This is a genomic window from Eisenbergiella sp. OF01-20 (genome assembly GCF_003478085.1).
GTDB lineage: Bacteria > Bacillota > Clostridia > Lachnospirales > Lachnospiraceae > Eisenbergiella.
The window spans coordinates 1-56,541 of record NZ_QUES01000035.1 but is presented as its reverse complement, the minus strand read 5'-3'; the positions used below and the strand labels follow the sequence as shown (position 1 = coordinate 56,541).

The 56,541-nt window shown below is 49.5% G+C and carries 63 protein-coding genes, 1 tRNA gene and 2 pseudogenes (1 of these 66 only partly in view); 4 read left to right on the top strand and 62 right to left on the bottom strand.

What is annotated here, in order from left to right; all coding sequences use genetic code 11:
• Positions 1-98, top strand: the final stretch of a protein-coding gene (locus DXA36_RS26600) for an FMN-binding protein (RefSeq protein WP_118682296.1). It extends 583 nt beyond the left edge of the window; only the last 98 of its 681 coding nucleotides appear in the window; its start codon lies beyond the left edge, outside the window; it ends in the stop codon at positions 96-98.
• On the top strand, positions 91-645 hold the full coding sequence (locus DXA36_RS26595) for a hypothetical protein (RefSeq protein WP_118682295.1): 555 nt from the start codon (positions 91-93) through the stop codon (positions 643-645). The genes DXA36_RS26600 and DXA36_RS26595 overlap by 8 nt, the downstream gene beginning before the upstream one ends.
• Before the next feature lie 202 nt (positions 646-847).
• On the opposite strand, the gene DXA36_RS26590 is transcribed toward DXA36_RS26595, so the two are convergent.
• The 25 genes from DXA36_RS26590 to DXA36_RS26470 all read right to left on the bottom strand — a co-directional run bounded on the left by DXA36_RS26590 (position 848) and on the right by DXA36_RS26470 (position 18,721).
• Complete coding sequence (locus DXA36_RS26590) at positions 848-1,396, bottom strand: SGNH/GDSL hydrolase family protein (RefSeq protein ID WP_147366653.1); 549 nt, start codon at positions 1,394-1,396, stop codon at positions 848-850.
• Positions 1,397-1,515: 119 nt separating this feature from the next.
• Positions 1,516-1,588, bottom strand: a tRNA-Pro gene (locus tag DXA36_RS26585).
• 13 nt (positions 1,589-1,601) lie between these two features.
• Positions 1,602-1,919, bottom strand: coding sequence for a hypothetical protein (locus DXA36_RS26580; RefSeq protein WP_118682293.1), 318 nt, complete (start codon positions 1,917-1,919; stop codon positions 1,602-1,604).
• Positions 1,920-1,924: 5 nt separating this feature from the next.
• Complete coding sequence (locus DXA36_RS26575; RefSeq protein WP_118682292.1) at positions 1,925-2,833, bottom strand: cell division protein FtsX; 909 nt, start codon at positions 2,831-2,833, stop codon at positions 1,925-1,927.
• On the bottom strand, positions 2,823-3,509 hold the full coding sequence (gene ftsE, locus DXA36_RS26570) for a cell division ATP-binding protein FtsE (RefSeq protein WP_118682312.1): 687 nt from the start codon (positions 3,507-3,509) through the stop codon (positions 2,823-2,825). Before ftsE ends, DXA36_RS26575 begins: the two co-directional genes overlap by 11 nt.
• Before the next feature lie 15 nt (positions 3,510-3,524).
• Positions 3,525-4,583 carry a flagellar biosynthesis protein FlhB gene (gene flhB / locus DXA36_RS26565; RefSeq protein WP_118682291.1) on the bottom strand — a complete coding sequence of 353 codons (1,059 nt, stop codon included), beginning with the start codon at positions 4,581-4,583 and terminating at the stop codon, positions 3,525-3,527.
• 45 nt (positions 4,584-4,628) lie between these two features.
• Complete coding sequence (locus tag DXA36_RS26560; protein ID WP_118682290.1) at positions 4,629-5,399, bottom strand: flagellar biosynthetic protein FliR; 771 nt, start codon at positions 5,397-5,399, stop codon at positions 4,629-4,631.
• An 11-nt stretch (positions 5,400-5,410) separates the two neighbouring features.
• A complete protein-coding gene (gene fliQ / locus DXA36_RS26555) occupies positions 5,411-5,674 on the bottom strand; it encodes a flagellar biosynthesis protein FliQ (protein ID WP_118682289.1) in 264 nt (87 codons plus the stop codon).
• 11 nt (positions 5,675-5,685) lie between these two features.
• The gene (fliP, locus tag DXA36_RS26550; RefSeq protein WP_330425105.1) at positions 5,686-6,486 is read right to left on the bottom strand and encodes a flagellar type III secretion system pore protein FliP; all 801 of its coding nucleotides are present in this window, start codon (positions 6,484-6,486) and stop codon (positions 5,686-5,688) included.
• A 4-nt stretch (positions 6,487-6,490) separates the two neighbouring features.
• Positions 6,491-6,850, bottom strand: coding sequence for a flagellar biosynthetic protein FliO (locus tag DXA36_RS26545; RefSeq protein ID WP_118682288.1), 360 nt, complete (start codon positions 6,848-6,850; stop codon positions 6,491-6,493).
• A gap of 20 nt (positions 6,851-6,870) precedes the next feature.
• The gene (locus tag DXA36_RS26540; protein WP_118682287.1) at positions 6,871-7,788 is read right to left on the bottom strand and encodes a FliM/FliN family flagellar motor switch protein; all 918 of its coding nucleotides are present in this window, start codon (positions 7,786-7,788) and stop codon (positions 6,871-6,873) included.
• Between the two features lie 29 nt (positions 7,789-7,817).
• A complete protein-coding gene (locus DXA36_RS26535; protein ID WP_118682286.1) occupies positions 7,818-8,708 on the bottom strand; it encodes a flagellar motor switch protein FliM in 891 nt (296 codons plus the stop codon).
• Entirely contained in the window at positions 8,705-9,505 is an 801-nt protein-coding gene (locus DXA36_RS26530; protein ID WP_118682285.1) for an OmpA/MotB family protein, read from the bottom strand. The genes DXA36_RS26535 and DXA36_RS26530 overlap by 4 nt, the downstream gene beginning before the upstream one ends.
• Positions 9,506-9,545: 40 nt before the next feature.
• On the bottom strand, positions 9,546-9,980 hold the full coding sequence (gene flgC, locus DXA36_RS26525; RefSeq protein WP_118682284.1) for a flagellar basal body rod protein FlgC: 435 nt from the start codon (positions 9,978-9,980) through the stop codon (positions 9,546-9,548).
• Positions 9,981-9,998: 18 nt separating this feature from the next.
• A complete protein-coding gene (locus tag DXA36_RS26520) occupies positions 9,999-10,364 on the bottom strand; it encodes a flagellar basal body rod protein FlgB (RefSeq protein WP_118682283.1) in 366 nt (121 codons plus the stop codon).
• Between the two features lie 25 nt (positions 10,365-10,389).
• A complete protein-coding gene (gene fliS, locus DXA36_RS26515; RefSeq protein ID WP_118682282.1) occupies positions 10,390-10,773 on the bottom strand; it encodes a flagellar export chaperone FliS in 384 nt (127 codons plus the stop codon).
• Positions 10,774-10,802: 29 nt separating this feature from the next.
• On the bottom strand, positions 10,803-13,460 hold the full coding sequence (gene fliD / locus DXA36_RS26510) for a flagellar filament capping protein FliD (RefSeq protein ID WP_243114750.1): 2,658 nt from the start codon (positions 13,458-13,460) through the stop codon (positions 10,803-10,805).
• A 9-nt stretch (positions 13,461-13,469) separates the two neighbouring features.
• Positions 13,470-13,970, bottom strand: coding sequence for a hypothetical protein (locus tag DXA36_RS26505; protein WP_118682281.1), 501 nt, complete (start codon positions 13,968-13,970; stop codon positions 13,470-13,472).
• Positions 13,948-14,235 carry a carbon storage regulator CsrA gene (csrA, locus tag DXA36_RS26500; RefSeq protein ID WP_118682280.1) on the bottom strand — a complete coding sequence of 96 codons (288 nt, stop codon included), beginning with the start codon at positions 14,233-14,235 and terminating at the stop codon, positions 13,948-13,950. The genes DXA36_RS26505 and csrA overlap by 23 nt, the downstream gene beginning before the upstream one ends.
• A complete protein-coding gene (gene fliW / locus DXA36_RS26495; protein ID WP_118682279.1) occupies positions 14,229-14,675 on the bottom strand; it encodes a flagellar assembly protein FliW in 447 nt (148 codons plus the stop codon). Before fliW ends, csrA begins: the two co-directional genes overlap by 7 nt.
• Before the next feature lie 41 nt (positions 14,676-14,716).
• The gene (locus DXA36_RS26490; RefSeq protein WP_118682278.1) at positions 14,717-15,322 is read right to left on the bottom strand and encodes a DUF6470 family protein; all 606 of its coding nucleotides are present in this window, start codon (positions 15,320-15,322) and stop codon (positions 14,717-14,719) included.
• 26 nt (positions 15,323-15,348) lie between these two features.
• A complete protein-coding gene (locus tag DXA36_RS26485) occupies positions 15,349-16,326 on the bottom strand; it encodes a flagellin N-terminal helical domain-containing protein (protein WP_118682277.1) in 978 nt (325 codons plus the stop codon).
• A gap of 40 nt (positions 16,327-16,366) precedes the next feature.
• Positions 16,367-17,839, bottom strand: coding sequence for a flagellar hook-associated protein FlgK (flgK, locus tag DXA36_RS26480; RefSeq protein WP_118682309.1), 1,473 nt, complete (start codon positions 17,837-17,839; stop codon positions 16,367-16,369).
• Positions 17,840-17,887: 48 nt separating this feature from the next.
• Positions 17,888-18,358, bottom strand: coding sequence for a flagellar protein FlgN (locus DXA36_RS26475; RefSeq protein ID WP_118682276.1), 471 nt, complete (start codon positions 18,356-18,358; stop codon positions 17,888-17,890).
• A 15-nt stretch (positions 18,359-18,373) separates the two neighbouring features.
• Positions 18,374-18,721, bottom strand: a complete 348-nt coding sequence (locus DXA36_RS26470) for a flagellar biosynthesis anti-sigma factor FlgM (RefSeq protein ID WP_243114749.1) — start codon at positions 18,719-18,721, stop codon at positions 18,374-18,376.
• Between the two features lie 278 nt (positions 18,722-18,999).
• Between DXA36_RS26470 and DXA36_RS26465 the strand changes: the two genes are divergently transcribed.
• Both DXA36_RS26465 and DXA36_RS26460 read left to right on the top strand, forming a co-directional pair.
• The gene (locus DXA36_RS26465; RefSeq protein ID WP_118682275.1) at positions 19,000-19,761 is read left to right on the top strand and encodes a ParA family protein; all 762 of its coding nucleotides are present in this window, start codon (positions 19,000-19,002) and stop codon (positions 19,759-19,761) included.
• Between the two features lie 2 nt (positions 19,762-19,763).
• On the top strand, positions 19,764-20,225 hold the full coding sequence (locus tag DXA36_RS26460; RefSeq protein ID WP_118682274.1) for a late competence development ComFB family protein: 462 nt from the start codon (positions 19,764-19,766) through the stop codon (positions 20,223-20,225).
• 16 nt (positions 20,226-20,241) lie between these two features.
• Here the strand turns inward: DXA36_RS26460 and DXA36_RS26455 are convergent, their stop codons facing one another.
• The 37 genes and pseudogenes from DXA36_RS26455 to DXA36_RS26265 all read right to left on the bottom strand — a co-directional run bounded on the left by DXA36_RS26455 (position 20,242) and on the right by DXA36_RS26265 (position 55,916).
• Positions 20,242-21,312, bottom strand: coding sequence for an Rpn family recombination-promoting nuclease/putative transposase (locus tag DXA36_RS26455; RefSeq protein ID WP_118682273.1), 1,071 nt, complete (start codon positions 21,310-21,312; stop codon positions 20,242-20,244).
• A 328-nt stretch (positions 21,313-21,640) separates the two neighbouring features.
• A complete protein-coding gene (locus tag DXA36_RS26450; protein WP_118682307.1) occupies positions 21,641-23,134 on the bottom strand; it encodes a flagellin N-terminal helical domain-containing protein in 1,494 nt (497 codons plus the stop codon).
• Between the two features lie 212 nt (positions 23,135-23,346).
• A complete protein-coding gene (locus DXA36_RS26445) occupies positions 23,347-24,168 on the bottom strand; it encodes a M15 family metallopeptidase (RefSeq protein ID WP_118682272.1) in 822 nt (273 codons plus the stop codon).
• A gap of 18 nt (positions 24,169-24,186) precedes the next feature.
• Positions 24,187-24,825 (bottom strand): PilZ domain-containing protein, encoded by a 639-nt coding sequence (locus DXA36_RS26440; protein ID WP_118682306.1) that lies wholly within the window; start codon positions 24,823-24,825, stop codon positions 24,187-24,189.
• Positions 24,826-24,839: 14 nt separating this feature from the next.
• Positions 24,840-25,232, bottom strand: a complete 393-nt coding sequence (locus tag DXA36_RS26435) for an EscU/YscU/HrcU family type III secretion system export apparatus switch protein (protein ID WP_118682271.1) — start codon at positions 25,230-25,232, stop codon at positions 24,840-24,842.
• Positions 25,219-26,613: an antitoxin gene (locus DXA36_RS26430; RefSeq protein ID WP_118682270.1), complete on the bottom strand. Its 1,395-nt coding sequence runs from the start codon at positions 26,611-26,613 to the stop codon at positions 25,219-25,221. The genes DXA36_RS26435 and DXA36_RS26430 overlap by 14 nt, the downstream gene beginning before the upstream one ends.
• Before the next feature lie 29 nt (positions 26,614-26,642).
• Positions 26,643-28,355 carry a DUF342 domain-containing protein gene (locus DXA36_RS26425; protein WP_118682269.1) on the bottom strand — a complete coding sequence of 571 codons (1,713 nt, stop codon included), beginning with the start codon at positions 28,353-28,355 and terminating at the stop codon, positions 26,643-26,645.
• A gap of 54 nt (positions 28,356-28,409) precedes the next feature.
• The gene (locus DXA36_RS26420; RefSeq protein WP_118682268.1) at positions 28,410-29,177 is read right to left on the bottom strand and encodes a flagellar hook-basal body protein; all 768 of its coding nucleotides are present in this window, start codon (positions 29,175-29,177) and stop codon (positions 28,410-28,412) included.
• A gap of 32 nt (positions 29,178-29,209) precedes the next feature.
• Positions 29,210-29,944: a flagellar hook-basal body protein gene (locus DXA36_RS26415; RefSeq protein WP_118682267.1), complete on the bottom strand. Its 735-nt coding sequence runs from the start codon at positions 29,942-29,944 to the stop codon at positions 29,210-29,212.
• 10 nt (positions 29,945-29,954) lie between these two features.
• Entirely contained in the window at positions 29,955-30,692 is a 738-nt protein-coding gene (locus tag DXA36_RS26410) for a FliA/WhiG family RNA polymerase sigma factor (protein ID WP_330425104.1), read from the bottom strand.
• Between the two features lie 47 nt (positions 30,693-30,739).
• Entirely contained in the window at positions 30,740-32,788 is a 2,049-nt protein-coding gene (gene flhA, locus DXA36_RS26405) for a flagellar biosynthesis protein FlhA (RefSeq protein WP_118682265.1), read from the bottom strand.
• A complete protein-coding gene (gene fliN / locus DXA36_RS26400; protein ID WP_118682264.1) occupies positions 32,789-33,820 on the bottom strand; it encodes a flagellar motor switch protein FliN in 1,032 nt (343 codons plus the stop codon). It lies immediately after the preceding gene.
• Between the two features lie 5 nt (positions 33,821-33,825).
• A complete protein-coding gene (locus DXA36_RS26395) occupies positions 33,826-34,692 on the bottom strand; it encodes a motility protein A (protein WP_118682263.1) in 867 nt (288 codons plus the stop codon).
• 77 nt (positions 34,693-34,769) lie between these two features.
• Positions 34,770-34,979, bottom strand: coding sequence for a flagellar FlbD family protein (locus DXA36_RS26390; protein WP_118682262.1), 210 nt, complete (start codon positions 34,977-34,979; stop codon positions 34,770-34,772).
• Between the two features lie 32 nt (positions 34,980-35,011).
• On the bottom strand, positions 35,012-36,721 hold the full coding sequence (locus tag DXA36_RS26385) for a flagellar hook protein FlgE (protein ID WP_118682261.1): 1,710 nt from the start codon (positions 36,719-36,721) through the stop codon (positions 35,012-35,014).
• A gap of 71 nt (positions 36,722-36,792) precedes the next feature.
• Positions 36,793-37,197 (bottom strand): TIGR02530 family flagellar biosynthesis protein, encoded by a 405-nt coding sequence (locus DXA36_RS26380; RefSeq protein ID WP_118682260.1) that lies wholly within the window; start codon positions 37,195-37,197, stop codon positions 36,793-36,795.
• 21 nt (positions 37,198-37,218) lie between these two features.
• On the bottom strand, positions 37,219-37,977 hold the full coding sequence (locus tag DXA36_RS34110; protein WP_118682259.1) for a flagellar hook capping FlgD N-terminal domain-containing protein: 759 nt from the start codon (positions 37,975-37,977) through the stop codon (positions 37,219-37,221).
• A gap of 63 nt (positions 37,978-38,040) precedes the next feature.
• The gene (locus DXA36_RS26370) at positions 38,041-39,396 is read right to left on the bottom strand and encodes a flagellar hook-length control protein FliK (RefSeq protein WP_118682258.1); all 1,356 of its coding nucleotides are present in this window, start codon (positions 39,394-39,396) and stop codon (positions 38,041-38,043) included.
• Positions 39,397-39,449: 53 nt separating this feature from the next.
• Complete coding sequence (locus DXA36_RS26365; protein WP_118682257.1) at positions 39,450-39,905, bottom strand: flagellar FliJ family protein; 456 nt, start codon at positions 39,903-39,905, stop codon at positions 39,450-39,452.
• Between the two features lie 10 nt (positions 39,906-39,915).
• A complete protein-coding gene (locus DXA36_RS26360) occupies positions 39,916-41,226 on the bottom strand; it encodes a FliI/YscN family ATPase (protein WP_118682256.1) in 1,311 nt (436 codons plus the stop codon).
• Complete coding sequence (locus DXA36_RS26355; RefSeq protein ID WP_279221566.1) at positions 41,223-41,642, bottom strand: FliH/SctL family protein; 420 nt, start codon at positions 41,640-41,642, stop codon at positions 41,223-41,225. Before DXA36_RS26355 ends, DXA36_RS26360 begins: the two co-directional genes overlap by 4 nt.
• Positions 41,643-41,694: 52 nt before the next feature.
• Positions 41,695-43,551 (bottom strand): recombinase family protein, encoded by a 1,857-nt coding sequence (locus DXA36_RS26350; protein ID WP_001820670.1) that lies wholly within the window; start codon positions 43,549-43,551, stop codon positions 41,695-41,697.
• Positions 43,552-43,605: 54 nt separating this feature from the next.
• A complete protein-coding gene (locus tag DXA36_RS26345; RefSeq protein ID WP_001820669.1) occupies positions 43,606-43,797 on the bottom strand; it encodes a hypothetical protein in 192 nt (63 codons plus the stop codon).
• Positions 43,798-43,868: 71 nt separating this feature from the next.
• A complete protein-coding gene (locus tag DXA36_RS26340; protein ID WP_001206986.1) occupies positions 43,869-44,099 on the bottom strand; it encodes a YdbC family protein in 231 nt (76 codons plus the stop codon).
• 45 nt (positions 44,100-44,144) lie between these two features.
• Entirely contained in the window at positions 44,145-44,999 is an 855-nt protein-coding gene (locus DXA36_RS26335) for a ParB/RepB/Spo0J family partition protein (RefSeq protein ID WP_000743700.1), read from the bottom strand.
• Between the two features lie 8 nt (positions 45,000-45,007).
• Positions 45,008-45,973: a MobV family relaxase gene (gene mobV, locus DXA36_RS26330; protein WP_001820668.1), complete on the bottom strand. Its 966-nt coding sequence runs from the start codon at positions 45,971-45,973 to the stop codon at positions 45,008-45,010.
• A gap of 517 nt (positions 45,974-46,490) precedes the next feature.
• A pseudogene (locus DXA36_RS26325) lies at positions 46,491-47,523 on the bottom strand (AAA family ATPase).
• A 154-nt stretch (positions 47,524-47,677) separates the two neighbouring features.
• Positions 47,678-48,152: pseudogene (locus DXA36_RS26320) on the bottom strand (RNA polymerase sigma factor).
• An 83-nt stretch (positions 48,153-48,235) separates the two neighbouring features.
• Positions 48,236-48,661, bottom strand: a complete 426-nt coding sequence (locus DXA36_RS26315) for a sigma-70 family RNA polymerase sigma factor (protein ID WP_000323895.1) — start codon at positions 48,659-48,661, stop codon at positions 48,236-48,238.
• A 94-nt stretch (positions 48,662-48,755) separates the two neighbouring features.
• Positions 48,756-49,265 (bottom strand): sigma-70 family RNA polymerase sigma factor, encoded by a 510-nt coding sequence (locus DXA36_RS26310; protein WP_105116765.1) that lies wholly within the window; start codon positions 49,263-49,265, stop codon positions 48,756-48,758.
• A 490-nt stretch (positions 49,266-49,755) separates the two neighbouring features.
• Positions 49,756-49,926: a cysteine-rich KTR domain-containing protein gene (locus DXA36_RS26295; protein WP_004614788.1), complete on the bottom strand. Its 171-nt coding sequence runs from the start codon at positions 49,924-49,926 to the stop codon at positions 49,756-49,758.
• 54 nt (positions 49,927-49,980) lie between these two features.
• Positions 49,981-51,900, bottom strand: coding sequence for a tetracycline resistance ribosomal protection protein Tet(O) (tet(O), locus tag DXA36_RS26290; RefSeq protein WP_000691758.1), 1,920 nt, complete (start codon positions 51,898-51,900; stop codon positions 49,981-49,983).
• Between the two features lie 366 nt (positions 51,901-52,266).
• Positions 52,267-52,641, bottom strand: a complete 375-nt coding sequence (locus tag DXA36_RS26285) for a TnpV protein (protein WP_001129922.1) — start codon at positions 52,639-52,641, stop codon at positions 52,267-52,269.
• Entirely contained in the window at positions 52,622-52,975 is a 354-nt protein-coding gene (locus DXA36_RS33165) for a hypothetical protein (protein WP_182479268.1), read from the bottom strand. Before DXA36_RS33165 ends, DXA36_RS26285 begins: the two co-directional genes overlap by 20 nt.
• The gene (gene fliG / locus DXA36_RS26275; protein WP_118682305.1) at positions 52,968-53,975 is read right to left on the bottom strand and encodes a flagellar motor switch protein FliG; all 1,008 of its coding nucleotides are present in this window, start codon (positions 53,973-53,975) and stop codon (positions 52,968-52,970) included. Before fliG ends, DXA36_RS33165 begins: the two co-directional genes overlap by 8 nt.
• A 1-nt stretch (position 53,976) precedes the next feature.
• Positions 53,977-55,587, bottom strand: coding sequence for a flagellar basal-body MS-ring/collar protein FliF (gene fliF / locus DXA36_RS26270; protein WP_118682254.1), 1,611 nt, complete (start codon positions 55,585-55,587; stop codon positions 53,977-53,979).
• Between the two features lie 20 nt (positions 55,588-55,607).
• Positions 55,608-55,916: a flagellar hook-basal body complex protein FliE gene (locus tag DXA36_RS26265; RefSeq protein ID WP_118682253.1), complete on the bottom strand. Its 309-nt coding sequence runs from the start codon at positions 55,914-55,916 to the stop codon at positions 55,608-55,610.
• Positions 55,917-56,541 lie beyond the last annotated feature (625 nt).

Sequence of the window (56,541 nt, the reverse complement as noted above, 5' to 3'; positions counted from 1 at the left end):
ACCTGCCGGTGGATGCCGTCACCGGTGCAACCTGCTCCAGCCTGGTACTCCAGAAGGCTGTCGAAAACGCATTGACAGGAGGAATATCCCATGAATAAATGTATGATTTTCTACGTATCCCAGCACCATCACAATACGGAAAGGCTGCTGAAGCAGGCCATAGACAAAGAATCCGGGGTGGAACTGGTTCCCCTTTCCCATGCCGCCTGCCCCGCCCCGGATCTTTCAGACACCGCCTGTTCTTCTCTTTCTCGTTCGGCTGCCTTTCCAACGGCTCCTCTCCTGCCTTCTCCGGCCTCTTGTCCGCTCATCGGCCTTGCCTCAGGCATTTATATGGGGAAACCGCATACCGCCCTGCTTTCCTTTCTGGAGCAGCACCGGAAGGAGCTGGCCGGACGAAAGGTTTTCCTCCTTCTTACCAGCGGATCCGGAATGAAAAAATACGCCGCAGACTTTTCTTCTCTTACAGAAAGTTATGGCTGCCGCGTACAGGGCTGCTTTCAGTGCAAAGGCTACGATACCTATGGTCCATGGAAGCTTATCGGCGGAATTGCCAAAGGCCGCCCCGACGCATCCGATATTTCCCGGGCCCGCGCCTTTATCCAGGAACAGCTCCGCGGCCTGCCCTCCGAAGGATCCCAATAACGCAATAACGGACGATGGCAAAGCATGGATCAAAACAAGCCTTTCGGGCAGCGGCTTTTGTCCGAAAGGCTTATCTGTATGCTTTTTTACAAGTCTCCACAAAAAAGGCCGCCGGATACCGAACGCCTTTGCCGCCTGCAGCGAAAGGCAATTTCCTAAAAAACAAGAACTATCCGGCCCCGCATTCCCTTTAGCAGGGCCGTCATGGCCGGGCTTGCCGTTCCTTTGTAAGAATGGCTTCCAGCAGGATTTCCGCCGCCAGCGCGGAGCCTTCCGGAGAAGCATGCTGTCCGTCCGAAGCATACATTTGCACGTCCGGATGAGCATGGATGTACTTCCACCATTCTTCCCCTACCGGCGCCAGAACAGCACCTGTCTCCTCCGCCATTCTCCGATAGGCGTCCGTCATCTGCTGCTGTCCGGCTTCGTTTTCTTTTTCCGCCCATGTCATATAGGCCACAGGCGTACTCCCTGCCTCCCGGATCCATTTGCAGATTTCCTTTGCCGCTTCCGTCATCACCTCTTCCGGCCCGAAGGGATGGGCATGCTCCTGAAGAACCACATAATCATAATTGCCGTAAAGTATGTTAAACCGCACCTCCGGTTCCTTCTGATGCTGGTGAAGGAACCAGCCGCCGTGGGCGATCATCGTAACCTCACAGGGGATTCCCTTATCTTTTGCCATGCCTGCAAAAAGTTCCGGCATATCATTAAAATATGTATGGCTGTTTCCAATAAATAATACCTTCATTTCTCCTGTCCTTTCCTTATCGTGGATTTTCATTCCAAAAGACACCGTCCCCGCTTACGGCGTATTTTCACCCGTTTCCGGATAACAAAAAGACCTGCATTTTCATGCAGATCCTTGCGTCGGAGTGACAAGACTTGAACTTGCGGCCTCTACTTCCCTAAAGTAGCGCTCTACCACCTGAGCCACACCCCGATATTATGCCAAATCAACCATATAACCGATTATCCGGCTTCTCAAAACTCTTCTGATAACCGTTAAAAACCATTATCAAATTACAGTTATCATCATTTGAACCCACCGGAAATTCATGGCGGACATCCAACCGACGAATGTTAGTATACAAAATAATACCAGATCTGTCAATATGTTTTTTCATATTTTGCAAAAATTTTTGTTCTTCTGGTAACAGTTCAGACGACCCTTTGTGCCCTGCGGCATCCCCTCCTTCCCCCGCATTTACCGGTGTACGCGCCGGATTCAATATCCGGCACGCATCACCACCCGTCTGGAAAAATGACGGCAAATCCCTTATTTCTTCTTTAATTTCCCCATAACAGCGATGCTTCCGATCGCACCTGTCAGCACACCAAGCCCTATGGATGCCCGTACCAGGCTGGGCAGCACCTGTCCGGCAGGGAGAAGCTGCACAGGGGCACCGAACAGTCCGAAATGAACCGCCGCAAACTGAATGCCATATACATAGGTGGCATAGAGAAGCGCGATAGGGATGCACATTCCTGCGATTCCCAATACCAGCCCTTCCACTATAAAGGGGAGCCGGATAAAATCCTCTCTGGCGCCAATCAGCCGCATTACCCGTACCTTTTCCTTTTGGGACGCCACCGTTACCAGCAGCGTACTGCGTATCAGCAGCACCGAAAGCAGAAGCAGGACAGACAGGCATCCAATGCCGATTCCCGTGATCCGCTCCTTCAGCCGTATCAGTGCGTTCACCGCCTCGGAGGAATGGGATACGGTCCCCACTCCTTCCAGCCCCTTTACATAGGCCACGAATTCCTCCTGCCGGCTTATGTCATTGATATACACCTCGTAGCTGTCACAACCGGCCAGGGGATTATCCCCTTCAAAAATCCCCTCCAGCAGTTCTTCATCGGACAGAAAATCCGTCCGGAAGCTGTCCCATGCCTCATCCTCCGAAATATAGATGGTATTGGTAACCTCCTCCCGCCCCCGGATAAGGGCCCCAAGCTCTTCCACTCTTTCTTCCGTAACCCCCTCCTGAAAAAAGACGGAAACCGCCACATCCCTTTCCACATTCCGTACGGCGCTGTTTATGTTCACCATGGCAATGTAAAATATTCCGAACAAAAAAATGGAGGAGGACATAGCCATTACAGCCGCCGCTGCATAGACCTTATTGTTCCATATGTTTTTAAATCCCAGACGGATCAGATAAATGAAATTCCTAAAGCTCATACAGAAATCCCCCTCTGTCACTGTCCTTGATGATTTTTCCGTTTTTCAGTGTGACTTCCCTTTTTTTCATGGAACGCACCAAATCCCGGTTATGGGATACCACCAGCACCGTAGTCCCGGTTTCGTTGATTGTTTTCAGAAGCCGCATGATATCCTCCCCGTTTTCCTGATCCAGATTTCCCGTAGGTTCATCCGCCAGCAGAAGGACCGGTTTATTCACAATAGCCCGGGCCAGCGCGGCCCGCTGCTTTTCTCCGCCGGACAGTTGTTTCGGGTAATACCGTTCCTTACTTTCCAGCCCTACCTGGGAAAGCACGTTCCGTACACGGCTCCGAATCGTATCCGGGCGGATTTCCAGCACTCTTTGTGCAAAAGCCACATTCTCATATACCGTAAAATCGGGGAAAAGGCGGAAGTCCTGGAATACCATCCCAATCATCCGGCGGTAACGGTATACCTGGCGTTCCTTCAGCTGTCCCAAATCAATCCCGTTTACCCGCACCGTGCCCCGGGTAGGTTCCTCTTCCTTCAGCAAAAGCTCCAGCAGGCTGGTTTTTCCCGCACCGCTGCTCCCGGAGAGAAATAAGAATTCCCCTTTCCGGATATCCAGATTTATATTATCAAGAGCCTTCTGCCCGTTGGGATAAACCTTGCTTACCCCGCTCAATACCACCATACTGCTGTCCACCGGTTATTTCTCCTTTTTCAGCTTGTAAACAAACGCCAGTACACCCGCCACCGCCTGGTAAAATTCACTCGGAATCTCCATATCAATTTCCGCCGCATCATACAGCCCTCGTGCCAGAGGCCGGTTTTCCATAATATAGACGTCATTGGCTTCCCCAATTTCCACGATTTTCAAAGCCACCCGGTCCGCCCCCTTGGCAAGCACCACCGGCGCCTTATTACGTTGGGGATCGTAGCCCAGGGCCACGGCAAAATGGGTGGGATTCCGGATGATCACATCGGCCTTCGGCACATTCTGCATCATGCGTCTGGAAGACATCTGCCTCTGTTTCTCCCGGATTTTCCCTTTGATCTGGGGATCCCCCTCCGTCTGCTTGTATTCTTCTTTGATCTCCTGCTTGCTCATGCGCAGATTCTTCTCGTATTCCCACCACTGGTACAAATAATCAAATGCCGCCAGGAACAGAAATGCGATACCCACCGTATTCACCAGGGATAGCACCGTATCTCCCGCAAAAGCGATCGCGTCCATCACCGTACCGTCCATCAGCCGGACAAATTCATGCATCCGGCTGCTTAAAAAGGAATATATCATCCAGCCAAGTACAGTAATTTTTATCAGCGCTTTCAGCAGCTCCACAAGGGAACGCACGCTGAACAGACGCTTAAAGCCCTGAAGAGGGCTGATCCGGTTTGCTTTGAATTTAATGGTTTCCATGGAAAAGGCCATTCTGGTCTGCAGAGCCGCCACCGCCACTGCCGTCACACAGGCCACAAGCAGAAGCGGCAGAGCGGCCTGCGCAAACAGAAGCATTGCCTGCAGCAGCTTTTCCTGCAGGTTATCCCCATTAACCGGATATTCGCTCTGTGCATAGCCGAAAAAAAGAAGCACACCCTGATGCATGCATTCATACATAAAGGAAGCAAATAGTTTTAACCCGTTGAAAACAGCCAGCAGGGTTGCCACAGCCGCCACATCACTGCTCTGGAATACATTTCCCTTCTTCCGTTCCTCCTGCTTTCGTTTCGGTGTGGCTTTTTCGGTCTTTTCATCCGCTGCCACCGCTCACCACCTGCCTTTCCCGTTACGCCCTGCGCGGACTCTGTGTCACAATTGCAGAAGCAGCTTCTGCACATCCTCAAACAACGTCCCTATGTACCGGTCGATAAACTGTCCCATCGGTACCGCAAACAGCATCATAAGTATGATTCCCGCAATGATTTTCACCTGCAGGTTAATAACAAAAATATGAATCTGGGGTATCAGCTTCATAAGCACCCCCATAGCCGCCTCCAGAACGAATTCTGCTGCCGCAAAGGGAAGCGTAAGCCGGATGGCGAGCACAAATACCGAATGAAAGAGCGCCAATACAAAAGGACCTGTTTTCCCCATAGACAAAGAGGCGGCCCCCGCAGGAACAAGCTCGAAGGAATAAGCAAACAGCTTAATCATCAGGCGGTGGCTTCCCGTAGCCAGAAAATACAGGAAGAAAAACACGTTCAGAAACTGTCCCAGCACCGATACCTGTACCCCTCCGCCGGGATCCATCACCTTTCCCATTGCAAGGCCGAATACCGTATCCAGCATATCCCCTGCTGCAAAAATCATGAAAAAGAAAATCTGGAATACAAATCCTATCACCAGTCCCAGCAGGATTTCGCGCACCAGCCCCTCCGCCATATCGAAGCCGGAGTAGGAGGAAACCGCGCCTGCATCCAATACAGGAACAAGCAAAAGAGTCAGCGCCAGCACAAGGCCGGCCCTGATACGCACAGGAACATTCTTCCTTCCGAATACCGGGCTGGGAAAAATCATTGCTCCGAGCCTGGCAAACACCAGAAGGAATAAATTAAGAGAAGTCACAATCTCCGTCAGCATAGAGAAACCACCTAAAGGGAAGCCATTATTCCAAAAAGCTTCTGCACGAACCCGTCAAATAGATTGAGCATCCAGGAACCCGTCGCCAGCAGCACCACAGCAATGACAATGAGCTTTGGCACAAAGGTCAGCGTCTGTTCATGTATCTGCGTGGCTGCCTGGAATACCGCTACAATCAGCCCTACGATAATACTCAGGATCAGAAGAGGCCCGGCCATCTCAAATGCCACAAGCATAGCCTCCTTCATCACTTCCATAACCTGTTCTGTCGTCATTTGACGCCTCCTTAACGAAATCCCTGAACCAACGTTTTAATTACCAGATCCCAGCCGTCCACCAACACAAAAAGCATAATTTTGAAAGGCAGCGCTATCATGGTAGGGGGAAGCATAACCATTCCCATGGACATCAGTGTGCTGGACACCACCAAATCCACAATAAGAAAAGGAATAAATAGCAGAAAGCCCATAGTAAAGGCTTTGTTAAGCTCGCTTAAAATAAAAGAGGGTACAATGACCGTCAGCCCCAGTTCCTTATAGCGTTCCGGCCCTTCCCCGGCCGCCCCCTCCGGCAGGGTTGTTTTGGATATATCCAGAAACAGTTCCAGGCTTTTCTTTTCCGTCTGCCTGAGCATGAACTCCTTCATGGGATCCTGTGCCAGTTCCAGCGCTTCTTCCCTGGTGATCCGTCCATCTTTATAAGGCTGGTAAGCCTGTGTATTCACCTGGGAAAAAACCGGCTGCATGATAAACAGGGTAAGGAACAGAGCCAGCCCAACCAGTATCTGATTTGGCGGCGACTGCTGGGTTCCCAGCGCACTGCGCAGAAAAGACAGGACGATGATAATCCTTGTAAAACTGGTCATCATTACCAGCAAAGATGGTACAACAGCAAGAAGCAGGAAAAGAATCAGGATATCCATCGTATCGAAGGCCCTGGTATTTCCCTGCGTATCGGATAAGGTCATGGACACCTCCGCCGCATGAACCTTTCCCCTATATAAAAATGCGGCCAGCGCCGACAGCATCCATCTTGTCCCCGCAGCCTTCCATCCGGCCCTGCGGCGCGGATGCTCCTTCTTATCCATCTGTCTATTTCCCCCGGTCATTCTTTTGTCTGTGAAAAACTCCCTGCCTATCTTCCATCTGCTTTGTCAGCATATCCAGGAAGCTTTTATCCCCTTCCCCGCCCTCTTCAGGCCGTACATAATCCTCCAGCTCGGTAATCTGCTGGATGCCGGCGGGGGAAAGTCCCAGGAGCAGCACCTTCCCCTGTACCTCCACGATCATAAGCCAGCTGTCCCTGCCTACCCCGGTCCGTTCCAGGACACGGATGCTTCTGCCAAGCTGTTTTCCTCCTGCGCTTCTGCCCACCAGCTTCGTGGTATAATAGGCCAGAAACAGCACCAGCACCAGGACGAACAGATACAGCAGCAATTTTAAAACCACCATAAATATACCCTCATCCCATCCTATTCCGATTTATTTACGATCTCGGTTATCCGTACCGCAAAATTGTCACTGCTTACCAGAACGTCACCTTTTCCTATCAGACGCTCCTTTACCACCACATCTGCCGGAGAACCTGCCTGTTTGTCCAGGATAATCAGCTGTCCCGGCTTCAGCGACAGGATATCACGCACCTTACAGATCGTTTCCCCAATCCGTACCGATACGTCAAGGCTCATCTCCCTGATACGCCCCCGCTCTTCCCCAATTGTCTCCGCCGTATCCTCAAGACTCATATAGCGGAATTCCGGGAAACTGACGCTGCGCACCGGTATGGCGGACCTGCGGCCTCCGCCTGCCGCTTTTCCGGCCTTATATTCCATGCCGAATACATTAAACAACAACATGGATGCCGCACAGTAAAGGGTGTATTCTCCCTCCCCCTCCAAGGCAATCCGATATTCCAGCATCAGAATGCTGCCTTCCTCCCACAGCCCAGGCGCTTTAACCGTACTGCCGGCGGAATCGGAAAGATAAGCCCTGCCCAGCTCCTGCCGCATATCCCTTGCCAGAAATCCTCTCAGCTCCGTTACGGAGGCCTCCAGGCACTGGGAAAGCACTTCACGGAAAGCGCTGACCGCGATCTCATCCATTGCGCCAAAAGCCGCACCGGGCAGCCCGCAGATGACGCTGATCAGACGCTGTGCCTGATCCCTGTCCATAAAATACAGCATACGCACCTCTTCTTTTTCAGAAAAAGCGCATCCTTCCACAACCATGGAAAAATGAGGAAGCCTTTCCGTCAAAGCTTCCAAAGAGACTTCCTTTATTTCCTTTAATATAACGGACGCCCCGCCCATCAACGTATTCAACGTATTCTGGGCAGGAACAGCTGCCAGCTCCAGCAGCTCCCGCATCGCATCCCTATCCGCACTAATCATCGTTCTCTCCCTGTTTTCCGGTGCGAGTCCTACAGCACCTTGCTGATACGCACCGCCTTATGCATACTGGTATGCCCCGGCTTTGCTTCAAAGCAGGGCATATCCTCCACGTAAACCCGGATGTCGCTGGCCATATTCTTGCCTATGGGGACCACATCCCCCGGCTGAAGCTGGAGGATATCCTGGGCATCCAGATAGAATTCATGAAGGATGGCCTTCATTTCCACCTCTGCATCCAGAAGATTTTTCTCAATATATTTCTGACGTTCCGCCGCTTTTGCCTCGTCCTTATTCTTCCGGTTCATGGCAAACTTGTAACCGAAGCGGGAGGTCAGCTCCTCCACATTGGGAGCCGGCATGACGATATGAAGCTTTGCCTTCAGTTCATTCACCACGATCCCTAATTCCACCAAAATAACCACATCCTCCGCCGCCCCCAGCTGGAGAAGATGGGGATTGGTCTGAAGGCCCGTAAGCGATGCCTCCACATCCATGTAGCCGCCCCAGGCATCCCCGATAAACCCGGTGATTTTTTCCAGAAGATAGTGAAGCATAGCCTTTTCGATATCCGTAAAATCCCGGTGCAGCTCATATTCCGTTCCGGCTCCCCCAAGCAGCCTCTCTATCATGAAAAAGCCCAGAGAGGTGTCCAGCTCAAAAATCATGGGGGCTTCACTGTAATCCTTATTGTCCGGCACCAGGGTAATCAGGCCGAACAGCGAACGGTCGTCCAGCTCCCCGCTGTATTCCTGGAAACGCATCTCCTGGATCCCCTGGATGGATATTTCACAGTAGGATTGGAGCAGTCCGGTCAGGTATGGTGCAAGAGACCGTGAAAAACTGTCGTACAGGTTTTCCACGGTGCTCATTCTTTCTTTGGTAAACTTTTTGGGAGATTTAAAGTCGTATGCCTTTATCATTTGACCTGCCCTTTCTCTACTTCCGGCAGTGTTACAGGCGCCAGGGGATCGATTACCTCCTGCTGCCTTTCATCCACATCGGACATCTTAAAATCATTTCCAAGGATAATGATATCCACACGGCGGTTCATTTCCCGCCCTTCCTTCGTACTGTTGTCCGCGATTGGGTAATATTTTCCATAGCCCCTGCATATCAGCTTTTTCGGATCGAATCCGACGGCATCCTCCAGATAGATAGCCACGTTATCCGCCCGCATGGATGACAGCACCCTGTCATTGACCGGAGAACCGGCCGCCTGGGCCGTATGGCCGTTGATATAAACCGCCAGGATCTCATCCTCTTTATCCATCAGCATTTTTCCCAGGGAATCCAGCATGGAAATGCTGTCCTCCCGCAGCTGGGCGCTGTCCGGCCCGAACAGGAGATCGTTTTTAAAACGTATGTAGATTACATTGTCACTGCTGCTGGTCTGGGCGTCTATATTGGAGTTGGCAAAATATTCCTTCAGTTCCTCCGCCATCCTCTGCATGCTCTCCGCGGATGGGCTATCCGGCACGCCGCCGGTTTCCTCCCCTATCGTAGGATACTTTACATCCTCCGGGACCTCCTCCAGGCTCACGGCCTGCTCCATGCCCAGTTTTTTCTGCATGGCAGCCGCAATCTGTTCCAGCTTGGTAATATTCACATTGGAAATACTATACAATAAAACGAAGAAGGTCAGCACCAGAGTGATCATATCCGCATAGGTATTCAGCCACTCCTGGCCGCCGCCCTCCTCTTCTTTTCTTCTCTTCATATTCTTCTTATCCTTACGGAATCTGTCTGTACATAACCGGTTATTTCCCGATTTCCAGTGCCTTCATCGCCATGCTTTTGGCAATATTCAATGCAGTAAGATTAGCTTCATAGGCTCTTGAGGCCGCCATCAAATCCACCATTTCCTCCGCGCTGTTCACATTGGGCATCATCACATAGCCGTCCGCATCCGCATCCGGGTGCTCCGGATCATAGACCGGTACAAACGGGTTCCCGCTTTCTACCACCTGTTCGGCATAAACCCCGCCCCCATCTGTCTTATTCACCGCTTTATCCAATTGTGCTTCAAAGCTCATGGTATTTTCCCGAAGCACCACCTGCCTCCTGCGGTAAGGGCCGCCGTCCTCGGTTCTGGTGGTGTTCTGGTTAGCTATATTCTGTAATATTATATCCGTACGGAACCGTTCCGCCGTCAATGCGGAACCGGTTATATTCAATGAATCCAAATATCCCATTAATATCCCCTTCGCTTTCTACTGCTTTCCGGCATTATTGATCACATACCGCAGCGTGGAAAATTTCTTTGCCATACGGCTGGTGAGTGTGGAGTATTCCACATACGTTTTCCAAAGGGATAACTCCTCAGCCTCCACCTGGACATTGTTCCCGTCCGCCCTGGCCTGCGCGGCCCCGTCCTCGGTCACCACGGTTTCATACGTCCGGACCGGTTTTCCCCCATCCTCCGCTTTTTTCAGCACTTCTTTAAATTCCACCTGTTTTGCCTTATAGCCCGGTGTCTCCACGTTGGCAATATTATGGCTGATAACCTGCTGCTTCTGCCAAAGCGCATCCATTCCGCTGCTTAATGCTTTTACTGACGGGTCTTCCCAAAAGGCCATACCCTGTTCCCCCTCCGCGCGTCACTCAGCTGACGCTGTTTTCTATCCGAACCTGCTTATCCGCCTGCACAAATACTTCCTGAAGTTCCTTTATCATAGGCAGGATTTCCTTTACCGGCCCTGCATCCTTGCGGATGTTTGTCTGTATGATCTGATAATGGAAGAACTCATACAGAGAGGCCAGCTTGTCCGCCACCTCATACCGGTGATCCAATGTCACTGTCAGGTGGGTGAGAATTTCCTGCGCTTTCTTAAACGCTGTATTACAGCCTTCATAATCCTTATTTTCCAGACAAACCAGCCCTTTCCCGAGACGGTTTTCAAGCTCCGAATACAAGAGGGAAACCATATCTCCCTGGGTCATGGTCATAACTGACTGCTGTTTGTATTTTTCATATGGGTTCTGCATTTTGCCGCTCCTTTTTCTTACCGGTTCCGTCAGCCGCCTGACGAAAACTGCTGCGTCAGCCAGGAACTCTGGTTGTTCAGATTGGAGATCGCCTGTTCCATGGCGGTAAACTGATTCCAGTAACGCGTCCGCTCCGCCTCATACCTGATGTTCAGATTGGAAAGCGTATTGCTCACATTCTTAAGCTGCTGATAAAGGCTGTTGTCCGTCGTAAGGACCGCTTTCGTCCCTGCATAGGAAACAAGGCTTCCCGGACTTCCTGTGCTCACATTGGCAGCCGCCTTCACCGCCGTGTCCAGCAAAACGCCGATCCCTTTTTCCTTATCCGTCATCAGCTTCTGCACCCCTTCCAGATTGGTGCTTACCGCTGCCTTCAGCTTACTTTCATCCAATATCAGTTTTCCGTTGTCCCGCCAGCTGTCCGAGGTTTCAATTCCCATATCATACAGAGCCAGGCCCGCACCATCCACAGACTGGTAAAGCGCAGTCCTCATATCACTTAAAAAGGAGCTGATATTGGAATCGTTCCTGAGAAGTCCTTCTTTGGCCTTTTCCTCCCAAAGCTCCACTTCCCTGTCACTCATGGCTTTTCTCTGCTCTTCCGTCAAAGGGGCGTATTTCTTATATGTGGCACTCTCACTGATACGGTCATTGAGCTGCTCAATCAGCTTATTATAATCCTCGACAAAGCTTTTAAACCCTTCTACTATTTTATCAGTATCCTTATTGGTAGTCAAGGTAATTGGGCCGCTGGAAGTATCTGTAAGTTCCAGGGTAATCCCCTCTATTTCAAAGCTGTTTGTGTTTCTCTCCACTGTTTTTCCATTAACTGACAGCTTCGCATTTTTCCCTTCCGTTATGTCGGCGGCAGCCCCGGCAGTTCCGAAAGTAAGAGTGTCTGTGCCGAAAAGAGTTTCAAGCAGTTTTTTACCGTCCCCCTCCCCTGTCACACTGCCGGCAGAACCAATTTTGACGGATCCGTTTTCAAAGGAAATATCCACCCCGGCGGCTGACTGCACCTGATTGACCAGCCATTCCACTGTCTGTCCTTGTGCCGCAGGATCATCAAAATCAATGGTTACCGACTTCATGACGGAAGAACCCGGTGTTTCCGGCTGGGTGCCGGTGAAGGTTATTTTGCCTGAGAATCCCAGTTCTCCCAGGGTAGACTGCATATCGGGCTTCTGTGTGTTCGCTTCCGTAAAGCCCAGCATGGAGGTAATATCCCTGTTGCAGTTCTCTTCATTGAAGCTCACCAGATGGTCTGCGGAAGAAAGCACCGCCCTTGTCGGGGAATCCTGGCTGTCAAGTGACAGAACGATTTTGCCGGCGCCGAATTCTTCTTCCAGCTGCCGGTTGATCTCCTCCACCAGATCATTCATGGTCCAGTCCGTACTGTCCGCAGTTACTTCTCTCTTTACGATGATATCCACATCTTTTCCGTCCACATTCAAAGAAAAGATATGGGGGGTTCCGCCGTTTATCCCACCCAGAACGGCATCCCTGAGATCGGCATTGATTTCTTCCGCGGACACCAGATTCCCGCTGCTTTTTACCCCGTCCAGGCTTCCTGTCACCGAATCCCCGCTTTTTACGCCGAACATTGCCGTCAGCAGGTTCCCTGCGGTCTGTTCCAGGCTGATATTGGAAATATCACCGGTTGTCTTAGATTCCATAATAAACTTATCTTCTATGGAAGAATAAGAAACCCTGACACCGGCTTGGGAGGTATTGATTTTACTGATCACATCACCCAGGGTGCTGGAGGATGTAATCCCGTTTATTTCCACACCGTTAATAGAAAATACGAACTCTTTTCCCTGAAGGGCTGTTGCTAACGGAAGGGAATCCAGGCTGGTATTATAATCCAGCTTATTGGATGCTTCATTCCGGAATCCGAGAAGAGAAAGAACTTTCGTGCTTCCCTCCGCATCCTCCATGTACAGCTTTCTGGAAATATCCACAGGAACATAGCCGCCCGCTCCGTCCTCCTTCGGCACTGCACCGCCTTTCCCTCCGTTCAGGGTTTCCTCCCATTTCAGCTGGGTCAGGTTCAGGCTGGGTGTTCCGGGATGTGCCGGGTCCTTATCCAGCTGAAAACCTGCGGCCGTACCGAAAGCCCGGTACATGCTGTCGTTCAGGTTATTTATGGTTTCCTCCAGATCCTGTCCGGCATCCCCGGTATTGCCTTTTTGAAAGGTTATTGTCCGGCGTACCCCGTCCAGTGTCATTTCAAAGGAATAAGAGTCCTCCGTAAACAGGCCGGGATCTATGGTAGTGCCTTTCAGTTCACCGCTCACCCTGCCGCCTGATGTTACCGTACAGGCACTTGCCAGCTGGCTGATGCTGTCAATATTCACCTTTCCTGCCGCATTGGAGGCGGCAGATATCACCTTAATGGCGCTGGTACTGCTGGAAGCACTCATCGTGTTATAAAAAGCATTGCTTAACAGGTTGGTATTGGCGCTGCTGTAAAAAGAAAAATATTTGTCATGGAAGGTATTGATATCCGTAATAATTCCCCGGACCATCTCCTGCTTCCATTCCAGCTGCTGTTTCAGTCCTGTCTGTTTGTCTATCTTAGACTGGGTGCCGGAAAGCATTTTTTCCACAATGCTTTCGGTATCCATTCCGGATGCAAGCCCGGCAACCCGGTTCCCGCTCACTGTATTGATTGAAGATGCCATACCGCCCTCCTATTTCCTGCTGTCATACAGGACACCCTTGGATGCCCCGTAATTCATCTGGTTCAGGTACCCCGCAAATTTGGAGTCCGTGTTGTTTCTTCGAATGGATTCCTGGAGCCTTTTCCGGATATCCTGAAAATTCCTGTGCAGAAGCCCGTTCAAATCCTGGATTTCCGCAAGGAGCCGGTTCACGGACTGGCACAAGAGAAACAGCTCTTTTTCTTCCTCCCTGAGCAGGGAAAAATCGGCTCCGCACTGAAGGATAGCCTGCAGCTTCCCTTCCTGCTGCCCCACTTCTTCACCATACGTGCTGCAGACAGCCCTGCATTCTTCCGTCATCACATCGATCCGGGCCGCCAATGCTTCCCTCTGCCCAATCCCTGCTGTTATCCGTTCCACATCCTCTTCCCTCAGTCCCGTAAGCTCCCGTGTGATCTGCAGATATTCTTCGAAAAGCTGTTTTCTCTCCTCTGTCAGCTCCTTCAGCTTATGTATTGTCTGATTCTCCATCCGGCCCGTCCTTTCCCTGTGCTCTATCCGTTTCCTGACGGGCATATAAGCTGCGGGATAACTGGAATACCTTCAGCAGATCCACCTTATCCGACGCTTCCTTATTATTTTCCACCGTCAGATACAGCTCTTTCCTGGATATCTTCATATCCTCCGGTGCGGAAATCCCCAGCCGGACCTTATCCCCTTTCACATCCGCTACAAAAATCTCGATGTCCTCTCCGATTTTAATGGATTCCCCTTTTTTGCGGGACAGGATCAGCATGATTCCCCACCACCTTTCGACGCGAAGATCGGCCGGCGGATCGGATAATCCTGATCCAGGATTACCTGCATGCCCAGATTGGTTTTATGGTTGATGATTACCGGACTTTTCAGGTTAACAGTGGATTCACGGAAGGTATCACCAATTACAGCGATCACCCAGCAGTCCAACTCATCCTTCGGTACAGCCTGCAGGGTAAACAGGACATCCTGCATGACCATCGGTGCATAATCCGGACAAACCTCCAGAGGGTTAAGCAGGATAAAACAGATGCTCTTTAGTTCAATGGACTGCAGCCAGCATATCCCGTTTCCCATATTGGAATCCGTCACAAGGACATACTGGGTATAATCCTCAAAGCCGAACACAGGCTGTTTAAAGGTTATAATATTCTGTTCTTCCACATCAATGATGCCAAAATCCCTTGTCTCTATTTTCAACTGCCCATTCCTCCTGTAGCCTTCTGCACCCCCGCGTCTTTTCAGGACAATCCGTCCCCTTCCTCAAAATCAGGGGCGGCACTGGGCGGCACATACATAGGATCCCCCATGTATTCAATCTCCACTCTGGGATACTGTTCCACACTGATGCGCAGCTCCCCGGGTACATAAACGGCTTCCTGCCTGTCCGTCTGCGGATCAAATTCGATTTGGGAAGGGGTATAATCTATGGAAAGACTTCCCGGATCCCAGCTGATTTCCGGCCCCGCTGCCGGAAGAAATTCAAAACCCGTGGTAACCTTTGTCTGTGCCATCATCTGGTTCTGTACGATTCCGGGGATTGTCACCCCCTTCTGAATCTGCATCATCTGGTTTCCCATCTGTGCATAACGTCCGGCGGCATCCGCTGCCGCCTGCTTCCCGAACACCGCCGCATCCCGGTTCAGCGAACGGGCTGTCTTAAAACCCAGGCTGTCCCTGGCGGCCGATGTATCCATATTTACCTTTATCGTTTCCGACTTCATATCCAGACGGGACGGCGTCCGTATGATCCCCACCTCCGGCTCCGGAAGATGGCTTTCCAGACGCGCCTTCTGGGAAGACATGGAAAGCTTGATAGGTGTTGTGGTAATCTTAAGCACATTCATCCGAATGACCTCCTGTTTTCCACTTACTACTTCATAAAATCAAAAATAGAGGGAGGAATCAGGCTGCTCCCCAGCTGAAGCGTAACCATCCAGGCCGCTTCATAAGCCTTATTGTTAATGGATTCCCCCGCCAGATCCACCGCTTCCAGATCCTTCTGCCTCTCTTTCAGGTTAACCAGACCGCTTTCCAGCCGGTCCTGGGCCCGTTCCAGAAGTGTTTCCCTCGTACCGATTTCTGCAGTGGCAATGGAAATGTTATTCTGCTTTTCCTTTAAATACTCCAGCGTATCCATAGCATCCTGCGTGTTTCCGCCGCGCAGCTGCCCTTCCAGTTTGGACAGAAGGCTGTATATATTATTGGGCTGGCCGTCCTTCATGCCATAGCCGAGGACATCCACACCCGAGGTGGAAATCTTCACTCCGGTTTTTGCATTCACCACACCCGAACCGTAAGCACCGAAGCCCACATCCAGATAGACCTCTTTGTTATTGTCAAAATAGGTATCGGGATCGTTTTTGTCGTAATCATCCACGGCTTTTCCGTTAAAAAGGAGCTTTCCTTCTTCCACCGTAAAAGGCGCCTGCGCATTGCCGGATCCGGAAAACAGAAATTTATCTCCGTATCTGGCATTCATGGTCTGGAGGATTTCCTCATTCAGGCCATGCAGTTCCTCCGCAATGGCATTCAGGTTCTCCTGATTGGTCACGCCGCCTGCTTTCGTTGCCTTTTCAAAAACAGTCTGCAGAATGGAATTGATGGACTGGATATTTTTATCCGCCGTATCCAGTTCCCCCAGCGCGCTTTTTACCGTTCTTACATGCTCTTCGCTCATGGCAATCTGATCCCGTACGGCAAAAGCTTTTGCCGCCCTCGCCGGATCCTCCGATACATGGTTATATTCCCTTTCGGAGGCAAGCTTCAGGTTGGACTGTGCCAGATTGCTGATATTGCGCTGAAGGTTCCTGGTATAGGATCCTGTCAGCATACTTTCCGTAATTCTCATTCCGCCCTTCCTCCTGCGCCCAATGCGCGTCCTGCCCTCATCAGCGTCCTACCAGGCCCATCTGATTGATTATCATATCCAGCTGCTCATCCATGGTGGTCATCAGCCGTCCCAATGCCTGGTAAGCCTTATTATAGGTCATCAGGTTAATTCCTTCTTCATTCATAGATACCCCCGATACCCCCTGCCTCTCCTTTTCCACGCTTTCCGCAATAGCAAGCGAGGCATTCATTCTTGCTTTGGTCGTCTTGATATCACTGCCCAGGGTATCTGTGTAATTCGTGATAAACTCACTGAAATTCCCGGTAAACTGATACTGTTTCCCAAAAGTCCTCTCCCCTGTCAATCCGGTTTTCAGATTCATGATATCGGTATTGTCCAGCGTTCCGTCCGGATTCTGTTCCCGGATAATATAGGAAGGGTCCTCCGCCCACGCCGTGCTTACGGATATATTTCCCGCCCTCAGCGGCCCTCCGCCCTCCGCTTCGATCAGGGTCTTGAAAACCGCCGTGCCGTCGTCCTCGTGGATCGTACCATTCATCAGTTCACCAAACGCCGCCGCGAAATCATCCAGCTTCTGCTGGTAGTAGGGAATACCGGCATTTCCGGGTGTATTTCCTGTAATCACGTCTGTAAAGGCCTTCAGCGCGCCTGTTTCCATATGCATACCGGAATCATCGCTGTTCCAGGTAAGGGTTACCCCATCCTGTCCGATGCGGATTGCATCGTTGGTAAACTGGTTACCGCTGGAATCCACCACTGTTTTGCCGTTAAATTTTACCTGGATCCGTCCGTCACCGCCTTCTGTCACCGAAACCTCCCCATAGCGGGCCAAATCATCCAGAATGACATTCCTCTGATCCAGCAGATCATTGGGTCCATAATTCACTCCATCCAGATCGTCATTCACAAACACCTCATGGACAATGGATTTATTCAGCTCTGCCAGCTGTTCCAGCTTATTATTGATATCTTTTACCGCAGCTGCCAAATCGTTCTTCTGCTCCTGCATGGCATTCTTTAGTTTACCGTCGTATTCATTCAATATATGAGTGATGCTTTTCACTGCATTGAGGGTAATATTGGCATTGGTTTCCTGGTATGGCTGCGCACCAAAATCCGCCAGAGCCTGGGAAAGAGTGGTGAGGGCATCCTTCATCCCGGTTCCTTCTGTTTCCGGATCGCTGATAATTCCCTCCAGTTCCTGCAGAATAGCGGTCCTCTGGTCATAATAGCCCACATCGCCGTACTGTTCCCGGAATTTGCTGTCCAGATATGGATTCCTTATCTGGGCCACTCCCAGCATGTCGACCCCCTGCCCTGCCAGCGGTATGGAGCTTGTCTGAAAACCTCCCGTGCCGCCGTATACCTGTACGCTCACCGTATCCAGCCGCTGCCTGGTATAGCCCTTGGTCTGCATATTCGTGATATTGTTACCCACGATATCCATAGCCTTCTGGTTTACCATCAGGCCCCTTTTGGCTGTTTCCAGCCCCATAAATGTCGGTCTCATTTCCTGTGCCCTGCTTTCTGTGTGTGCCGCTGCCATCCATAAGGGCAGCTATATTTTCCTGACAAACCTGTTCTGCCTTCCGCCGTAATCCGGATGATACACGCCGCTGGAAGGATCCACAGCCCCCATATCGGCCCCTGTTTTAATCAGTTCGGAACGGGCGATTTCCTGTGATTTCTTATTATAATACCGGATGTTGTCAATCGCCTTCTTCAGCCTGTCGTAAAGCTGCATCCATTCCTGCCTGCACCGGGGCGTTTCCGGCCCTTTCCCGCTTTCCGGCTGGAGAAGCAGGATATCGCGGAACGTTTTCCCTTCCAGGCCATGATCCTGAAACAGCGTTAATCTCGCCTTTTCCTTATTTTCCAGCTGCTTGTCCATCGCCTGCTGCACCATAATGCTCTGTTCGATTTTTTTCAGATCACCGGAGAGGAGCAGCTCCAGCTTTTCCTGCTGGGTATCTTCCATTTTCTCAAAAAATTCCGTATATTCTGTTAAAAACGTAAATAACTCTTCCATGTCTGCCGCCTTCTCTTATAAGCCTGCCATCAGCTTTTTCGCCACCAGTTCGGCAGAAACGTGATAAGTGCCGTCCCCAATCTGCTGCTTAAGCTGCGCGATGCGTTCCTCTGAAGCCGCCTCCGCAAGTCCGTCACATACAGCGGAAGAATATACCGACGCTTCCTGCTTCTTCACCGCATCACTGCTGATGCAGATCTCATCACTCTTCCCGCCTGTAATCCCGGCTGGGGCAGCTGTATTCTTTTCCAGTTTTCTGCCGCTGTTCACGGCATTCTGATAAACCGCATATTTTCCCGTTATCTTTATATCCATTCTCAGCACCCTTTCCCGGCTTTTCCCCATTTTCCATAACTGTTCCATTCACGTTCAGTCCCGAGACAGTTATCCATCTCATCTTTCAACTATATTGTCGTACATCGTCCTGGTATCTTTAGCTTTTTTATAAAAAAATTTGGATAGTTGTTTCCCTTCCTATTTGTTGTTATAATGTATTGTGATTACGGTTCGTTTTTTCTCTCTGCGCCTGTATTTTTCCTGCTTTTCGGGCATCCCTCCCGGCGGCATGAAGCCAGGAAGCGAAGAGAGAACAAGCGCTTGGTTACCATAAATATACAAATACACGGGAGGTCACTTTACTTATGGCTAAAACCATCGTTCTTTCCAATCAGAAAGGCGGTGTGGGAAAAACTACCACTGCTAATACCCTCGCCCTTATCTTCCGGGAAAGAGGCTGCAAAGTCCTTGCCGTTGACCTGGATCCCCAGGGAAACCTGAGTTTCAGCACAGGCGCCGATACCGACGGTACGGCAACTATATATGAAGTGCTGAAGGAAGAAGTAAAATCCCGTTTTGCCGTCCAGAAAACCGGACTTGTGGACATTATTCCTTCCAATATACTGCTCAGTTCCATCGAACTGGAATTCACCGGCGCACAGCGGGAATATCTGCTTCGGCGGGCATTGGAACCGCTGGCACCGGCTTATGATTATATCTTTATCGATTCCCCTCCGGCTCTGGGGATCCTGACTGTCAATGCATTTACCGCATCGGACTATATCCTTGTACCGATGATGTCCGACATATTCAGCCTTCAGGGACTGACCCAGCTTTCAGAAACGGTTTCCAGAGTGAAAAATTACTGCAATCCCGATTTACAAATCCTGGGAGTTTTTCTGACCAAACACAATCCCAAAACACGCTTCAGCCGGGAGGTCATGGGCGCGCTGGACATGATCGCCCAGGATCTTGGCATACCGGTACTGGATACCTTTATCCGGGAAAGCGTAGCCCTGCGGGAAGCCCAGTCCATCCAGCAGTCCGTTCTGGACTATGCCCCGGCCTGCAACGCCGTACTGGATTACCGGACGCTGGCGGACGAGCTTCAGGAAAGGGGGCTGTAACCATGGCGAAAAGCAAGACCGAAATAGATAAGGAGCTCATGTACCGTAAAATCATGCCCTCTTCCTCCCGTCCCCAGCCGGATCGCCCGGAGAGCGCCGTCTCCGCCGGCGCAGCGGACAGCAGTTCTACCCCCACCTCAGCGGGAATGGCGGATGCGCTGCGGCGTTCCCTTACCACCCCGGTGCAAATACGGGAAAACAGAAATGCCGTTCTCGTAAACCTCATGGAAGAGCTTGTCCTTTCCCGGCTGGACTCCACCATCCAACGCTTCAACTGCTGCCGGTGCGATAAATGCAAAAAAGATATCGCCGCTCTGGCTTTAAACCGGCTGGCACCGCATTATACGGTAATTACGGGGGATTTGGAAGAAAAACAGAAGGAAGCGGAAGAAAAATATGCATCAGAAGTGACTGGGGCGCTGGTACAGGCGATTCTGGTTGTAAAGAAGGAGCCGCGGCATTAGCTGCGGCTCCTTCCCTTTATTTGCCGGCATACAAAGTTTTTTCCAGCTCCCTGTAAATGGCCTGACAGTCATACTCCGGTGCAAAATCTGAGGCCGCCCGGCAGACGCGTATTATGGTATCCCTGTCCGCCTCCAGCTCCAGGGCTATATCTTCCACCCCTTTTCCTTTTTGCAGCTTCTTTGTAATGAGCTTAATCAGCATCAGCTGTTCTCCGATTTCCTGTCCCTCTATTTTGCCTTCTATTTTGCCCTCACTTTTTCCTATTTTTTCACCTTCCTGCCTTGCCATTTCTGCAATTTCTTCCAGTGCTTTACACATGTCCACTTCTCCTTTCCCGGTATCTTCTCCCTTCTTCCACCATTTATCCAAATGGAGCAGTTCTCTCAGACAATCAAAGGTTTCATAAGGAATATGCCCGAACACCTCCGGTCTTTCCTGTATATATCTTTTCATCCCCGGCCCATCCGATGCCATAGCAAGCAAAGAAAAAACATATTTTGAATCGGTCCGGAAGTTTTCGGGATTCACCCCGGATGCCTGTACCAGATTCACCTTATAGTTCATCATATATGGTTTCATATCCGCAAACTCTTCCGGAATATCCAGCAAATCAAAAAGCTCCAGCGGCCCCTCCCATTTTCCTGTCCCATAATAGAAACAAATGGTTATTACCGGCGCCAGCCTGTCTTCCCGGATCAAACCGGACAGGAACTCCTCACTGTCACGGTAATCTTTATTTTTCCTATGCCAATCCGCCAGCTTCCTTACCTGCTCCGCATAAATCATGGCATCATAAAGCATTTCCCTCACCGGCATGGCAAAATGCGTCTTTTCCTGCCCCTCTACAGCGAAAACTGCATAGGTTGTCTGCCCGGATACTTTACGGATGACATCACGGTATCGTTTGGCCGATACTTGTTTCCCTCTTTTATCCCGGAAGGATATCATGGATTCTCCCGGAAGGTCCTCCAGCATATCTGCTTTCATCACCTGCTTTCCCCGAAAAAGAGAACCGTTAAACAAGTCACAGAAATTCTTCGGGTTATCCAGAAATTTCTTTACCGCCATGTCTTTATCATTTGACATATAAGCACATTACCTCCTTGTAAATTACTGATTAATCCAAAAGATATGTGCTTTATATGGATTATTATAGAGAGAATATCGATAAAAAGCAATTCCTTTCGATTAATATGAGAATAATAAAATGGAAAATATGGCTGATACAGCCTGAAAATAAGAAAAAAATAAATGGGATAAATACTTTATATCATATATTAGAGGAAAATGAAATGAAATTCTGTCCTTGAATCATTAAAAAAATATAAACACAGGTTACTTCGCGGGCATGTAATGGCATAAGGAAGGCCGCATCCTCAATGGAGTCTGCGGCCTTCCGGATTGTATCTGCTAATTACTGTAATAACTGTAAGATGGACTGAGGCTGCTGATTCGCCTGTGCAAGCATTGCCTGTGCAGACTGCATCAGAACACTGTTCTTTGTGAATTCCATCATTTCTTTTGCCATATCAACGTCACGGATACGGGATTCCGCTGCTGTGATATTTTCGGTGGTTACACCGAGGTTGTTGATGGTGTGTTCCAGACGGTTCTGGATGGCACCTAACTTGCCGCGGCTGGTGGAAACCTGATTGATGGCTGTTTTAATCTTACTAATGGCATCAACTGCACCTTCTCTGCCACTAATATTGATATCATTAATCCCTAACGCATTTGTATGCATATCCCCTATACTAAGCTGCAATTGATTATAAGAATCGTTAGTGTCACCAATCTGCAGCATCAAACCACCTTCCGAAGGAAGTCCTGTACCGCCAGCCAACGTTTGTACTGCAGCCAATAAGTTTGCCCCCGTTTTTTCACCTGCAAAATCAACCGTCATATCCGCATTCGCATCCGCCAACATTTTATTAATGTCAGCAGCTGTATACGTTTTAGCCGCATCAAGTGAAACACTTACAGCATGATCCGCACCAATAGTTACTCCTACGGGTCCATTAGCAAACGTAATAGAAGATTTAACATTACCCGCTTTACCTGCAGTTGCTGTAACTTGCGTATGATCAGCCGTTTCAAATGTTACGGCTGCCTGCTTGGGCTGTGAAGAGATTAACGTTGATACTGAATGAGCACCAGATTCACCTGTAAATTCAATATTATCATTCAAGGTTACTTTCAAATCTTTTGCACTATCCGGCGCATTGGCTGCACCTTTAATAGCATCATCAATCATTTTCTGTGTTATAACACTATTAGCATCTTTCCCTGAAATGGTAAGCGTTAATTTATTACCAGCGCTCCAAGCCGCTTCGACTTTAGACTCTCCAGCTGCAAGTGCAGTTCCGGCAGCAGCTGCAATTTCGACAGTGATACCTTCTCCACCTGATATTGACCAATTAAACGCATCCGTTTTTGCTGTTCCGTCAACAGCAACAGAATCCATAGCACCTGTTGAACCGATTCCTAATGTACCATTCAGTAATTTTATACCATTGAAATCGGTTCCATCCGCAATACGGTTAATTTCGTCTTTTAACGCAGAAACTTCATCCTGAAGTGCCTTACGGTCAACTTCATCCGTATAGGTTCCGTTAGCGGACTTAGTAGCCAATTCTGTCATACGGTTCAGCATGGAATGAACTTCCTGTAAACCGCCTTCAGCCGTCTGAACTAAAGAAATCGCATCCTGGGAGTTATCAGTAGCAGCGGTCAGACCTTTGATCTGTGCTCTCATCTTCTCAGATATAGCTAATCCTGCAGCGTCATCGCCTGCGCGGTTGATTCTGTAACCGGAAGACAGTTTTTCCAGAGATTTGGATACTGCACTGTTGTTATTTCCCAGCTGTCTGTGGGAATTTAAAGCCATAATGTTGTGTTGAATTCTCATACTAATTACCTCCATGTAATTGTTTCATCGGGAACTCCTTTTCCCTCTTGTTACGAATATGTTTGTACAGTACCAGACGGGCCCTTGTCCGGCACCAAACGGTGGGAACTCACTATCCCCGCCGTTCTACCTAAGTGATCGTACCTTGTTTCCATATCTTTATCGTGACATTTCACAAAAAGGGAGATTTATTTTGTGCATTTTCACCTATATCATCCATACAAACTCTCTTCAAAATAAAACTCTTCCAGGCACATCCCGGTCTGTTTCAGGTATTCTGCCGCCTTTTTTCCCACATACCGGAAATGCCATGGTTCATAGTCGATTCCGGTCAGTTCTTCTTTACCCTGATCGTACCGCAGGATAAAACCGTATTCCCAGCAATGCTCCCGCAGCCATTTTCCTTCCTTCGTATCGGCAAAACCGGATTCCAGTTTCCGGTAGGAATCGCTGTAGATGTCCACGGCAAGGCCCAGGCAGTGTTCGCCGGAACCGGGGACGGAAAGGATACGACGGGCCAGCTGATTGGCTTCTTCCATGGAATAACCCTGTTTCACATAGGCGGAAACCTTCCGGTTAAAGAGCATTTCCTGTTTATCCAGTGTGCGGTAGCCGGAGCAGATAAGCGGGGAAAGTCCTCTCTCCTCCATGTCGGAAAGCATGTCCATCAATGGGTCATAAATCCGTTCGTCTACCGACTGCCCCTGGCCCGGTATTTCTTTCAGTTCGGGAAAATAGTCCTCCGGAACAGGGTATTGGGCATTTGTGAGAATCAGGCACCACATATCTTCCGGTTCCAGAACAAGAGCTTCCGCCTCTTGTACCAGCCCCGCTTCTCCCGGGGCACTTTGCTCCGCCTGCCCGCGGGGCAGGACGGACTCCGAACCGGCTTTGTTTTCCGATGCGGCGGCGCGTTCCTGCTCCAGTTGGGAGTGGGCGGATATATACATAAAAATCAGGATCAGAAGGAAAGTATAGATCACCGTCCTTCTGGTCCTGACTACTCTCCGGTCTTCCGGCTTTTTCCTGCTCACGTTTCTTTTCCTTCCTGATTAACGTATTCTTCTGAGCTGTTCGTTCTGGCATCGTAAAATGTAACGATAGAGGAGATCTTCCTGCATATTGGTCATTTCACTGAACTCACAGCCGTATCCTATATAGTTATCCGGTTTTTCAACGGACCTGCGGATGGTGCATGCGTAAAGCATGGTTTCCTTCATGGCCGGTATTACAATGCTGAAGGTTTCTCCCACCCCCAGTTCTTCCTTCGTCTTGAACATCAGGCCGCCCAGGCTGATATCCACCAGCGTCACCTTAAGATCCTGGTATTCCTTCAGGGTTCCGTCGGGGAGCGGATGGGACAGGTTAAAAATAATCCCCTCGTTTCTGGTACTGATACGGAAATATTCCCTGCGCTCGTCGTTGGTCGCTTCGTTCAAATCGATTATCCGGATCAGATCATGATTGGAAATATAGACTCTTCCGATCAGTACGCGGAATCCCAGACGCGTATTATAGATCTCTATTTTGACAAACAGGTTATAACTTATTACCGGGAGTTCGTTCCTGGTACTGCTGATATCTATGAAATTAGTCTTGATTCTGTGCAGGGTCCCCATCATTAACAAATCGTTGTTTTTGGCTTTTACCACACAGGAGGAACCCACATATCCTTCCGCCAGATCAATCATACTGCTGTTTTCCCTCACTCATTTTCTGTGCTGTCTATCATCGTTTCTTTTTTTCCTGCAGAAACCAGGCCGTCCCGAAGGGAGGAACGGGGCGTTTTCCGGCCTGCGGGAGTTCCTTTTTTTTCAGGGGAGGCATTCCCGCGGGACTTTGCAGAGGCTTCCATCAGTTTTCCATAGATAGCTGCCACCACTTCGTACAGCTCTACGGGGATGTTGGTTCCCACATCCAGCATGCATAAAAGGGAAGCGGCGCTGTCGTCCTTAAAAACGGGGATCCCTTTCTGTTCTGCGATATCTATGATTTTTTCCGCCATGGGGCCGTAGCCGGAGGCGATGACCACGGGGGCGGTATCTTCCTCCATATTGTATTTCAGGGCGGCCGCTTTGTTTTTCTTATATTTTGACATCTACGCCGGTCCTCCTGTAGGGCAGGGTTTTGAAAACATCCATCAGGGAGCGGATATGATCCAGCTTTTCCACTCTGGCCTCGTTCATCAGGTATCCTTTTTCTCCGGCAATTTTTTTTATTTCGGGAAGAAGGGAGGAAAAAAGGGGAAGGTAACTCCCGGGGCAGAACAACAGGAAGTTCATATTTTTTCCGCTGACCAGGAATTCCGCTTCCAGCTGTCCGATGCCTTCGATATCAAAGGTAATCAGCATATGGATATGGCTTCCGTCCCCGCCGTCTTTTTCCGCAGCTTCCCTGTCATCCGGATCGATCCACAGTTCGGAAAAAGCCTTCATTCCTTGATAGTCCACCGGAATGACAAAATGCAAAAGGGGCGTATAGTTACAGGGGGAGGAAAGCAGGCTTGTGAGTATTTTTTCAATGCGGTCGCCGTTTAAGCTCTGCATGCCGCTTTCCTTGTCCTGTTTGGCAATAATAGCCGCCAGGGTATCCACCACATGGGAGCGCATGGGGCTGTCACCCGCTTCTTTGAAATGGCTGATATAGTCGCTGACAAGGGTACGGAGCTGATCCTTTGCCTCCCTGTTGTTTATACGCACCAGCAGGCCGAACAGGGCCTCCTGGAGAAAGGTCTCGTTTTCCCGGTAACGGGAGAGGTTGTACAGGATATTCGGCACCACCCGGGCCGACTGGGGGGAATACAGGATGCTTCCCTCCAGTTCCTTAAGCAGAGCCTGCGCCTGTACCTTCAACTCCTGGAAATGGGAGCCGTCATCCTGCCGAAAGCCTTCCGCCAGATCCCGCAGGCGGGGAGCCAGGTTTTTGCTGGCGGAGAGCTGATCCGCCAGGAAAGAAAAGCCATTGGCCGCGGAATCTTTTGCATCCTTTCTCGCCAGAATGGAATTGATCGCTTTCAGCAGTTCGGCGGTTTCCGACCGAAGCTCCGGGGTTTCTTTCACCAGCGTGCGGAGGAAATCAAACAGAGGGCCCTTAAAAAGGGTGGAGGAATATTCCTGGCGCATCATTTCGTCCACAATAGAATCAGGCCGGATCAGCAGCGCCTGGAAAAGCTGCTGGATTTCCTGCGTCACCGTATTGTTATTGACCGGAAGAAGGCTGATGATCTCTTCCAGCAATGTGATGTTTTTCAGATAATTTACCGTCACATCCGGATCCTTCAGAAGATTCATCAGCGTAGCCGCGCCCGCGTCCCTCTGGTAGATGTTATGCTGGGACAGCAGGGAGCTGCTGTCGGGGTTTCTGGCGATGTGGCTGATTTCCTGCAAATCAAAGGGGATGGAGGGATCGGTAACATTTTTATTCTGTTGGACAATATTCTTGCCGATTACCGGAGATGTCACTTTCAAAATGTCAGCCATAATTCCCGTTTCCCTTCCTTTTGTATCTGTCAGCGCATACCCTTACGGATTTCTCCGTCCAGATAGTAATAGCTCACGCTGTCCTCCTTATCCATGATCACCAGCCGGGAGTCCCCGATACCTATCACCGTCCCGGGGTAAACCTCATCTGCCAGCAGACGGGTTCTTCCCACCTCACGGATTTGTTTCGCCAATTGTGCCGCTTTGCTTTGCAGCTGGCGCTGCTTTAATTTACTCACCGAAGCTTCCAGATTCAGCCCGTTCAGTCTTTGCTGCTGGGCGGGTGTCAGGCCCGCACGGTTCTGTTTTTCAGTAAGCCAGGCCGTATTTTTTCGGTTTTCTTCCTGCTGCAGGGTTATTTCCCGTATTTCCTCCGCTGTTTTTTCGGCTTCCGCAATCAGCTGCGGAGTGGCTCCCAGCGTGACGGAGGTGGTGATATGGCTCACGGCTCCCACAGCTTTTACATTCATTTCGTTATAGACGGAACAGCTTCCTCCGATAAAAGCGCCTCTGCGTCCCACCAGCGTCAGATTATTTTCGCAGGATACCTGGGAGTTGATGATGTATTCCGCCTGGATGTTTTTACCGGCATGGATGGTACAGTCCTCCAGGAATTTAGCGGTGATATCCCCTCCCGATTCCAGAATACCGCAATGCATGCCCCGCATCCCCTTCTGAAGCTGGATATCCCCGCCTGCGATGAGGGTGGCCCCTTCCACCATGCCCATGACTGTTATATTGCCTTTTGCCCGTACTTCATAGCCTTCAAACACATCTCCCTGGATAAATACACTTCCGCTGAAATTGATATTTCCCACGGAATTATCCACATTTTGGGCCACCTCAAATACCTTTTCCACATGGAAACGTCCGCTGCGGAAGGTAAGGTTGCCTTCGCAGGCCGCCACGAGCCGGGTCCCGTCTTCATTGTAGGTGATATTCCTTCCCTGCGGGATGGCGGGCATCATCCCCTGACTGCCGCGGACCGGCTGTCCGAACACATTCATGCCGTCCTCCGGATCCGTGGGCCGGGTGATCTGGCAGACCACATCGCCCTCTTTCACGTTATGGATCAGGTTCATATTTTTGAAATCAATGCCTCCGTTTTGTTTGGTGGCATATTTCAGTTGTACCTGCCTCGGGAAAAAATCCTTGATTTTCCCGCTGCTCCCATCCTTTGCAGGCTTTCCCCGGGCAATGACAAACATCTGCCGGTAGCGTTTATTCCCGGCGATATCCCGGATTTTTTCTTCGTCGACGCCATAGATAATATGTCTGTCCGCAAGGGCCTTGCGGAGGGCTTGCTCCGTAATATCCGCCCCGCCCCCTTCCGGCTCCCACACCATCAGCATGGCTTCCATTTTGTCCGCCGATACATTCAGCTCCAGAGAAGCATCCCTGGCAACAGCGGTTTCCTCCTCCGGTTCGGAACCGGCCTCTTCATCCGGCGTCAGTTCTCCTCCGCGGCTTCTGGCATCCAGCTCTCTCTGCTTTTCCAGCTCCGCTTCATTCCAATCCTCCACGGTTTCAATCAGAGTCTCCTTTTGGGGCAGGATGCCGGCTCCGTTCTCGGTATGACCGCTTCCATGGCTCTCCCTTTCGGGATCCTCTTCCGCATACAGCTTATCGTATTCTTTTTTTTCCTGACCCTCATCGGCACCGAGGGGCGTATCCTGTGTATCTGCCCCTTCATCCCCAAGGTATTTCATGAGCAGATTATAAAGCAGACTTTTTTCCTTCATGGGGACTCTCCTTTACCGGTTGATGTGCCTGTATACCCGCCTCTTTTGTGTTTCTTATCGCAGATTATTGATGATTTCTTCGATTTGGTCAGCGGTGGTCACAATCCGCCCGTTCAGCTGGAATGCCCGCTGGGCCTCAATGACGTTCACCATTTCCGAAGAAAGCTCTGTCCCCGACAGCTCCAGCGCTCCGGACACAATACGGTTCCCGGTGGTCTGATCCGTCACCACGGACCACTGGCCGGAAAGCTCTCCGGTACGGTATCTGTTATTACCCATATGCACTAGACCCTCCGGATTATCACAGGTGTACAAGCCTATTTTTTTTCCAAGGCCCTCCAGATCCAGCAGATTGGTGTCCTGTTCCCTGCCCTCTTTATCCGTCACCTTTCTGGCAGCCAGCGGGATCCGTTTTCCTTCCCCGTCCAGCACAAAATATCCATCCCTCGTGGTCAGGAAATCACCTTCCTCCGATACGGAGATTTTAAAAGAACCGTCTCTTGTATACAGGGGCTGACCTCCGCCGTTTCCGTTCTCCACAGCAAAGAAACCGTCCCCCGTGATGGCGAAATCCAGAGGCTGTCCGCTCCGTTCAAAGGCTCCCTGCACAAAAACCGGCTGGACGCCGCTCATTTTCACACCGTGTCCGGTAAGAAGTTCTCCCGATTTCACATCCATCTGGGTATAAAGCAGATCCTGAAAGGTTCCCCTCTCCGCCTTATAGCCTGTTGTATTCACATTCGCCATATTGTTGGCGGTGATATCCAGCTCTGACTGAAAGGTCCGCATGCCGGAAACCGCCGTATAAAATGCTGTATTCATTACTACTCCCATCCGCGCGCATATGCGTCTTTTTAAAGCTTTCCGATTTCCGAAGCCGTTTTCTGGTTCATCTGATCGATGATGGTCAGCGCCTTGCTGCAGGATTGGAACGCACGCTGGATTTCCATAGTCCTGGTCATCTCTGCGCTCAAGTCCACGTTGGATCCTTCCAGGCTTCCCTGGATTACAGGTGATGCCGAAGGAGCAAGCTGTGCTTCCCCGGCCCCGAACATTCCCTTTTCATAGAACTGCAGCTTTTCGGAGGCATCCGGTACCACAATGCGTAGTTTTCCCAGCACGTCCCCCTTTTCGCTGCGGACAGTCCCCTGTTCGTCCACCTGAAAACCATCTTGCGGCCGGATGGGTCCGTTTTCCCCCATCAGCCTTCCGATTCCGTTCAGGCTCAGATACCCTTCCGCATCCATGCGGAAATTCCCGTTCCGGGTCAGGTATTCTCCGTTTTCTCCCTGAAGGACAAAATAGCCGTCTCCCCCAAGGGCCAGATCATATGCTCCGCCTGTTTGTGTAAGCTCCCCGGGCGCGAAAGAAAACGCCTGATCGGCCGCTGCCGTCAGGATCGCACCGCTTCCCATAGCGGTGCTTTTCCCTCCCTGTACCCGCAGAAGTTCTTCCTCAAAGGTGGTTTTAACCAGCCTTTGCTCCCGGTAACCGGGTGTCTTTACATTTGCCATATTATTGGCGTTCAGGTTCAATGCCCTCTGGTTGGTGAGCACGCCTGATGCCGCTGTATAAAAACCCGAAAACATAGGTTTCCTCCTATCCTTCCATATATTCCCGCAGGCTGTCCCTGAGTTTTTTGACAGCCTTCGTATGGATTTGGCACACACGGGATTCCACCACATCCAGAATCCGTGCGATATCCGCATATTTCAGTTCCTCATAGTAATAAAGGGTAATGACCAGCCGCTCTTTTTCCGTAAGGGCTTCCACGGCCCGGGCCAGTACTTCCGTAAGCTCCTGTCTGCAGAAGCTTTCCTCCGGACGCAGGGAGGTATCCGGGCTTTCCGGTTCCATCCGGCTGACATTCTCCTGCGCATCCTGCATCAATCCTTCAAAGGAAAGGATGGAAGCCCGGTTCATATATTGCAGGTGGCTCTCTATCTTTTCCGGCAAAAGGCCCATATAAGCGGCCACCTCCGCCACCTGAGGTTCCCTCATTTTCTCATGGGCAAGCTGCTGGAAGGCTTCGTCGATACGCCTCTGCAGGGAACGCGCCCGATGAGGCACCCAGTCCTGGCTGCGGACAAAATCGATCAGGGAGCCCCGTATACGCAGGAACGCGAAGGTTTCAAAACGCGCCCCTTTCGAATCATCATATCGTTCCAGACAGTCCATCAGGGCAAGCATTCCCTGGTTCACCAGGTCTTCCTCCTGTGCATAGCCGGACGCCATGCCCCTCATCTGTACTGCGGCGGAACGTACGAGATTACTATATTTAATAATAAGCTTTTCTCTCAGCTCAGGGCTGCCGGTCTGCTGGTATTCTTTCAGCATTTGGGCCTCCCTGTTTTCCGTCAACTCCGCCAACATAGCTATCCTTTCTACGGCAGGGCTATATTGCCCAGTGCCTGAATCTGAATATTATTATCAATCTCACTGAATGACAGTACCGTCACATTGGGGTAAAACTGGTCAATCAGCTTTTTAAAATAAAGGCGCACCACAGGTGAGGTCAGTACGATAGGTACATTAACTAGATCTTTAATTTTATTGATTTCCCCTGTGGATGCGGTGATAATGCTTTGTATGGAGGAAGGATCCAGGGCCAGATAAGAACCGGTATCCGTCTTTTTTACAGATGACATGAGCATGTTCTCTATTTTTTCATCCAGGCTTATCACTTTCATCTGCCCTGCTTCGGAAAAGCGGTGGGAAATCGTCCGTTTCAGCGCCTGGCGCACATATTCCGTGAGCATATCCGTATCCTTGATCTGTTTGCCGTAGTCCCCCACCGTCTCAATAATGGTTTCCATATCCCGGATGGGAATGGATTCCCTGAGCAGATTAGCCAGGACTTTCTGCAGTCCGCCCGGGCTGATAATGCCGGGAATGGTATCCTCCACGATACTGCTGTTGGTCTTTTTCAGGTTTTCCAGAAGATTATTGACCTCCTGCCGGTTGAGCAGTTCATACAGATGCTCCTTGATGATCTCCGAAAGATGGGTGATGACCACCGAAGCGGGATCGATCAGGGTATAACCTGCCATTTCCGCCTGGATTTTCCGATCCTCGCTAATCCATTTCGCCGGGATATGGAAGGCCGGATCCATGGTGTCGATTCCGGGAATCTCATCCGCATCGGGTCCGGGAGAAAGGGCAAGGAAATGATCCATGAGAATATCCCCTCTCGCCACCTCTTCTCCTTTTAAAAGGATGCTGTACTGGTTCGGATTAAGCTGGCCGCTGTCCTTGATGCGGACGGACGGAATGACAAACCCCATTTCCAGCGCCATCTGCTTACGGAACATAACCACACGATCAATGAAATTACCGCCGCTGCTCTCATCCGCAAGGGGGATAAGGCTGTATCCGAATTCCATTTCTATCTGTTCCACATTCAAAAGGCCGTAAATATTGTCTATATTCTTATAAAAAGAGGCCTCGCTCGTTACTTCCGCCTCCACAAGACCGGGCACGGATTCTTCCACGATATTTTTCTGCTTTCTTAGCAGATAATAACCTCCCGCCATCAGGACAGCAGAGGTGCAAAGGATCTGGAACACCGGGAAACCGGGTATCAGGCACAGGCATGCCGCTGCCGCACCCGCCATCATGATCACGCGGGGCTGGGCAAGAAACTGCCTGGTCACATCCTCGCTGAGACTGTTCTCCGAAGCGGAACGGGTAACGATCATACCGGTGGCTACCGAAATAAGCAGCGCCGGGATCTGGGATACCAGGCCGTCACCGATAGTTGATGTGGTATAAATCTGCATGATTTCGGTGATACTTCCCTGTTTGTTCATGGTTCCCACCAGAATGCCGCCGATAAAATTAATAAGCGTTATGATAATAGAGATGATGGCATCCCCTTTTACAAACTTCGTGGCACCGTCCATGGATCCGAAAAAATCCGCTTCCCTCTGTACCTTGGCCCTGCGTATTCTGGCTTCCTGTTCGTCAATCAGGCCGGTATTTAAGTCTGCATCAATGGCCATCTGCTTCCCCGGCATGGCGTCCAGGGTAAAACGTGCCGCAACCTCCGCCACACGTTCGGAGCCTTTGGTAATGACAATGAACTGTACCAGGACGATAATCAGGAAAATAATAAATCCGATAACCGCATTTCCCCGGATTACAAATTCTCCGAAGGTCTTTACCACCTGCCCCGCATATCCGTTGTCAAACAGAATCTTACGGGTGGAGGAAATATTTAGTCCCAGCCGGAAAAGGGTCGTAATCAAAAGGATCGACGGGAATACGGAAAATTCCAGGGTTTCCCTGATATACATTGCCATACACAGGATCATCAGTGACAAAGTGATATTCAATATGAAGAAAAAATCTAGTAAAAAGGTGGGAAGAGGGATCAGGATCAGGAAAATAATGCCGATGACGCCCGCTGTCACCACTATATTATATCGTTTCAATTACAGATCACCATTTTCTATAATACTCTTGGTATTTACGATCTCGCTGATACGCACCCCGAAGTTATCATCGATGACTACCACCTCGCCCCGTGCGATCAACTGGCCGTTAACAATAATGTCCACCGGCGCGTCAGCCTGTTTGTCCAGTTCCACTACCATTCCGTTGTTAAAGCTCAGTATTTCTTTCAGCTTCCGCCTGGTTTTCCCGATTTCCACCGACACGTGAAGGGGAACATCCATTAACAGCCCCAGGTTTCCCTGCGGAATGGAAGCAGTCTGTATCTGTGATGTACCCTGGTATGTGATTTCGTTCTGCCTGTTTACCACGGGCAGAAGGGTATTGCCGTCATCTGTCAGGCTTTCCCTGATCCGGATACTGTTGCGCGCCTCTTCCTCCTGAACCGCCCGTTCCTCATCCCGCTTCTTTTTCGCTGCGGCCTCCTGCATCAGGCTGTCAGCAGCCGTTTCAGATATACATTCCAGGAACTCCGTCTCCAGCAGATCCCCTATGGTCATGCCATAACGGATTACCGTAGTTTTTGCCGCCGCATCCTCTCCCATGATTTCCCAGAGACGCTGTCCGCTGTCAGACAGGAAAAGCTGGCAATCCGAGGAATCCATGGTATTTTCCAGATATCCTGCCAGCGACTTGGCAGCGCTGTGCACCATTTGGTTCATCAGTTCGCCCGCCGCACTCATAGCCACTTCATCAAACGCAAAATCGGGATCCGGAAGATCATCACTTCCCATCAGCTTATTCAGAAAAGCCTGCATGTCACGCTGTCTGAAAATCATGACAACGGTGCCGGCCGCATTGGATGTGAGGCAGCTCTTGGCGAACAGGGCCGGTTCCAGAATGCTGTATTCCACATCCTTAATCAATATTTCCGATGTTACGGGCTCCTTGATCTCTATCTTTGTGTTAAGCATGGCGGAGATGGATTCCCCTGCCGCTTGTCCATATTGTTCCATAAGCTTGTCAAAGATATTTTCCTCCGACATATTCCGGATTCCCTGCTCTGCTGCCATATTGCCTAACTCCTTTTATCCTGATTATTTTTCTTTTTTCTGCCGAAGCGTCCGGGCTTCCTGCCTTCTTCCTGCACTCCCTCTTCTTCCTCATTCACCCGTTTCATATGGGCCGGGAGAAGCTTGTAGAGCTTTTCCTCAATATATCTGGGATTCTCTCCCTCCTGGATAGCAATAACCCCCTCCATGACCAGCTGTTTGCACAGAAATTCTTCTTCATGGCGTGCCTTCAGCTTGCTTGCCACCGGCAGACAGACGACATTTGCCAGCAGGGATCCGTATAATGTGGTGATAAGCGCCACCGCCATACCGCTTGCCAGCGCATTCACATCCTGCATGTTCCCCAGCATCAGAATCAGTCCGATAAGCGTACCGATCATACCGAAGGCCGGCGCGAAACCTGCCGCCTTTTCATAGAAGCTGCGATCCAGGGCATGACGTGCATCCAGCTGATCCAGCTCCGTCTCCATGGCCGCCTTTACCTTTTCCGAATCTACGGAATCCACCACCAGCATCAGGCTGTTATGCAGGAAAGGTTCATCAATTTCATTCAGCTTATCCTCCAGGGACAGCAGCCCTTTCATCCTGGCTTCCGTTGCAAGCTCTACGATCTGCTGGATGGACAGCCTGGGATCAAACCGCTGGGGCCTGAAGATAATCTGCATATGCTTTCCTATTTTTTTAAACGCGCTGGGGGGGAAGGAAAGCATCATGACGCCAATCGTTCCTCCTACCGTTATGGCAAGGCTTGGATAGTCCCAGAAAGCATGCAGATTTCCAAAAACAATCCGGGTGGTATCGGAATCAAACAGAATTCCGAACAGCACCATTCCAACTGCCAAAATCAAACCAATAACCGACAAAAAGTCCATAACCTGTTACATCCTTTTCTCTTTTGTTTCTTTCGGCGCAACTGTTTTGCTTCCTCACAGTTACCTTCCGGCCTCCTTCAGGAGGGCCCTGCGCCGCCCAGCAGTTCACGGACGATACGCCTTCGTTCTTCCCGTATCCGTTCCACCACTTCATCCATTGTTTCCTTCACAATAAGATGCTTGCCGTTGGTGAGAAGGATTGTGGTATCCGGATTTTCGGAGACCATTTCTATTAAGTCGGGGTTCAGTACAAACCGTTCCCCGTTCAGTTTTCTTAAGAAAATCACGGATACCTTCTCCTTATCTCATTCTGTCCTGTTTATCTCTTCAGGTTCACCAGCTCCTCCAGAATGGTATCGGATACCGTAATAATTCTGGAGTTAGCCTGGAAACCTCTCTGGGTCACTATCATATCTGAAAATTCCGCGGAAATATCCACATTTGACATTTCCAGCGCGGAAGACTGAAGCGCACCGGAACCATTGGTTCCCGCCTGGCACAGCTTGGCGGTACCGGAGTTGGCCGTCTGCTGGAAGTAGGAATTGCCCGCCTCCTCCAGACCATAGGGGTTTTCAAAGGTGGCGAGGTCGATTCGTCCCACCTGGATTTTTCCTTTATCCGGATGGTTTACCTCAATGACACCGTTTGACAGAATCGAAACGCCTACCTGGGAGGAGGACAAGGTTCCGCCTGCGGTACCGCCCTCCAGGACGAAGCCCTTCTGTCCCAGCCCCAGTTCTTTGGAATCCTGGGATGCGGTTACCGTCCCTTTCCCGGCGGAGGTCATACCGGGATTTGGTTCCGTGTTGATGTCCGCTCCCGCATGGGCCTTCTGCCATTCGTCCGACAGCTTGGTAAAACCTTCGTGTGTCATTTCAATGTATTGTCCGGCTTCTTCCCCGGCTTTTACCGGGCTTTCTTTCAAAAGTACGGAATTGGCCGCCGTACTGGAGGAATCAATATGGCCTACAAAGGTTCTTGTGTCCGCTCCGCTTCCCACCGTAGCCGTTATTTTCCATTCCGCCTTCGTGTCTGCCGTTGCTTTGATGTACTCCGCTTTAAATTCCACGTCGCCTTCTGCGGTGAATTTGGGTACGCTGCTTACGGTTTTGGCAAGCATGGACCCAAAAATACCGTTGTTGGCCGAATCGGCAGCGGAAAGAGTCATTTCTCCGGGAACCACATCGAAATTGTAGCCCAGGATCTCCGCGCCGGTCAGGCCTCCTGCGGGAAACAGGCCACCGTCCGGCACCGCCGTCAGCGACAGCTTTCCGGTGGGATACTCTTTACCGCCGTTTGCCTGGGTGATGGCCGTATTTACCTTATCCATCAGATCAGTAAGGCTGCTGAATACGGATTTGGCATTGACCCGGACCGTTATCGAACCGGTGCTTATTTCCGTATCCTTAACAACGGCGTCGGCCCCGTCCGGAAGCGTATCGTCCACAACAAAGTTCACGGACACATTGGCATCCGTCGTCGCTTTTTCCGAAGTCAGGGTATAACGGATCCCATTAATTGTTTCTGTTTTTACCGCTTTTGCGGCAAGCTGTGAGGGAATATCGAGATGGATCTTGTTGGATCCCGGCCCTTTTCCCAGCGGATCCCCGGAAACGCCCAATACCGTATAGCCGTTGGCATCAGTCAGGTTACCGCTGTTAGGGTCTATTTGAAGTGCGCCGGCCCTGGTATAGAATATATTACCGTCTGAATCCTGTACCTGGAAAAAACCTTCTCCGGCGATCGCCACGTCCAGCCCTCTGTTGGTGGACTGAAATGCGGAACGGCTCATGTCCAGGTCAATACCTGCCAGCTGTGTGCCGTATCCGATCTGGGAAGCATTGGTTCCTCCCATAGTAGCGCTTCCGCCTGTGGCGTTTTGAAGTGTCTGATAAAATACATCTGTAAATCGTCCTCTGCTGGACTTAAATCCGTATGTATTGACATTGGCAATATTATTGCCGATTACGTCAAGCTTACTCTGGTGTGCCTTCATACCGGACACCGCTGAATACAATGATCGTAACATTGTAAATCTCCTTTTCCACCGTCCTTACCCGTCCGTCATTCGGGGTAAGATAGCCTCCAAAAAAGGACCGGCTATATCATTACGGTTCCATCAATATTGGTGAATACGGTACCCTTCAGGCTGCCGTCATTCACAACAGTAACTACCTTGTTATTCGGTACATTCACTACAAAAGCTGTGGTATCCATCAGAATCAAAGGCGACCGCAGCCCCTTTTCTTCCGCCAGCCGTACGCCTTCATTCAGCCGTTCCAGCTGCCCGGGGGATACGTCCACATTCCGTTCCACCACGCGTTCCATGGCATGTTTGGAAAAAGCGACAGTGCTTTCTTCCCGGATTCTCTCTTCCAGAAGCGTCTGAAAAGAAGGCTGCTCCTCTCCGGGGGACTCCACGGCATCCCGGTTCTGTTGGATAGCAACGGGATTGCCTGTATATATCGGCCTTTGCAGCAACTGGTTATATCGTAACGGATCCATCCCTTATCCTCCTTCCCGTTCCTATGCATCCTGCGCGCGGTCCGTTTCTTCCGTGTTTCCGCTTTCCTGCGTCCCTCCGCTTCCGTCCGCGCTTCCGCTTCCCTGCGTCCCGCTATTTCCGTCCGCACTTCCGCTGTCATTCGTCCCGCCGCTTCCGTCCACTCCGCCGGTCTTATCTTCCTCCGCCGTCCCGGACATTCCGCTTTCCGCCGCCTTCCGCACGCTTTCAAACCCTTCCGTCAGCCTGCCGTCCAGCATCTTGTTCATATCCTCCAGCTGGCTGCTGATTTTTTTCAGGGCGCTGTCGCTCTGGCTTGAAGGCTTCACTTCCATGATCTCATCCAGCGTAAATCCTTTGCCTCCTACAAATATCATGTATTCTCCGTCCAGCAGGGATACCTTTTCCACCGGGCCCTCCGTGGTCGTCAGGTCGCCGTTAACGGTGATCTTCGCCGCCGTCACGTCTTTGCCCACAAGGGATGTGGCATAGGTGCTTTTGGCATTATACGCAAGCTCCTGCATCTGCTGCATAGTGGTGAACTGCGCCAGCTGGGTCACATATTGGGTATCATCAACCGGATTCATAAAATCCTGGTTTTTAAGCTGCTCCACCATCAGCACCAGAAAATCGTCGATGGAAACCTGCCGGTCCGATTGCTTTTCAAAGACCGCGTCAATTACATTCCCGGTACTGTCCGTCCCGCCTGCTTCCGTCCCGCTGTCTCTTGTATAGGGCGAGGTATAAGAACCATAGCTGTTGTTCAAACCGTCTACCGCCATTTGGGCTGCTTCCTCCTTTCTTATGAAATTCCTTCATTTGAAACACTTTAATCGGCTGCTTAATCAGATATATGCATACAGCCTTCCATCCGTCCGGCTGTAAACCGGAATGTCGGCGGATGTATCTTCTTCCTCTCCGGCCTGCGTACCGCCGTAACGGCGCATCAGCATACCGTTCATCTGTCTCTGCTGCCGGTACATATCCTGCTGGTATCCGGCGGAATCCATACCGCCGAAGCCGCTGTGATAGACCTCCTGCACCTGGGCGTTCAAAGGCTGCAGGGCTTCCTTAAGCTGAAGCAGTTCGCTGTTTATCAGGCGCTGTGTTTCTTCATTGCTCACCCCGATACGCATGGATATCTTCCCGCCTTCGGTCACCATACGGACTACAATCTCTCCCAGGCCTTCCGGCTTGAGGCGGATGGTAAAATGGTTCATCCCCTTTGCCATTCCTTCTTCCAGTCCTGTTTTCACCTGCTGCATAACCGGCACAGCTTCTGCTTTTGTACCGGAAGCCGCCGTTATTTCCGGCCGTTCCGCCGCTCTTACGGCTATCATGCGGTCCATGGGCAGCCAGGCCTTCTCGTCCACTTTTTTCTGCAAAGCATCCGTGTCCGGTTCCCTGTTTGCAGGGCTGTCAGCCGTTTCTGTCTGTGTCTCTTCCTTCCCCCGGCCTGCCAGATCCTTTAATAAGCGGGACTGTTCCTTCAGTACGTCTCCATAGGAGGACGTTCCCTCCCCGGAAGCTTCCTGTCCGTCACGGACTGTCCTGTCCGCAGACAAACCGCCGGCGGTCTCTCCTTTCATGGCATCGCCGCTTTTGCTAAAGATACCTTCTTCCGGCGTTCCTTCCACCAATTTTCCGGTTTTCTTTCCTTCTTCTGTAAAGAAGTTTTCTGCCGGCATGGCGGCTGCGGATAACAGATTTTCCTCCTTTCCCGGCAAAAGCCGGCTTACGTCATTCCCCGGCTGCAGGATACCGGAAACCATCTCTTCCCCGCCGCCGGTACCCCCGGATAAGGCTCCGTCCGGCAGAAGAATCTCCCAGCCGTTCTGCATAAGCTGTTCCTCCGCCAGAATACCTGCCGCGGCTTGTGCCTGTTCCTTCGCGGGTTCGTCCGTCCGATCCGGGACTGTATCCCCGGGCCTGCCGGGATTTTCCGACAGAGATGCTTCGTTTTTTTCCTGTGCATCCTGAGCTGCCTTTTCCGCGGCGCTATCCGGGGTGTTTAGCGGACCCCGATCCGTTTTTACGGGCTGTGATACGGATTCCCTGTCCATTTTCCGGGGCTTATTGGCAGCGGACTGTTCCAGACGGGTATTCAGCACTTCCATAAAGGAATCGGGGCCTCTCGGATCCAGCCGGCTGCCTTTTTGTGTTCCTTTCATTCCTGTGTTCTGTAATGCCTGTACATTCATATGTTTCACCACCTTCCTTTTTGTATTTCTATTCCCGCCACAGGAGGCAGGAATTATCTATAGGAAACGCCATTCCGAACAAAACTGCCGGAAACATGCTCGGAGATGATCTCCTGCTGCTCCCTGGCTTCTTCCTGGCGGTATTCCTCCAACTGTTTGTCCTTCAGGTTCTCCAGCTTTTTCACTTCCTGGGAAGCGCTGACTACCACCTGACGTTGTTTTTCGATTTCCTCATCTATGCGGATTCTTTCGTTCTGAAGCTCCTCCAACTGCTTTTTTCCGCTGACAAGCAGAACACTGGAGGATCGCAGTTCAAAAACAGTGGTTCCCTTTCGTATGGCCGTCTCCCGTTCCTTCTGCACCCGTTCCATTTCCGCAGACAGAATACGCCTTTTTTCCTCCAGCTGGCTTCTATATGCCAGCAGCCGGCTCATAACCCCCCGTTCTTTTTCTAAATCCTGCTCCTGGAAATTAAGCATCCGTTCCAGGGGAAAGATAAATTTCTTCATAGGCTCCCTCCTACTGCATCAGTTTGATCATCTGAAGCACCGTTTCCTCCAGGGTAAAACTTTCGTCTGTTTTCTGCTGCAGAAAATCATAGATATTGCGGATCCGTTCCAGCGCTTCATCCAGTTCCGGGTTGGTTCCTTTTTTATAGGCACCGATGGATACCAGATCCAGGTTGCTTTCATAAACGGAAAGCATTTTCCGCAGCCGGCCGGCTGCAGCCTTATGCTCCGGCAGTACGATTTCGTTCATCAGACGGCTGATGCTGGAAAGAATGTCAATGGCCGGATAACGGTTGCTGGTCGCCACCTTCCGGGACAGCATGATATGGCCGTCTATAATTCCCCGCACCGTATCGGATATCGGTTCGTTGGCATCGTCTCCTTCCACCAGCACGGTATATATGCCGGTGATGGAGCCCTGTTCAAAATTGCCGGAACGTTCCAGCAGCCTGGGCAGTTCCGAATATATAGAGGGCGTATAACCCCTGGCTACGGGCGGTTCTCCGATACTGAGTCCGATCTCCCTCTGCGCCATGGCAAAACGGGTCAGGGAATCCATCATAAGAAGCACATCTTTCCCCTGATCCCGGAAATATTCTGAAATTGTGGTGGCTGTCATCGTGCATTTGGCGCGCATCATGGCGGACTGGTTGGAGGTTGCCACCACCAGGACCGAACGCTTCAGTCCTTCCTCCCCCAGATCACGGTTAATGAATTCCACCACCTCACGGCTTCGTTCCCCCACCAGCGCAATTACATTCACATCCGCTTTTACGTTTTTGGCTATCATCCCCATCAGTGTACTCTTCCCCACACCGCTTCCGGCGAAGATTCCCATCCTCTGGCCCTTTCCTATCGTAAGCAGGCCGTCTATCGCTTTTACTCCCATCTGGATAGCCGTATCAATAGGAGGCCGTTCCATGGGATTGGAAGATACACCGGTAATCGGGTAAAATGCCGGCTGTTCTATGGAAGGCCCGCCGTCAATTGGCTGGCCCAGGGCATCCACCGTGCGCCCGATCAGGCTGTCCGCAACCGGAATCAACAGCTTGCTGCCGGTATTGCGGACAGCACTCCCATAACCGATTCCTTCAATATCCTCATAGGGCATCAGCAGAACCTTGTTTTCCCGGAAACCCACCACTTCAGCGGCCATCCTGCGGGCGCTGCCTGCCACTTCTATCGTACAGACATCCCCAATGCGGCATTCCGGGCCGGTGGCCTCCACGGTGGTTCCTACTATTTTATCGATCCGCCCCATATAGGTATACAGATCCGCCCTTCTCAGATATTCGCGGGCCTTGTCTGAATCTGTCTTCATATCCGGCCCTCCAGAGAGGAAAGCTGCTCTTTCAGCTGCTCCAGCTGTCCAAATACGGAAGCATCCAGGTATCCATCGCTTGTTTCAATACGGACCCGATCCAGAGGTCCTTCCTCTTTCTTCAGGCGTATGGTGCTACCGTATTTTTCCTGCAGCGGTTCCAGTTCTTTATCCAGTTTCTCCGCAAGCTCCACAGCCTTTGCGGAAATATGTACGTCAATCTTCTTTTTATCCCGTTCCGTCAGAATCGCCTGCTTAACCAGCTCTGCCATTTCCCCGCTGTCCTCTTCGATTCGTTTTTCCAGAATCTTGCCTGCAATATCCAGTGACAGCTCCACGATCCGGCCCCGGATATCCTCCGCCTGTGTTTCCATCTGTGCGTATATGTCCTTTATCTCCTGCCGGAGGCCGGTCAGCAGTTCCTCTACAGAGGATAAGGCTTCCTCCAGTCCCTGTGCATGTCCTTCTTCAGTCGGTCATTTTTTGCGGACAGTTCATACATGCTATCCTTTTCTGTTCTCTGCTCCTGCGTTTGCTCTCGTTTGATTTCTCCCTCCGTATCTTCTTGGCACAAGCAGGACAATACCTTGATGCACCAGAGCCCGGGACATATTCAACGCCGCACACCGTACAATTTTTAGCGGGCATTGCTGCCCACCGTTTTGTAGGTATGATATGTAATTCATCGACAAAGCCGATGAATTTATAGTAAATCTTGATTTCCTGCTTCACTGTTCCGTCTGCCATCTTCTCACGCTCCGAAACAAGTATCTTGTCTATGAGTGCGTTTATAACTGTTGCATCCAGTTCTTTTAAGCCTTGATAATTTCGGATAAGGGCGAGGAAGTCACGGATTCCCCGTGATTTCTCGTAGCTTTCATTAAGAGTTTCCGTCACCTCTTTCAGCCTTGCTTCAATTTCAAGCTGCTCTTTCTGGTATTTCCCCGACATCATCTCAAAATTCCGCTCGGTAATACGCTCCATGACCTTATCCTCGTAGAGAGAGGAAAACAGCCTGTCCAGTTCCGCAAGGCGTTTGTTCAGCTTCTTACGTTCTTTCTCTAATGCTTTCGCCCTGCTCTGGTCTGTTTCCGTGAGCCGCTTTTCTATGGCCCTGACCGCCTTTTCATCATTCACTGCCATATCCGCAAAACAGTTGATGTCGGCAAGAACGGCATTGAATAAATCCCTTGCTTCTATATTGTGGGCACTACACTCGCTTCTTCCGTTTCTTGCATAATTATTACATGAATACTGTACACAGTCGATAATCTCTGGGCGTTTCCTCCTGTGTACGTTCATTGCCCGCAGAGCACATCCGCAGTCCACACACTTGATAACGCCTGCAAAAATATTTACAAATCCTCCCTTGTTCTGTGGAAGCCTACGACTTGTAATAAGCTGTTGGACAATATCAAATTCCTCCTGCGTGACTATTCCCTCATGGGTATTGGGTATCACTTCCCATTCTTCGGGCAGCTTAGAGGGGCGTTTCTTGCTTTTCATATTGGCGGCAATCCGTTTGTAGCCTACAAGATTTCCCGCATATATCGGGCTTCTTAAAATGCTCCTCACGCTGTTCCCACTCCAAATATAGCGTTTGTCCTCGTTCCCCTCAAAATGACGTTCAAAGCCTGTTTCGCCACGCTCCGCCGCATAAGCGGCAGGGCGTAGGATATGCTGTTTATTAAGATGTCTGCAAATTTTGGCAACTCCATTCCCTTTTAATGCAAGGTCGAATATCTCTTTTACAACATGTGCCACTTTATCATCTATCAGCAGATGGTTGTGGTCGGCAGGGTCTTTGATATAGCCATAAGGGGCGGTAGTTCCCATGAATTTCCCCTGTTGAAACCTCGCCCGATATGCCGATTTTATCTTAACAGATATGTCAGCGGCATACATTTCGTTTAAAATGTTGCGGAAAGGCGTGATGTCCATAGCAGATTTATTCAAGGTATCTACGCCGTCATTGACCGCTATATACCTCACGTTATGCTCTGGGAAGAAAACTTCCAGATATAACCCACAATCAAGATAGTTTCTCCCCAGACGGGATAAATCTTTCGTAATCACGCAGTTTATCAGACCGCTTTCAATGTCTTTTATCATATTCTGGAAACTTGGTCTTTGGAAATTTGTACCAGAATAACCATCGTCCACATACGTTTTTGCTATGTGCCATCCCTGCTTTTTCACATAATCCGTGAGGATGGATTTCTGTGTCGCAATGCTCGCACTCTCGTTATCCGTACCATCGTCTTTAGATAAGCGGCAATAAATGCCGACTAAATAGATTTTCTTTTCTTCTTTGATTCCTGCCATACTGTAAAACCTCCGTATCTGTCCTATCTGTTTTCATGTCCCATTGCGTACATTCTAAGCGGACAGCCCCTCATTGTCGAAGGTGTCGCCCTCGGCAATCTTCTTCCGAATATCCTCGGAGATAATCGGGACAAACGCTTCTGTAACGGTCTGTGTGCCGACATATTCACGGCTGATTATCATCTGCACTGGTGCTTTTGGCACGATACGCTTTCTCTTTTTATCTGCTTTCTTATCCTCGCCCATACTTAAATCTTCCTTTCCAGACAGGGCAGGGAAGAGTTTGGAAATGTCCCCGCCCTGCCAATCAGATACCATTAATCCTCGCTGTTTAATTCTTTCTGTAATGCTTTAAGGAGTGCCGCCGCTTCATCAGCGTTCAGCGTGATTCCCTTGCCGCACTTTTCACGGTTCGGGGAAAAGCTGCGGATGTCATACTTCGGCTCTTTCCCATTCCATGAAATGAGATTGATTTCCTTTGTGTAGCCACTGTCGCCCGTAGACAATACTGCGATTTCCTTTACGATTTCATACTGGATTTCTCTCATTCTCCATACCTCAACTCTCTGTATTTACTTCCCGAAAAAAGAAGATTAGCGGCTGTCACGGTTGCGTTTCCTCTGCAACTCACGCTCCAAAAGTTTGATGATGGTTTCCTCCATCTGCTTCGGCGTTGTGTTCTTCGGAAAGTATTTTTTCAGCTTGCTTGTGTTGATTTTCAAGGTTTCTTTCTGGTTGCCCTTTTCCTCCGTCATAATCGCAAATATCGTATCCATGTCAAGCCGCCCGCTCTGGCTTAACTGTTTCATCCGCTGTGCCTGTGAGAGTGAGGGCGTTGCTTCTTCGCTCTCCATCGTGGCAAAGAGGTTTTCCTGCTCGTCTTTCTTCAAGAAGGACAGTTCCACCGCAGGCGTGAGGGCGATTTTCCCCTCGTCCACCATCTGCAAAATCGGCGGTATCAGTTCCGTCAGGCGGATAAAACGCTGCACGGTCATCCTGCCCACGCCGAAGCCCTGTGCCACCTTGTCGTCCGTCCGCAACTTCGTCACAACTTGTGACGAGGTTAAGTCTGTGCGGAAACCCTGCCGCTTCATGGCTTCGGATTTCATCTTGTAAGCAAACGCCCGCTCCGATGGCAGGATATTCTCACGCTGCAAATTGCTGTCTACAAGGGTGATGATGGCTCGGTCACGGTCTAAGGGCAGGACAAACGCAGGCACGGTATTTATCCCTGCAAGTTCAGAAGCACGGACACGCCGCTGTCCTGCAATCACTTCATAACCGTCCCCGTCCTCTTTCGGGCGTGTGATTATCGGCGTGACAATGCCAAATTCCTTGATGCTTTCCGCTAACTCTGACAGTGTTTCATCTTCTGCCACATGAAACGGATTGTCGGGGAACGGGTACAAGTCTTTGGTCTTTAACACCTTAAAATCCTGTTTCTTCATTCACATATCTACCTTTCTTTCGCTCTGCTTCTATGATTTTTCTGCAATTCTTCCAACACTTCGGGCGGTATTTTTGACAGCAGCCGCCCCATCTGCTCGTTGGTTCTCTGCAATTCAAATATCTTCTGATTCGCTTTCTGCACCTTTAGTTCCTGCTCGTACTTTTCATCACGCATACGCCCCGCATAGTCTGATTCCTGCCCAATTCTCTCTTTCAAACTGTCGATATACGCCTGCTGTTTCCCGATTTCCTTAGAGAATTTCTCCACGTCTGGCAGCCATGCAGAGAGTAAATCTAACGCTTTATCCCTTTTCTTCCCTGCGTTAAAGGCGTTGATGTCGGATAGGGCAGACACGATTTCTTCATACTGTTTATCAAGCCTGCCGCCTAATTTATAGAGCCATGTGGGGACGTGTTTCCGCTTGGTTTCCATTGAGGACTGCCCCCGTTCAAGCTGATTCCACCGTGAGGACATCCGCTCATGGTAGGCGGTCTGCCACTCGGATAATGATTTCTGGTTGCCTAAGATAGCTTTCGCTGACAGCTTATTGTCTGGCGTAATCGGCACAAAGCAGAGGTGCATATGGGGCGTTCTCTCGTCCATATGGACGACAGCGGAGAGGATATTCTGCTTTCCAACACGCTCCGAAATGAAGTCAAGAGCCGTCTGGAAATACGCTTTTTGTTCTTCGGGCGGTAACTGGTTCATAAATTCTGGTGAAGCTGTGATGAGCGTTTCCACCATCATCACGCTGTCTTTCCTTGTCCTGCACCCCGCTTCGGCTACCATGCGGTTAATCTCTTTCTTGTAGGTGTACTTTGGTGGTGCTATGAGATGGTAATTGTTTTTAGAGCGTTCCATATCTATATCTGGGTTGCTTTTGTAGGCTTCTTTCTTCCGCTCGTTGTGGCGTTCACAAGCCGCAACGCCGCCCGCTTTTCGTTTCTGGAAACGCAGGATTGCATAAGGCATAGGCGGATTCCTCCTTTCTTTCGGCGGGTGACCGTCCTTTGGGGTGACAGCGGTGACGGTGGTGACAGCAGTTTTGGGATACCCCCTGCCGACTGCCGCAACTGTCACCCTCACCCCCTGCATGACGGTCATGTCGATGATGACGGTGTTTTTGGGATACCCCCCTCGCAAGAGCCGTCACCGTCATGCCGCCATTCTTTTATCCGAAGCCGTAAGGCGTAGGATAGCAGGGCACAGCCCTGCCTTAAGGGAGTCCAGAGGGAACGTCTGGCACACGACTTTGCAGGGCAAAGTGTAGTGTGTTACACCCTGTAAACGCAGTCGGAAAAATCGGAATGATTTTTCTGACCGCAGGGGTGGTTTTACACGACCGAAAAGGGCGAGTAAATCTCACGCCTGCATTTTGCGTTTACGGGGTGTTCTCCCGTAGGGATGACAGCGGCAGGGTATCCTAAAATCACTGTCACCACCGTCACTGCTGTCACCCGCAGGGCAGAGCCGCCAGCTTTACATGGCTTTAAGCGTCAATGACAGTAACAGGGGGGTATCCTAATATCGCTGTCACCACCATCACCGCTGTCACCCGCCCTCCTTGCAAGGGCAATCCGCCTGCCGTCTTTCCTGCGGCTGTACTGGTAGCAGATACGGTTCTCGCTTAAAAATGTGGTGCGGTATTCATTCAGCCATTTCGTAATCACCGTGGGTATGGTTTCCGTTTCCCCCATAGCGGCTAACAGTTCCGTTGCCGTGCCTATCCATTCTTCCTTATCCCTCATAAAATCCACCAACCGAAAAAGGACATCTGGTATCGTTTCTTTCGCAAGCTGCTCCTGCGTTTTCCGCTCCACAAGCTCCCAACGGCAATCACGGAAACGCAGCGTGTATTCCTGATAAGGCGTGTCCCTGCCCGTCACATACAGCTTGGCGGTGTCAGACGCACGTTTCTCCTTTTCCAGAACAAAGGTAGCGTCCGCACTCCCCGTTAATCCTGTCGTCCCAGACACCTTGTTGAACACGTCGCTGTCATTCTGCTTTCGGATGTGGTGTACGACAATGACCGCCAGAGAGTGCCTGTCGGCAAAGTCTTTGATGAGGGAGATGTCCCCATAGTCGCTTGCATAGGCATTGTCTTTTGAAGCTGTACGGACTTTCTGCAAGGTATCAATGACAATGAGCCTGCTGTCTGGGTAATCTTTCAGATAATCTTCAAGCTGCACGATAAGACCGTCTGACAGCTTGCAGCTTGCCACGGCAAAGTGGAGCCGCCCGCTTGCTTCGTCCGTCAAACGAAATAACCTGTCCTGTATGCGGCAGAACGTGTCCTCAAGGCAGAGGTAAAGCACATCGCCCTCCATTGTCGGCATATCCCATAAAGGGATTCCCTGCGACACGCATAAGCATAGCTTCAGCATGAGCCAGCTTTTGCCTATCTTCTGTGAGCCGCAGAACAGCGATAAGCCTGTCGGGATAAGGCTGTCCACCACAAAGGATGGTTTCTCAAGCGGTTCATAAAGGAGCGTTTCGGCGTTGACTGTCTGTAACTTCTGCATGGCTTTCCTCCTTTCGGGCGGTGTCTTTGTTTTCGTTGCACATAGGCGTTGACCTCCTTAAAAATAGATTTACTCCCACGGAAAAAAGTGAGAGTATGTAATGCCGCCAATCCCACACAAATAAAAAACAGATTTCTTTTTCGGGCGGTGTCGGTCACGGTTGGAGATATTTCTTCAATTTCCGCCTTTACTTTCTCCTTTGCAATCGCAACAGATTTCTGTATTGCCGAAGCGGTGCAATGCTCCATAGCGGCGATTTGGTAAAAATTGAACTCATACTCGTAGTAGAGCAGGAAACGCCGCCTTTGTATCTCTGGAAGGCTCCCAACCGCCTTATAGAGCGTTTCATTCCGTTCTTCCTCAACCATGCGTTCATCAAGGCTCTTAGGCACACGCAACGCCCGTCTGTAAAGGGTTTCGTCCCATACCTCGTTAAACTCCCTGTGCCGCTCGTCCCATTAGAAAAGATTCCTGTTCCTGCGCTCCATCTGCCGAAACTCCATAAAGAACTGTTCCGACACTTCCAACTCGTGGGATTTGCCCTGCCCGTCCTTAAAGCTGATAAAATACCTTGTGCCGCTTTCCGTGGATTCCTCCCGAAGCGTGTATGCCTTAACCCTGTATGCCATCCTGTTGTCCTCCTGCAAAAAATGAGTGAGGGGATTTCCATCCCTCACCCAGTAGCCCGCAGGATGGCAGGCTGTTTTAGAAGCTATAAAATTTTCCGCAGCTTCTTCCGCAGATGGTCTAACCTCGCATAGATGGCACCAGTCGTCAAATGCACAAGCGGGGCAATCTCCTTTGTGGAATACCCCTGCATTTTCAGCAGGACGATTTTCAAGGTACGCCCGTCCACCGTGACTAATACTTGATAGAGATTTTCGCTCTCAATCTCTTCCAGTAACTCCGCAACCGTACCCACTTCCGCCTGCCGCTCCCTGCCTGCCATGTCCTCAAGATATTCCGCAACGTCATTCGTCCATCGGTAAAACCGCCTGTTGGAATTGAAGTCTGCCCTGTCCGCCATGCGTATCTGCTCAATGGTCGCTTCATCAACGCCGCACTCACGCAGCAGCTTTTCCTCCGCTTCTTTCCAGATACGCCATTTCCTGTCCTCCCGTCCGTGGTTGTATGCCATTCTTACTTCCTCCAATCAGAATTGATTGAGAGGGCAGAGAAAAGCCCCCTCATCTTCCCAAAGGAAAAAACAAGGGGGCTGAACGCCTTAAATTTTAATTTTCTATTATCTTTCTTAGTTTTATTAGGATTCTGGCTTTGCGTTTGTTTACAACGCTCTGGGTTATGCCCAACCTCGCCCCGACTTCACGCTCGGAAAGTCCGTCAAAAAAGATTGCCTGTATCAGCTCCTGTTCACTATCCGACAGCAAAGGCAGGGCGGCTTTCAGCCTGTCCACCATGACCGCATTGACAACGGTTTCTGCAATGTCCACCGCTTCATCAGTGATAAAGTCCAGAGGATTCCCCTCGCTGTCCGTAAATCCGTCGAGAGATAGCAGTCTATTCTTTGTATCTAATTTTTGCAGATAACGCCACCGTTCCTTGTCACGGTAGAAGTCTGTGTATTGCTCCCTCACGACTTCAAGCAGACAGCCTTGAATGGGGATAAACAGCTTGTCCATATAGGTCTGGTCGGATTCCCTGCAACGGCAGAACTCCGTGTAGGATAATTCCACATAGCCGCCACTTTCTCTGATATATACCTTTCTTGGTGCATATTTCACCATAAATACCTCCCATCTGAATTTTTGAAATGTAAAAAATCCAGATGGAGAGGCGGAGAACGACACCGCATATCAGAAACAGCCCTACGGCACTTTCCAACAAAAATCGACAAAAGAAAAACCGCAAAGGCTCTGTGACCTTTACGGTTATAGGAAATAGTAATTCTATTGTATGGAGATTGTACTTCTACTTTCAAGGTGAGAAGTACCGTTGCACTGGCAGAAATTTTTTTAACTGGTTTCCTGCCGTTCTCTGATATGCTATGTATTGATAAATTTTGCTTCGTATGAGCAGATAGATAACTGCCCGAAAAAAGGACATAAAAAAATCCCTCCAAATTTAAAAACAAATTCAGAGGGTAATTTAGGGTATAACAAAATAACCCACCCGAATATCGTTTTTTTTATTTGGTGAGTTTGTTCTTTCAAATACGAAACAAAAAGAGCCGATGATTCGTGAATTGTTCCACAATTTCATCGGCTCTGCGTCTTAAGCGTCTGGCTCTTTGATGACAGTTATCTTCAAGTTGTCAACTTTAATCAATCTTTCTTGTCTGCATTTTGGACAATAAAGGGGATAATTCTCCAAAACAGTGTCCTTCCTAATTTTATTACGGGTTTTGCTCCCACAAACAGGACACAATATCCATTCGCATTTCATCATAATTAGTCTCTAATCCTTTCAAATCTCATTTTATATGACTTTTGCAAGCTGTTAAGCTAACTTGTGGAACATATGCCGAACCTTATCTATACGGCTATTCGGGCGGCGGGGTTGGCAAATAAATTTACCAATAGCTGGCTGGTATCCTTTTAACTCTGTCAAGCAGACTCCCTGCCCATTTGTGAAATAAGTTAAATCGTTCCTGTATTCTTGAATACATCTAGCAGGGATTTCTCCTTTCAGAATGACCTCGTCATTCTTTATCTGAGTACTTACAATATCTGCACAATACCTTGGAGCATCATGATACGCCCGTGAGAGATATTCCTGCGGTGCATAAATTTCAAAGTGGAGATATGGCTCTAATAGTTCTGTCCCTGCTTTTTTTAAAGCCTGCTCCAATACGATAGGGGAAAGCAGCCGAAAGTCTGCGGGGGTACTTACAGGACTATAATACAATCCATATTCAAAACAGATTTTACAGTCTGTCACTTTCCATCCATACAGCCCCTGCTCGCAGCCATAAAGAACCCCCTCCATAACCGCATTTTGGAACGATTGATTTAAATATCCAAGTGAAACTCTGCTTTCATACTGCACTCCGCTTCCAATAGGGAGCGGCTCTATGGACAACCCGACAGAAGCCCAGAAAGGATTTGGCGGGACTTCTATGTGGATGGTATATTCTGCTTTTCTAAGCGGTCTTTCCATATATATAACAGTAGGCTCTTTTATTTCTGCCTCCACATGATATTTTTCCTCAAGGATGGCACAAATGACTTCCATCTGCACATTCCCCAAAAAAGAAAGTATAATCTCATGCGTTGTAGTATCCACATAATATTTTAAAAGAGGGTCGCCATCTGAAATTTCTGTAAGTGCCCCAAGCAATATTTCCCGCTGTTCAGATTTCTTTACTGCAATCGTTGTTTGGAGCATAGGGAGAGGATTTTCAATAAATTTTCTCTGCGGCAACAGTATTTCGTTCCCCAAAATACTGTTTAGCTGCAAAACATCATTTGGTAAAATTACAATATCACCAGAGCAGGCTGTATCGGATGAATATAATTCACCGTTTGTCGGAACACACATCTCTGTGATTTTTATTTTCTCTTTTTCAGATATTCTAATAACATCCCTCAAATGCAATGTTCCGCTATATATACGCACATAAACAAAACGCCGCCTTTTCTCTGAATATTCAATCTTAAAAACCTGCCCGCATAGTTCAGATTGACCTTCAGGCGTTGATGAATAAAATTTACTGGCAATTACTTCTATAAGCTGCCGAATCCCCAGATTGTTTTTAGCGCTTCCGTGATAAACGGGAAATAACGTTCCGTTTTGGAATCTCCTGTTTTCTTCCTGTTCCAGTTCTGACATTTTAAACGGTTTCCCTGACATATATTTCTCTAATAGTTCATCGTTTCCCATAATTACCGCATCCCACTGTTCCATATCGTCATTGTCCGTTACATTTATATGGGGATGCTGCCCAACCTTTTGCTTCACTATAATTTCCGAAGAAAGCTTTGCTTTCATTTCCCGATATACCATTGGCAAATCAATCCCCTCTTGGTCAATTTTATTGATGAAAAAAATTGTCGGAATCTTCATTATCTGTAGTGCATGAAACAGTATACGGGTCTGTGCCTGTATGCCATCCTTTGCAGAAACTAATAATACTGCTCCGTCTAATACGGATAAAGAACGGTATACTTCCGCCAAAAAATCCATATGGCCTGGCGTATCTATAATGTTGACTTTTACATCCTCCCACTGAAAAGATGTCACTGCTGTCTGGATAGTGATTCCCCTTTGACGCTCCAAATTCATTGTATCTGTCCTTGTTGTGCCTTCATCTACGCTCCCTAGTTCTGCAATTGCACCACTGGTATACAATAAACTTTCCGTTAATGTTGTCTTTCCTGCGTCAACGTGAGCCAGAATGCCTAAGTTAATTATTTTCATGTGATTTTCCTCCTATCAACACCCAAAAAAGGGCATAAAAATACCCAGTGATAAATACTCCTATCACTGGGTAAATAACTCCAATAGCCCCAAAACACTTATATGTTTTCGGGCATATAAAATTACATGATAAAAGTATTCTTAAACTGGGTACAAAAAACTAAGCCCCATATTAAAAGTGAAACGGGACTGCTACTTTTTGTTCCCACTATCAAATTGACAGTTTATTTAAGAATACCTTGCCGCATATTTATTAACTCCTTGTATAATACTGAATCTAATTATATTCCTTAACCCTTTATTTGTCAAGCTGACAAACTAAAGCAGAAAAAGCGGCAGGATTTCCCCCTGCCACTAATCATCTGTTTATGCAAAAATAATTTCCTTTTCCACAATCTCCCTCGCACAAGCCCTTATGTTATTGAGGCATCCTGTCCATTCTAAGGCGTTTTCTGCCTTTAGCTGTTCCGTTATGCCCTGTGCCTGTTTCATACCCTCTATGAGCCTTTCAAAGCGTTCCTGTGCCTGTCTGTTGATGTCGGCAAGGTAGGCGTTTAGCCTGCCGCTTGTAAGAAGATTGGTGTATGTAACTTTACGGTACTGTTTTAGATAATCTAAATGCCGTTGCCCCCAGATGCCTATTGCCTGTTCTTCTTCGGCGGGTACAGTTAAGCACGGTATCAAATAATCCCCTTGCCTTTCGTATTTGCCGCCCAGTTCCTCAAATAATGATTTTGCCATTGTCTGTTACCTCCACATTCTTTTTTATTTTGAATGTCCGCAAAATCCGTCCTACATCCCTGGCCCGGGTGCGTATCCTCACAGCCTCTTCCTCCGCGGTATTCATAATCTTATCCCGCTGGGCATAGGCTTCCGTGAGTATTTCCGCCATGGATTCCCTGGCCTGGTTTCTGGCATGCTCCAGGATATGTCTTTTTTCTTCCGAAATCAGCGTGTAGCTTTCTTCCGGGTGCGGTGCCGTATCCTCCTGCTCCTGCAAGCCTGAGTATTCCTCATATACAGCCACCTCCAGATCCTGGTACACGGCCTGACCGGACTTTATAATTCTAGACAATTACTTCATCCTTTCCATCTTTGGAAATCACGATTTCCCCTTCCTCCTCAAGCCTCCGGATGGTGGAGACAATCCTCTGCTGCGCCTCTTCCACCGAGCTCATACGGATATTATGCAGGAAATTCATATCCGTCTGTATGCTTTCCCTCATACGGGTAGACATATTGGAAAAAATAGCGTTGGTTACATCCCGGTTCGCCACCTTGAGGGCCACAGCCAGATCCCTGGAATCCGTATCCCTGATAAAACGCTGGATAGACATGGGATCCAGATAGGCTATATCTTCAAATACAAACATGAGTTTTCTCACACCTTCCGCCAAACGGGGATTCTTGATGTTTAATTCATCAAAAATATCTTTTTCCGTACTGCGGTCCACGTGGTTCATCACATCAGCCACATAATTCAATCCGCCCAGTTCCATGGCGTCTTCCGTAGCGGAAACCCCTATTTTCCCCCGGACCACTTCCTCCACCACTTTGACGATAGGCGGATAGGCCCTTTCCATACCGGCTATGCGTTCCACCACATCAATCCGGGTTTCCCCCGGCAGTTCCGCGATGATTTTGGAAGCCTGCTCCGCGTTGGCATAAGACAGGATAAATGCCAGCGTCTGGGGATGTTCGTTCTGTATCACACTCATAAGGGACTTATAATCTATTTTCCGGATAAATGCAAAGGACTTGGTATGAAGGGCTTTGCTGACCCGATCCATCATGCTTCTGGCCTGCTGCTGCCCGAAGGCCTTTTCCAGTACCTCCTTGGCATATTCCCGGCCTCCGCTGGTAATCACCTTTTCCGTCACACAGCAATCATAGAAATCCTTTGAAATCTCTTCCAGCTCTCCATTGGAAAGCTTGGGCAGACGGGACAGCTCCACAGACAGCTGTTCGATCTCTCCTTCGGAAAGGTGGCGCAGCACCTCGGATGCATTTTCCACCCCAATGACGGATATCACTGCCGCCGCCCTTTCGGCAGCGCTCCTTCCTTCTGTTTCCATATCATTCATTTCCTTCCTTCAGCAATGACTTAATCATAGTAGCAATAATTTCCGGATTGGCCTTTGCAAAATTCCGGACCTGCTCCATAGGATTATCATTTGCTGCCACACCGGGCTCCGGTTCCCCGGTTCCTATACTGTTCACAACAGCCTCCTCGCCTGCCCGTTCCAGGACGGAAGCCGCATTCCTCTGGTTTTCCGCCTGGGCAAACATGGCATCATCTTCCCGGGTATGTTTTCTATATCTGTGAATGAACAAAAACAGCAGCAGCAGAAGGAGAAGCCCCCCGGCTCCCGCTAGAAACAGCAGATCCCTGTCCCATACAATTCCTTCCGGTTCGTTTTCTTTTTTCTCGGGCTGAATGATTTCCGGCTGAACCTCCGTCTGCCGGAAGCTGGTAATGACAATATCCTCCGGGGCGATGTTAGCCGCTTTGGATACGGTATCTATCAGCTGCTGCTTCCGGTTTTCCGTGAGGTTATTGTCATTCACGGTAACCGAAACGGTTGCTTTCTGCAGCTTCACGTTATCCTTTTCTATCTGCTGTTTGATATATCCCACCAGATAGTCTACATTATTATAATATTCCTCCGACTGCGTCCCGCCCTGTCCGCTGCCGGACGTCCCGTAAGCAGGGATATCCGTATTATTTTCCTCCCCGGCCACGCCGCCGGCTCCCTGGACGGATCCCTGGGATTTGCTCTCCTCCGACCGGCCGATCACCCCGTTGCCGTCTGACTGGGGCACATACTGCATATTTTCCGTAATCATCTTGTCATAGTCGATCACCACGGTGGCGGAAACGCGGATCTGGCTGGGTTTATAGGCCAGGGTCAGGACATTCATGATCTTGTCTTCCAGACGCTTCTCCACCTTGGATTCGAAATCCAGACGATCCAGCCCGTAATAGCTTCCGCTGTCAAGGCTCTGCCCCTGCAGTTCTTCCATGGTGGCCGCATTGATGATCGTAACATTTTCCGGCAGCAGTCTCGGCACGCTGTTCGCCACCAGCTTTTTGATGGCGGCAACTTTTTCCGGGGATAATTCATAAGAAGGGATCAACGTCAAAGAAACAGAACCCGTGCTGTCCGAGCTTTGTTCATCCCAGACGTAGATACTGTCGTCAGAAACATTCAGCGTCACGATGGCATTGGAAATTCCGCTCATGTCCTTCAGCGTCCGCTCCAGACGATCCTGGAGGTTCAGAAGCAGATACTGCTTCTTTTCAAATTCCGTTGTCGTAAAGCCTGTGTTGTCAGAAAAAATATTGAAAGGCAGGGCTGTTTTGGGATACCCCAAAAGGGACATATCAAGCATGATATCTCCCAATTCTTCTTCGGGTACGGTCACCTCCCCCGATTCATTTCGTTTCGCATCCACTCCGCGGCTTCTGAGCACCGTATATACTTCCGTATTCTCATCTACGGATATTCCCGGGAATAACACCTCGTATCTTCCCTTATTCTTAACATTAAGAAAAACCGCTGCTCCCAGTGCAACCACGACAGCAACAGCAATACCGGCGGCAAGAACAAGATTCCTTCCACCCAAAAAGCGGTTAAGGTTCTTATTGCTCTCTACCTTAGCCTTCATCTTATCTTTTATACTCATCTATCTCCACCACAACAAGTTTATACCTGCATCCCCATTATCTGATTGTATGCGTTTACCGCTTTGCTGGTCAGCTGGGTGGTAAACTCCACAGCCGCCGCTGTCTGCTCCGCCTGAATCATAACGGTATGCAGATCGTCTGTCTCACCAAGGGACAGCTTTGTGTCCATTTCTGAAGTTTCCTGAAGCGCCTGATCCGCTTCTTCTATCGCTTCCATCAGGAAACTGCCGAATGCTTTCTTGCCGGATGACGGTTGGTTATCTTCGGTTTTTCTCAATTCCTCCAGGGAAAACGAAGGTTCCAGCTTTGTTATCGGAACAATAAACATTAATTACACCTCTTATCATATGTAGAATATTGTCTTATTATATAATATTTTCTCAATAGAAAAAGCGTTTTTTACTAATTTCAACAAATTTTTCAAAACATTTTTTTATTTTTTTATAAGATATAACAGATTTTTCCATATTTTTATTTGAAATTTATAGTTTTCCGGGCACTTTTAACTTTATTTTAATTATAATATTTTTGTATATCAATCAATAGTTACCATTTTATTATCTTAATTCCGTTTAAAAGCAGGAAGTGTGTTACCTTATTTTCCTAAATACCACAAAACAGGAAGGTGTGTAACTCCCATCTGATGTGCTTTTTCCAACAGAATGGAAACAGGTTCCGTTCTGAATTCACAGGGCGCGCAAAAATACGTAATAACGTTTGTTTTATACAAAAAACGTTCCGTCCGCCGTTTCTGCTCCTGTTTTTCCTTTCCCATCCGGACGGGCATTTTCCTGCAGACCACGCCATTTTACCAGATCATTTAAGAATCCGTTAAGAAACAGACAATTCCTATTTAAGGACTTTTCCACCCGCATCTGTTATATTAAAGAAAACACAGACGGTAGTGTCAAGTGAATTATGAAAACCCGAAGCCGGGTGAACTGGCAACATTA

Coding starts and splice junctions, on each gene's coding strand:
- DXA36_RS26595 (WP_118682295.1), top strand. CDS start 91: ATGAATAAATGTATGATTTTCTACGTATCCCAGCACCATCACAATACG.
- DXA36_RS26590 (WP_147366653.1), bottom strand. CDS start 1,396: ATGAAGGTATTATTTATTGGAAACAGCCATACATATTTTAATGATATG.
- DXA36_RS26575 (WP_118682292.1), bottom strand. CDS start 2,833: ATGAGCTTTAGGAATTTCATTTATCTGATCCGTCTGGGATTTAAAAAC.
- ftsE (WP_118682312.1), bottom strand. CDS start 3,509: ATGGTGGTATTGAGCGGGGTAAGCAAGGTTTATCCCAACGGGCAGAAG.
- DXA36_RS26560 (WP_118682290.1), bottom strand. CDS start 5,399: ATGCTGACGGAGATTGTGACTTCTCTTAATTTATTCCTTCTGGTGTTT.
- fliQ (WP_118682289.1), bottom strand. CDS start 5,674: ATGACGACAGAACAGGTTATGGAAGTGATGAAGGAGGCTATGCTTGTG.
- fliP (WP_330425105.1), bottom strand. CDS start 6,486: ATGGATAAGAAGGAGCATCCGCGCCGCAGGGCCGGATGGAAGGCTGCG.
- DXA36_RS26545 (WP_118682288.1), bottom strand. CDS start 6,850: ATGGTGGTTTTAAAATTGCTGCTGTATCTGTTCGTCCTGGTGCTGGTG.
- DXA36_RS26540 (WP_118682287.1), bottom strand. CDS start 7,788: ATGATTAGTGCGGATAGGGATGCGATGCGGGAGCTGCTGGAGCTGGCA.
- DXA36_RS26535 (WP_118682286.1), bottom strand. CDS start 8,708: ATGATAAAGGCATACGACTTTAAATCTCCCAAAAAGTTTACCAAAGAA.
- DXA36_RS26530 (WP_118682285.1), bottom strand. CDS start 9,505: ATGAAGAGAAGAAAAGAAGAGGAGGGCGGCGGCCAGGAGTGGCTGAAT.
- flgC (WP_118682284.1), bottom strand. CDS start 9,980: ATGGGATATTTGGATTCATTGAATATAACCGGTTCCGCATTGACGGCG.
- DXA36_RS26520 (WP_118682283.1), bottom strand. CDS start 10,364: ATGGCCTTTTGGGAAGACCCGTCAGTAAAAGCATTAAGCAGCGGAATG.
- fliS (WP_118682282.1), bottom strand. CDS start 10,773: ATGCAGAACCCATATGAAAAATACAAACAGCAGTCAGTTATGACCATG.
- fliD (WP_243114750.1), bottom strand. CDS start 13,460: ATGGCATCTTCAATCAATACAGTGAGCGGGAACCGGGTTGCCGGGCTT.
- DXA36_RS26505 (WP_118682281.1), bottom strand. CDS start 13,970: ATGGAGAATCAGACAATACATAAGCTGAAGGAGCTGACAGAGGAGAGA.
- csrA (WP_118682280.1), bottom strand. CDS start 14,235: ATGCTGATCCTGTCCCGCAAAAAAGGGGAATCCATTAAAATCGGAGAG.
- DXA36_RS26490 (WP_118682278.1), bottom strand. CDS start 15,322: ATGAATGTGCTTAAGATTACCACAACACCTATCAAGCTTTCCATGTCT.
- DXA36_RS26485 (WP_118682277.1), bottom strand. CDS start 16,326: ATGAGAATTACGGAAAGTATGCTGACAGGATCCTATACCAGGAACCTT.
- flgK (WP_118682309.1), bottom strand. CDS start 17,839: ATGAGACCGACATTTATGGGGCTGGAAACAGCCAAAAGGGGCCTGATG.
- DXA36_RS26475 (WP_118682276.1), bottom strand. CDS start 18,358: ATGGAAGAGTTATTTACGTTTTTAACAGAATATACGGAATTTTTTGAG.
- DXA36_RS26470 (WP_243114749.1), bottom strand. CDS start 18,721: ATGGAACAGTTATGGAAAATGGGGAAAAGCCGGGAAAGGGTGCTGAGA.
- DXA36_RS26465 (WP_118682275.1), top strand. CDS start 19,000: ATGGCTAAAACCATCGTTCTTTCCAATCAGAAAGGCGGTGTGGGAAAA.
- DXA36_RS26460 (WP_118682274.1), top strand. CDS start 19,764: ATGGCGAAAAGCAAGACCGAAATAGATAAGGAGCTCATGTACCGTAAA.
- DXA36_RS26455 (WP_118682273.1), bottom strand. CDS start 21,312: ATGTCAAATGATAAAGACATGGCGGTAAAGAAATTTCTGGATAACCCG.
- DXA36_RS26450 (WP_118682307.1), bottom strand. CDS start 23,134: ATGAGAATTCAACACAACATTATGGCTTTAAATTCCCACAGACAGCTG.
- DXA36_RS26440 (WP_118682306.1), bottom strand. CDS start 24,825: ATGATTGATCTGGCGGAAGGATATGTGGGTTCCTCCTGTGTGGTAAAA.
- DXA36_RS26435 (WP_118682271.1), bottom strand. CDS start 25,232: ATGTCAAAATATAAGAAAAACAAAGCGGCCGCCCTGAAATACAATATG.
- DXA36_RS26430 (WP_118682270.1), bottom strand. CDS start 26,613: ATGGCTGACATTTTGAAAGTGACATCTCCGGTAATCGGCAAGAATATT.
- DXA36_RS26425 (WP_118682269.1), bottom strand. CDS start 28,355: ATGAAGGAAAAAAGTCTGCTTTATAATCTGCTCATGAAATACCTTGGG.
- DXA36_RS26420 (WP_118682268.1), bottom strand. CDS start 29,177: ATGAATACAGCATTTTATACGGCGGTTTCCGGCATGCGGACCTTTCAG.
- DXA36_RS26415 (WP_118682267.1), bottom strand. CDS start 29,944: ATGTTTTCGGGTTTTTATACAGCGGCATCAGGCGTGCTCACCAACCAG.
- DXA36_RS26410 (WP_330425104.1), bottom strand. CDS start 30,692: ATGCTGAAAGAATACCAGCAGACCGGCAGCCCTGAGCTGAGAGAAAAG.
- fliN (WP_118682264.1), bottom strand. CDS start 33,820: ATGGCAGCAGAGCAGGGAATCCGGAATATGTCGGAGGAAAATATCTTT.
- DXA36_RS26395 (WP_118682263.1), bottom strand. CDS start 34,692: ATGGACTTTTTGTCGGTTATTGGTTTGATTTTGGCAGTTGGAATGGTG.
- DXA36_RS26385 (WP_118682261.1), bottom strand. CDS start 36,721: ATGTTACGATCATTGTATTCAGCGGTGTCCGGTATGAAGGCACACCAG.
- DXA36_RS26380 (WP_118682260.1), bottom strand. CDS start 37,197: ATGGATCCGTTACGATATAACCAGTTGCTGCAAAGGCCGATATATACA.
- DXA36_RS34110 (WP_118682259.1), bottom strand. CDS start 37,977: ATGGCGGTAGACGGTTTGAACAACAGCTATGGTTCTTATACCTCGCCC.
- DXA36_RS26370 (WP_118682258.1), bottom strand. CDS start 39,396: ATGAATGTACAGGCATTACAGAACACAGGAATGAAAGGAACACAAAAA.
- DXA36_RS26365 (WP_118682257.1), bottom strand. CDS start 39,905: ATGAAGAAATTTATCTTTCCCCTGGAACGGATGCTTAATTTCCAGGAG.
- DXA36_RS26360 (WP_118682256.1), bottom strand. CDS start 41,226: ATGAAGACAGATTCAGACAAGGCCCGCGAATATCTGAGAAGGGCGGAT.
- DXA36_RS26350 (WP_001820670.1), bottom strand. CDS start 43,551: ATGGCAGGAATCAAAGAAGAAAAGAAAATCTATTTAGTCGGCATTTAT.
- DXA36_RS26345 (WP_001820669.1), bottom strand. CDS start 43,797: ATGGGCGAGGATAAGAAAGCAGATAAAAAGAGAAAGCGTATCGTGCCA.
- DXA36_RS26340 (WP_001206986.1), bottom strand. CDS start 44,099: ATGAGAGAAATCCAGTATGAAATCGTAAAGGAAATCGCAGTATTGTCT.
- DXA36_RS26335 (WP_000743700.1), bottom strand. CDS start 44,999: ATGAAGAAACAGGATTTTAAGGTGTTAAAGACCAAAGACTTGTACCCG.
- mobV (WP_001820668.1), bottom strand. CDS start 45,973: ATGCCTTATGCAATCCTGCGTTTCCAGAAACGAAAAGCGGGCGGCGTT.
- DXA36_RS26315 (WP_000323895.1), bottom strand. CDS start 48,661: ATGGCATACAACCACGGACGGGAGGACAGGAAATGGCGTATCTGGAAA.
- DXA36_RS26295 (WP_004614788.1), bottom strand. CDS start 49,926: ATGAAATGCGAATGGATATTGTGTCCTGTTTGTGGGAGCAAAACCCGT.
- DXA36_RS26285 (WP_001129922.1), bottom strand. CDS start 52,641: ATGGCAAAATCATTATTTGAGGAACTGGGCGGCAAATACGAAAGGCAA.
- fliG (WP_118682305.1), bottom strand. CDS start 53,975: ATGGAAACAGAAGGAAGGAGCGCTGCCGAAAGGGCGGCGGCAGTGATA.
- fliF (WP_118682254.1), bottom strand. CDS start 55,587: ATGAGTATAAAAGATAAGATGAAGGCTAAGGTAGAGAGCAATAAGAAC.
- DXA36_RS26265 (WP_118682253.1), bottom strand. CDS start 55,916: ATGTTTATTGTTCCGATAACAAAGCTGGAACCTTCGTTTTCCCTGGAG.